The sequence below is a fragment of the Nonomuraea fastidiosa genome (genome assembly GCF_042751225.1).
GTDB lineage: Bacteria > Actinomycetota > Actinomycetes > Streptosporangiales > Streptosporangiaceae > Nonomuraea > Nonomuraea fastidiosa.
In genome coordinates this window covers 7,556,067-7,613,737 of record NZ_CP170570.1, presented here as the reverse complement: position 1 = coordinate 7,613,737, position 57,671 = coordinate 7,556,067, and the positions used below count along the sequence as shown (strand labels likewise).

Genomic DNA, 57,671 nt, shown 5'->3' with positions numbered 1-57,671 from the left:
CCGCCTCCGCCACGCCCGCAGGACCGCACGGGCGGTTCATCGAGATCGACAACGCCGGTCCCGATGGCCCGAAGCGCACCACCGAGGCGGTCCGGGTCGGCTTCCCGCACCGCGCGATCGTGGACAAGCACCTGCTGCTGCCGCCGCTGGCCACGCTGCACGTGCTGCGCTGGACGATCGAGGAGGTCGACGGATCCGTGTCGGTGACCGCGGCCCACACGGTCGTGATCCGGCCGGAAGGCGTCGCGGCCGTCCTCGGCGAGGGGACGACCGTGGCCGGCGCACGGGAGTGGATCCGCACGGCGCTGGGCGGCAACAGCGTCGTGGTCGCCGAGCGCGCCCGCGCCTACGCCGAGCAGCGCGCGTCTGGCTCAGGAGCCGCCCGCCGCACCGCCTGAGCCGGGGCGTCCATACGGGCGTCCGGCCGCTCAGCGGTCCATAGGGGCGTCCGGCCGCTCAGCGGGCCGGACGGCGAAAGCCGCTCCGGCCGCCCGCTGCACCGGACGGCCCGGGTCGCCGGACGGCTGCGGACGACCGGCGACCCGATGCGGCTACGGCCGCGCGTCCGCCAGCCATTCGGGGACGACGAGCGTGGTCTCGCGGAAGGCCGGCAGCGCGAACAGGTCCTGCACGTAGCGGTGCAGCCGCTCCCACGACGGGAGCGGCCGTCCCGTGATGCTGGACAGCGCGTTCCCGCCCTGGTCGAAGCGGACCAGCGTGGTGTAGAAGCGCAGGTCCGCCTCGGTGATGGCGTCGCCGAGCAGGTAGCGGTGCGTCGCCAGCCGCGCGTCGAACTGGTCGAGCGCCGCGATCACCTGCGGGCGCACGTCCTCGTGACGCTTGGCCGTGGCGGACAGGGCCAGCGAGATCTCCTCGTAGATGAGCGTGTTGACGGCGTCGATGCGCCCGGCGAGCTCCTGCGGGTAGAGCTGCACGTCGCTGGTGGCGTACGCGCCGAACTGCGTGCCGATGTCCCGCAGGATGTTGAAGTACTGGTTGCTCAGGATGCGGCCCTCGTGCCGGTCCCACAGCACCGGCACCGAGATGTGGCCGGAGTAGCCGGGCCTGCTCGCCTCGTACGCCTGGCTGAGCAGGGTGAAGCCGTTGACCTCGTCGGGGCCCCGGCGCTCGCGGAAGGCCCAGCCGCGCCCGTCGCGGTCGTCGTCCACGACCGAGACGCCGATCACGTTCTCCAGGCCGAGCAGCAGCCGGGCGATCCTGGCGAGCTGCGCGACCGGGCACGACAGCGCCACATAGAGGTGGTATCTGCCGGGCTCGGCGGGGTGCGCGGCGTCGCCGATGCGGCCGTCGAAGTCGTACGCGGGGGGCACGCTGCGGTCGGTCATGCCGCGGAACGGGTCGTACCTGCCGTACCTGTCGAGATCGACGGGGCCGGCGTAGGCCGGGGCCCCGGTCGTACGGGCTGTCATGCGGGCTCCTCTATGGTCGGTTCAGCGGGGACGGCGTCGAGCAGCGCCCTGGTGTAGGGGTGGCGCGGCTCGCCGAGGACGTCGGCGGCGGGCCCGTGCTCGACGATCCGCCCGGCCCGCATCACCGCCACCCGGTCGGCCACCTGCCGCACCACCGCCAGGTCGTGGGAGATGAACAGGTAGCTGAGGCCGAGCTCGGCCTGCAGCCCGGCGAGCAGGTCGAGCACCTGGGCCTGCACGGTCACGTCCAGCGCGGAGACCGGCTCGTCGCAGACGACCAGCTCGGCGCCGAGCGCGAGCGCGCGGGCGATGGCCACCCGCTGGCGCTGGCCGCCGGACAGCTCGGCGGGCCGCCGCCGCGCGATCGAGGCGGGCAGCGCGACCCGGTCGAGCAGCTCGGCGACGCGGGCCCGGCGCGCGGCGCGGTCGCCCACGCCGAAGGCGCGCAGCGGCTCCGCGACGCTGTCGCCGACGCTGCGCCGGGGGTCGAGCGAGGAGTACGGGTCCTGGAAGACCGGCTGCACCCTGCGGCGGAACCGGCGCAGCGCGGCCCGCCCGCCGGCGGCCACGTCCTGCCCGTCGAACACGACCCGGCCGCGCGTCGGCGGCAGCAGGCACAGCGCCATGAGCGCCAGCGTGGACTTGCCCGAGCCGGACTCGCCGACCAGCGCCAGCGTCTCGCCGCGCCCCACGCTCAGCGTCACGTCGTCCACGGCCGTCACGTCGCCGAACGTCTTGGTGACGCCTTCCATCGACAGCAGCGGCTCGCCGGAGGCGGGAACGGCCGGCCTGGACGGCGCTGCGGCGAGGCTGGGGGCGTTCGCGACCAGGCGGCGTGTGTACGGATGGTCCGGCGCGCGCAGGATCACGGCCGCGGAACCGCTCTCCACCGACCGACCCTCGTGCAGCACGAACACGCGGTCGGCCCGCTCGGCGGCCAGCGCCAGATCGTGGGTGATGAGCAGCACGGCCGTGCCGGAGCGCCGGGTGAGCGCGGTGAGATGGTCGAGGATCTGCCGCTGCACGGTGACGTCGAGCGCGCTGGTCGGCTCGTCGGCGATGAGCAGCCGGGGCCCGGCGGCCAGCGCGATCGCGATGAGCACGCGCTGGCGCATGCCGCCGGACAGCTCGTGCGGGTAGCGGCGGGCGCACGCCTCGGGATCGGGCAGCCCGACCTCGCCGAGCAGCTCGACGGCACGCTCCCGCGCCTCGCGGCGCTCGGCCATGCCGTGGACCAGCAGCGTCTCGGCGACCTGCGCGCCCACCCGCATGACGGGGTTGAGCGAGACCATCGGGTCCTGCGGCACCAGGCCGATCTCCCTGCCGCGGATGCGCCGCATCCGGCGGCGGCCCGCACGGACCAGGTCCTCGCCCGCGAACAGCACACTGCCCCCGGTGATCGCCGCGCCCGCGGGCAGCAGCCCGAGCACGGCGTGCGCCGTGGTGCTCTTGCCCGAGCCCGACTCGCCCACGACCGCGACGATCTCGCCCTCGCCGACCGTGAGATCCACGCCCCGCACCGCCGGGCCGCCACGGTAGGAGACTCGCAGGCCGCTGACCCGCAGCAGCTCCCCGCCGCCGCTCACCTCGGCACCGCCGCGGCGCCCTCGGGACGGGTGTGGCTGAGGCCCGTCGCGGCCAGCACGGTGAGCACCACCATGAGCCCCGGAAACGTGGTCAGCCACCAGCAGGTGCCGACGAAGTCACGGCCGGCGGCGGCCAGCGCTCCCCATTCGGCGTTGGGCGGCGGCGCGCCGAAGCCGAGGAAGCCCAGCCCGGAGGTGGCCAGCAGGGAGCCGCCGATCGCCAGCACCGCGTACGACAGCACCGGCGGCGCGGAGTTGGGCACGACGTGGCGCAGCAGCACCATCGGGGTGCGCACCCCGGCGGCGATCGCCGCCTTGACGTAGAGCCGGGTGCGCACGCGCAGCACCTCGGCCCGCATGAGCCGGGCGAACGTGGGCACCGTGGCCAGCGCCACCGCGATGGCGATGTTGGTGGTGCCGCTGCCCAGCACGGCGATGGTGACGAGGATCATCAGCATCGTGGGGATGGCCATGAGCACGTCCACCGCCCGCATGACCAGCCCGTCGAGCAGCCCGCCCGCGTACCCCGCGATCAGGCCGAGCAGCATGCCGGCGGCCAGCGCCAGCGCCGTGGCGAGCAGGCTCACCTCCAGCGACGGGCGGGCGCCCCAGACGACCTCGCTGAACAGGTCGCGGCCGAGCTGGTCGGTGCCGAAGGGGTGGGCGGCGCTGGGCGGCAGCAGGGCCCGCGCGGGGTCGCCCTCGTGCGGCCCGTACGGCGCCACGGCGGAGGGGAACAGCGCGCAGACCGCGATGGCGGCGGCCGCCGCCGCGGACAGCAGCGTCGCGGGCCGGCGCAGGAACGTCGGCATCAGGTGGTCCTCCCGGCCGGGCGGCCCGCGGTGACGCGCGGGTCGAGCCATGAGTAGAGCAGGTCGATGAGCAGGTTGAGCAGGATGTACGCGGCGCCCACGAAGACGACCATGGCCTGGACGACCGTCATGTCCCGGTGGGCGATGGCCGTCACCAGCAGCCGGCCGAGCCCGGCCCGCCCGAACACGATCTCCGCGACCGTCGCGCCGCCGATCAGGCCGCCGGTCAGCATGCCGACCACGGTGATCGCGGGCAGCGCGGCGTTGCGCAGGGCGTGGCGCAGGTTCACCCGTACCGGGCTCGCGCCCTTGGCCAGGGCGGTGGTCACGTACGGCTCGGCGAGCGTGTGGCGCAGGCTGCCGCGCAGCACCTGCGCGATCATCCCGGCGCTCGGGACGGCCAGCGTGAGCGCGGGCAGTACCAGGCTGCCGAAGCCCTCGTTGCCGGTGGCGGGAAAGAGCGGCAGCCGGAACGAGAAGCCCTCGATGAGCAGGATGCCCAGCCAGTAGCCCGGCATCGAGACGCCCAGCACGGCCAGCCCCGCGAGCGCGCCGCTGAGGAGACGTATGCGGGTCAGCGTGCCGGCCACGGCGACGGCCACGCCGATGAGCAGCGACAGCGGGAGCGCGAGCGCCAGCAGGGCGAGGCTGTCGGGCGCCGCCTCGCCGATGGCCGCCACCGCGGGCTGGCCGGAGGCGATGCTCCTGCCGAAGTCGCCGGTGAGCGCGTTGCCGATGAAGGTCAGGTACTGCTCCGCGATCGGCCGGTCGAGCCCGAGCTCGTGCCGGAGTGCGGCCTCCTGCTCGGGGGTCGCCTGCAGGCCGCCGAGGTTCCCGTTGAGCATCAGCTCCACCGGGTCGCCGGGCAGCAGGTGCACGAGGGCGAAGGACAGCGTCACCGCGACCAGCAGGACCAGGACCAGGGAGAGCAGGCGCCGGAGAAGGTACCGGCTCACGGGCGCGGCGTGCGGGGCGAAACGATCATGATCGTCACGGTAGGCGCCGCCGCTAGAGCCCCGCTCGAGCGCGGGTGGAGCGTACCGGCTCCAACCGTATTCGAGGCCCTGCGGTGACGATCCTCGCGTTCCGCCATCCGGCCGCCGGCTCTGCCACGAGGAGATCACATGCCCGACGGGACGCAGCTCTACCTGGACCTGCTCAAGAAGATCCTGACCAACACCATCTACCAGGACCCCACCTTCCCCGACCCCGCCGCGGAGCACGGCATCTCGGGCTACCGGGACGACATCCGGGAGATCGGGCTCGACTGGCCCACCGTTGCCCACACCATGGTGGGCCGCAAGCGCCTGGACAACGTGCACTGGGCGGTGGAGACGGTGCTCAAGGACGGGGTGCCGGGCGACTTCATCGAGACCGGCGTGTGGCGCGGCGGCGTGTGCATCCTGATCCGCGCGATCCTGCAGGCGTACGGGGTGACCGACCGTACGGTGTGGCTGGCCGACTCGTTCGAGGGCATGTCGGTGACGGGAGACGACGGTCACGAGGCCGACCGGGCGCTGGCGGTGCACCGCTACAACCACGTGCTGGCGGTGTCGCTGGAGACGGTGAAGGAGAACTTCGCGCGGTACGGGCTGCTCGACGACCAGGTGAGATTCCTGAAGGGCTGGTTCAAGGACACGCTGCCCGCCGCGCCGCCCGGGCCGCTCGCGGTCATCCGGCTCGACGGCGACCTGTACGAGTCGACCACCGACGCGCTGGTGAACCTTTATCCGCGGCTGTCGGTGGGCGGCTTCGCCATCATCGACGACTACGCCATCAAGGCGTGCCGGGAGGCGGTGCACGACTACCGGGAGACGTTCGGCATTAAGGATGAGATCGTGCCGATCGACACGTTCGGCGTCTACTGGCGGCGTACGAGCTGAGCCGGGTGGCGGGCCGCCAGGCTCAGGCCGTACGCCGGGCGGCCCGCCACCCGGCGAAGGCCGGCTCTCCAGGGGTGGCGGCGGGCCGCCCGGCGAAGTGCTTGATGCTGCGGACGTGGGGCGGCTCGGCGGAGGCTGGTTTCCAAGACGCGTGAGAGCGGGCGCTCCCGGTGACCGCCCGGCTCAGCAGACGTAGGGGCGGGCCGCCCGCGCCGACCGCAGCGCCTCGCCCCACCAGCCGAGCTGGTCGAGCAGGAGCTTGGCGGCGGCGGAGACGCTCTCGGCGTCGCGCGGCCTGCCGGCCTCGTCGAACTGCGCGTACGCCATGTGGAAGCTGACCGTCTCGCGGATCGTGGTGGCGTGCAGCTCGGCGAAGACGAGCCGGAGCTGCTCGACGGCGCGCAGGCCGCCCGCGTAGCCGCCGTAGGAGACGAAGCCCACGGGCTTGGCCCGCCACTCGGGGCCGACGGAGTCGATGGCGAGCTTGAGCGAGGCGGGATAGCCGTGGTTGTACTCCGGGGTGACGACGACGAAGGCGTCGGCGGCGCCGATGCGGGCGGCGAAGTCGCGTACCTGCCTGTCGGGGTACTCGCCGGTGCTGACCGGGTGTTTCTGCTGGACGATCGGCAGGGGCACCTCGGCCAGGTCGATGATGTCGAGCTCGAAGCCGCCGTGATCGCGGACCCGCTCGACGACCCAGTTGCCGACGATGGAGCCGAAGCGGCCCTCGCGGGTGCTGCCGATGATCACGGCCAGGTTCAGAGGAGCGCCGGACAATGAGAGATCCCTTCTGCGCTGCGGAATGAGGGCATCGTAACACCGAAACGGAGCGGTGCGCTCCGTTCAGAGCGCAGCGCTCCACTTTGCCTGGTTGGTCGGCTTGGTGCAGCGCTCCGCTTGGCGCGGTTGGTCGGCTTTACGTTGGTCGGCTTTACGTAGCGCTCCGCCGAGTCCGGGCCACCGGCCGCGTGCAGCGATCGTTCAGCGCGGTCCGCCGAGCCGGGCGCGGCGATCCGCCCCGCGCGGTCCAGCGGCCGTGTAGCCGGAATCGAGCGAGGCCGCCCAAGGTGGCGGCATGACCGACACCACTGCACGGCCGCGCCGCTGGTTCGTCACCGGCGCCTCGCGCGGCCTCGGCCGGGCGATCGCCGAGGCCGCGCTGGCCGCGGGCGACATCGTGATCGCCACCGCGCGTAAGCCGGACGCGCTGCACGACCTCGTCGCCGCCCACGGCGAGCGCGCCATCGCCCTGCGGCTCGACGTGACCGACCGGCAGGCCGTCTTCGCCGCCATCGACCGGGCGGTGGAACTGGCCGGCGGCATCGACGTCCTGGTCAACAACGCCGGCCACGGGCTGGCCGGGGCCGTGGAAGAGGTCTCCGAGACGCAGGCCCGCGAGGAGCTTGAAGTCAACTTCTTCGGCGCGCTGTGGTGCGTGCAGGCGGTCCTGCCGGTGCTGCGCCGCCAGGGGAGCGGCCACATCGTCCAGATGTCGAGCATCGCGGGCGTGACCACGTACCCGAATCTCGGCCTGTACTGCGCGAGCAAGTGGGCGCTCGAAGGGCTGAGCGAGACGCTGGCCAGGGAGGTGGCCGGGTTCGGGGTGCGAGTGACGATCGTGGAGCCGGGCGAGTTCCGTACGGAGTGGAGCGCGGGCAGCATGGTCAGGGCCACGCCGCTGGCCGCCTACGACGACGTGCTGGCCAAGCGGCGGCACGGGCTTTCTGGCGCGTACGCGCACCTGCAACCCGGAGATCCCGCCCGGCTCGGCCAGGCGCTGCTGGAGGTGCTGGACGCCGATCCGCCGCCGCTGCGCCTGCTGCTCGGGCGCGGCGCGGCCGAGCTGGCCCCGCGCGTGCTGCGCGAGCGGATCGCCGGATGGGAGCCGTGGCGCGAGCTGGCGGAGAGGGCGGACTTCGATGCGTGAGCCGGGGATCTGCGAGGAGGCCTGGGCATGAAGGTCATGATCGTCGTCCTGCCGGCGCTCGGGCACCTCTTCCCGGTGGTGCCGCTGGCCTGGGCGTTGCGCGCGGCCGGTCACGAGGTGCTGGTGGCCACCTCCGACGGCGCGGTGAACGCCGCGATCCGCGCCGGGCTGCCGGTCGTGGACGCCGCTCCCGGCGTGGACATCGCCGCCACCGTCTTCGGGCAGGGCCAGGGCACCAAAGAGGAACGCGCCCGCACCTTGCGCGAGCGCGGCAAGAAGATCGCCGAAGCCGGTGCCACCACCCCAGACCTGGTCTTCGAACGGTTCGCCCGGGTCTGCGCGCTGATGGCGGGCGAGACGCTGAAGGCGGCCCGGGACTGGCGTCCCGACCTGGTCGTGTACTCCAGGCTGCAGGGCGCGGGGCTGCTCGTCGCCGCCGCGCTCGGCATCCCGGCCGTCGAGCACGGCTTCAACTTCGTCGCCGAGCCCGGCTTCGCCGGACGCTACCTGCCGCACCTCGCCGAGACGTTCGACCGCAACGGCGTGCCCAGGCGCGAGCCGTACGTTCAGCCGCTGCATGTCGCGCCGCCGGAGCTGATGATCGGCGGCGGTGAGGGCTGGCCTGTCCGGTACGTCCCGTACAACGCGGGCGGTGAGCTGCCGCCCTGGCTCTTCGAGCCCGCCCGGCGGCCCCGGGTGCTGGTCACGTTGGGCACCGTGGTGCCGAAGATGGCCGGGCTCGACGGGCTGGCCCCGCTGCTGGCCGCCGCCGAGGAGACGGACGCCGAGTTCGTGCTGGCCCTGGGCGGCCAGGCGGAGCCGGGCGCGCTCGGGCCGCTGCCCGCCAACGTACGCGAGGCGGCCTGGCTGCCTCTGCACACGGCGCTCGCCCGCTGCGCCGCCATCGTGCACCACGGCGGGTCCGGCACGACGCTGACCGCGCTGGCCGCCGGAGTACCGCAGCTCGTGCTGCCCCATGGCGCGGACCAGTACATCAACGCGGGCGTCGTCAGCGGCGGCGGGTTCGGGCTGAGCCGCGAGCCCGAAGCAGCCGGCCAGAAGGAGCTCGCCGAGCTGCTCGACGACGGCCCCATCCGCGCCGCCGCACGGGCGGTCGCGCGGCGGCTGCGCGACCTGCCACCGCCCGCCGCCCTGGTGCCCAGGCTGGAGGGCCTGGCCGCGGCAGGCGGCTGAAGCCCCCGCTCAAGAGCCTGATCACGGCGGCCCTATGAGCGGCCGCGTAGGGCTCAGGGCCTGAGCCTGGTGACCGGCGGGCCGTTGGGCCCCCGCTACCGGGGCTTGCGGGCGGGGCCCGGCTCGTCGTTGAAGCCCTTCTCGATGAACGCGATGTTGTGGTACACGTGCACGCCCGTCACGTGGGCGTCGGTGTAGGAGGGCGCTTTGCCGTACTCCTTGTGGTGCAGGCCGTCGAGCAGCGCCCCGATCAGGCCCATCGTCGTGCCGGGGCCCGAGGGGCCACCGCCGTAGGAGGGCCAGTAGGAGGTCTGCAGGTCCTCGATGACGTACCAGCCGCCCGGCCGCACGTGCGGGAAGAGCGCCGCGAACGAGGCGAGCACGTGCGCGTTGACGTGGCTGCCGTCATCGATGACGATGTCCAGCCCGCCGAGCCCGGCGCCCAGACGGTCGAGGAAGGCGCCGTCGCTCTGGTCGCCTTTGATCGTGCGGATCCGGGGCTCGTCCAGCCGTTTCTCGTGCACGTCGAGCCCGTGGATCAGGCCGCGGCGGAAGTACCGCTGCCACATGCGCAGCGAGCCGCCGCCCGCGCGCGGGTCGTCGTAACCGCCGATGCCGATCTCCAGCAGCCGCACCGGGGCGTCGCGCAGCGGCGCGAAGTGGCGCTCGTAGTGCTGGGTGTACCAGTGCACACCGCCCCATTTGTCCGAGCCGAAGGCCACCGCCAGGTCGTCGAGCGGCGGGGGCGCGGTGCGCAGCTCGCGCAGCAGCGCGTGCCCGGCCCGGATGCCGCGCCGCCTGCGGGCGAGCAGCGGCGCAACCTCGGCCGGGTCGGGGTCGTCGGGCCAGCGGGCCGACAGGTCGTGGCGCAGGTGCAGGCCGGCGCCGCGGGTGCCGTACAGCGCCCGCGCGAAGTCCGCGATCGGGTACGCGATCCGCACGTCGGCCCCCTCGTCCGCCTCAGCCCCCGTGCCGAGCAGCGTCGCGCCCTCGGGCCCGAAGCCGATGTCGACGACGATGGAGGTCTCTGCGGGGACGGTCAGCTCCAGCCGGACCACCGCCTGTTCACGGGCCGGGCCGCAGCGGCTGAGCAGCTCGGCCACCAGCGCGTCCGCCACCTTCTCCGGGCCGGTCTCGGCGATCACGCGGTCGTAGCCGCCGTTCAGATCGCCCGCCTCGACCAGCGGCGCCACCACACCCCACGGTTCCACATCCGTCATGCGACGTGCCCTTTCTCCTCCGTTTTACCGGCCGAGCGTGGCTGGTGCGTGCGGAGCCGGCGTCCATGCGTGCTGGAGCGGGGCTGGAGGCGGCGCGGATGGGGGAGCGGTCCGTTCCACCGATCGGACGTGGCTGGTGCGTGCGGAGCCGGCGTCCATGCGCGCTGGAGGCGGCGCGAGCGCCGGAGCGCGGTCCGTCCGCGTTCGAGCGCCGGTAGAGGGGCGCCGGTGACAGTGGGGCGACGGCGCCCCGGCGGGCGCGCGGCGAGACGGAGGTGACCGGAATGGACGTCCAGACACCGGCGGGCGGCGCCGCCGTGGCCGAGGGGGTGGCCGCCGGCGCGCCGGGGGTGCGGGAGCTGGCGCTCGTCGCCGGGCGGCACGCCGTTCGGGCCGACGCCACCGGCAGGCCGGACCCGGAGACGGTGGGCGGCATCGTGACCGCCGGCTTCGCCAGGCACTTCGTCCCCGAGCGCTACGGCGGGGCGGCGGGCGGGTTCGCCGCGCTGCTCGGCGCGGTCGCGGCCGTGGGTGAGCGGTGCGCGTCCGCCGCATGGAACGCCTCGCTGGCGGCCGGGTCGGCACGGCTCGGCGCGTACCTGCCCGAGCGCGGCCAGGCGGAGCTGTGGGCCAGAGGGCCGGACGCGCTGGTGGCGGCCGGGCTCGTGCCCTCCGGCCGGGCGGTGAGTGACGGCGACGGCTGGCGGCTGTCCGGCGAGTGGGCGTATGCCAGCGGCGCGGAGTTCTCCGACTGGGTGCTGCTCGCCGCCCCCTCGGGCCCGCGTGACGCAGCCGGAGGCGACCGGCCAGGGGTGCGCTTCTTCGCGCTGCCGCGCGCCGCCTTCACGGTGCGGCACACGTGGCGGGCGCTCGGCATGCGGGCCACCGCCAGCGACACCGTGGTGGTGAGTGACGCGTACGTCCCCGAGCACCGGTCGGTCCCGTGGGAGCGGATCCACCGGGGCACTCCTGAGCCTCCGGCGGCGCGGTGCCATGCGGTGCCGTTGCGGCTGGTCAGCGGCCTGCTGTTCGGGGCGCCCGCGCTCGGTGCCGCGACGGCCGCCGTACGGGAGTGGAGCGAGCGCCTGCGCGGCGACGCGTCGGCCGGCGAGAGCGCCCGGCTGGCGCTGGCATCGGCCGCGGCGGAGGTGGAGACGGCCGGGCTGCTGCTGGCCAGGGCCGCCGAGACCGCCGATCGCGAAGCGCCGGACGGCGAAGGCGACATCGCGAGGGACGAGGCGCGCAACGCGCGGGACTGCGCCTACGCCGTCGAGCTGCTGCGCCAGGCCACCGACCGGCTGTTCCGCGCCGCGGGCACCCGCGTGCAGGCGGCCGGAGACCCGCTCCAGCGCGCGTGGCGGGACGTCTCCTGCGTGGCGAGCCACGTGGCACTGCGCTTCGAGCCTGCCGCCCTGCGCTATGCCGCCCACCTGCTCACCGGCGGGTTCGAGCGCGAGTCGAGCGGGGCGGCAGCCCGGCTCCAGACCCGGGTGTGACCGTCGGGGTCGGACAGCGCGAGAGCGAGGAGACGGCATGACCGAACAGCACAGCACCGGGGAGGCGGGTGCCGCGGTCGCACGGCGCAAGCTGGCGCTGGTGACCGGCGGCACCAGCGGCATCGGCCTGGCCGTGACCAGGTCGCTGGCCGCCGCCGGGCATCAGGTCTTCATCTGCGCCCGCAGGGCCGACCAGCTCGCCCTGGTGGTGAAGGGGCTGCGCGAGGAGGGGCTGGCGGTGGACGGCGTCCCGGCCGACGTGCGCGAGCCGGGCGACGTGCGGAACTTCGTCGAGACGGCGGTGAGCCGGTACGGTCCCGTGGACATCCTGGTCAACAACGCCGGGCGCAACGGCGGCGGTGTGACCGCCGAGATCACCGACGAGCTCTGGTTCGACGTCATCAACACCAACCTCAACAGCGTCTTCCTGGTCACGCGCGAGGTGCTGACCAGCGGCGGCATGGCGGCGCGCAAGCAAGGCCGGATCATCAACATCGCCTCGACGGGCGGCAAGCAGGGCGTCGTGCTCGGCGCGCCGTACTCGGCCTCCAAACACGGCGTGATCGGCCTGACCAAGGCGCTCGGCCTGGAGCTGGCCAAGTCCGGCATCACCGTGAACGCGGTCTGCCCCGGCTATGTCGAGACCCCGATGGCCGAGCGCGTCAGGAACGGCTACGCCGAGGTCTGGGGCACCACGCCCGACGAGGTGCTCACGAGGTTCAACGCGAAGATCCCGCTGGGGCGCTACTCCACCCCCGAGGAGGTGGCCGGCCTGGTCGGCTACCTCGTCACCGACACGGCGGCGTCGATCACCGCGCAGGCGCTGAACGTGTGCGGCGGCCTGGGCAACTACTGAGAGGAGAGTGAGATGGCCGAGCCGCGCATCCACCGGACCGAGCACCGCATCACGGTGCGGGCCCCGGCGGAGCAGGTCTACGAGCTGATCGCGGACGTGACCGCCTGGCCGCGCGTGTTCCCGCCCACCGTGCACGTCGAGCGGCTGGAATCGGCCGATGAGGACGGCGGCACCGAGCGGATCACGATCTGGGCGACCGCCAACGACACGGTGAGGTCGTGGACGTCCCGCCGCGAGCTGGACCGGGCCGCGCTGCGCATCGCGTTCCGCCAGGAGGTCTCGCAGCCCCCAGTGGCCGAGATGGGCGGACTGTGGGAGATCGAGTCGCTGCCCGGCGGCGAGACGCTCGTCCGGCTGCACCACGACTACCGGGCGGTCGGCGGCGATCCGGACGGCGCGGAGTGGATCGCGCGGGCGGTGGACCGCAACAGCGAGGCGGAGCTGGCCGCGCTCAAGCGGGTCGCCGAGCGGGAGGCCGCGCAGGAGCGGCTGCTGCTGGTCTTCGCCGACAGCGTCGAGGTCGCCGGGTCGGCCGCAGACGTCTTCGACTTCGTCGACCAGGCACAGCACTGGGCCGAGCGGCTGCCGCACGTGGCCCGCGTCTCGCTGCGCGAGGTGCAGCCGAACGTGCAGGTGCTCGGCATGGACACGCGGACGGCCAAGGGCGACGTGCACACCACCGAGTCCGTACGGGTGACCTTCCCCCACCGCTCCATCGTCTACAAGCAGCAGGTGCTGCCCGCGCTGCTGTCGGTGCACAACGGCCGGTGGACCTTCGAAGAGCGCGACGGCCGTACCGTCGCGACGAGCGAGCACACGGTGGTCATCAAGGAGGAGGCCATCCCCGCCGTGCTCGGCGAGGACGCCGACGTGGAGACCGCCCGCGCCTGGGTGCGGCGGGCGCTCAGCGGCAACAGCCTGGCCACGCTGGAGCACGCCAAACGGTACGCCGAGAGCCGCACCGCACCGGCGGCGTCGGGAGCGGCGTCGTGACGACCTCACTGTCCCCGGGCGTCCTGTACGCCGAGATCCAGGCGTTCTACGCCCGCCAGACCCGCCTGCTCGACCGCGGCAGGACCGGCGAGTGGGCGGCCACCTTCACCGAGGACGGCGTCTTCGAGGAGGTCACCAAGGGCCTGCGGCTGGAGGGCAGGGAGGCGATCGCCGCCTCCGCCCGCAAGCGCGCCGAGGCCACCGCCGCCGAGGGAGTCCAGCGCCGGCACTGGTTCGGCATGCTGGAGATCGCCGATGAGCCCGGCGGCAGGCTCGGCGCCACGTACTACGCGCTGGTGATGTCCACCCCGGCGGGCGGCGGGCTGTCGGTCTACCTCAGCGCCGAGGCGCACGACGTACTGGTCCCGCACGCCGGTGGCTGGCTGGTCCGCCACCGCAGCATCCGTCACGACGCGGCCGGGCCGCTGGAGAGCGAGGCGCCGTGGAGTTCGGCATAGTCTTCTTCCCCACCGTCGGCCCCGACGACCGGCCGGCGCCGCAGTACTTCGACGAGTGCCTGCACCTCGCGGCGCTGGCGGAGGAGCTGGGCTTCGCGCACGTCAAAACCGTCGAGCACTACTTCTTCCCCTACGGCGGCTACAGCCCCGACCCGGTGACGTTCCTGGCCGCCGTGGCCGCGCGTACCAGCAGGATCCGGCTCGGCACCAGCGCGGCCATCCCGGCCTTCACGCATCCGGTCAAGCTCGCCGGCAAGCTCGCCATGCTGGACAACATCTCCCACGGGCGGCTGGACGTCGCGTTCGGGCGGGCGTTCCTGCCGGACGAGTTCGCCGCCTTCGGCATCCCCCTGGACGAGAGCAGGGACAGGTTCACCGAAGGGGTGACGGCCTGCGTCCGGCTGTGGAGCGAGGAGAACGTCACGTTCGACGGGCGCTTCCACCGGTTCGGGCCGGTCACCCTGCTGCCGAAGGTGGTGCAAAGGCCGCACCCGCCGGTCTTCGTCACCAGCGCCCGCAGCCCCGAGTCGGTCGAGCGGGCCGGGACTGACGGCTACCACCTGCAGACGGTGCCGAACGTGATGTCGCGCGAGGTGCTCCAGGAACGCCTGGCGATCTACCGCAACGCCTGGGCGGCCGCCGGACACCCCGAGGGCGCGGCCCGCATCCACTTCAGCTACCCCACGGTGGTGGCGGACGACGGCGAGGAGGCCGCCAGGAAGGGACGCTACGACGAGGAACGCAACACCGCGGCCATCGCCGCAGCCGTCCGCGCCTGGAGCGGCACCACCAGCGCCGCCTACCCGGGCTACGAGAAGCTGGCCGACCTCACCACGCGCGCCACGTTCGACGACCGGCTCAAGGACGACAAGGTCCTGGCAGGCGACCCCGACCAGGTCAGGGCGCAGCTCGAACGCATCGCCGGCTGGTACGGCGACGACGTGACGATCAGCCTGGGCATCCACTCGGGGCACCTCGACGTCGGGGACGCGGAGCGCACGCTGCGCCTGCTGGCCGACCGGGTGCTGCCCAAGCTGCATGCCTGAGGAGGCGGCGCGGCAGGCCGGCCCGTCCCGCGTGGACGGCCGGCTGCTGCGCGTCGGCCTGATACTCCAGCTCGGCGCGCTCGCGCCGCTGCTGGACACCACGATCGTCAGCGTCGCGATCCCGGACCTCGGCCGGGCCTTCGGCGCGCCGGTCTCCGCCATCCAGCTGGTCAGCACCGGCTATCTGCTGGCCTTCGCCATGGTGGTGCCGCTGGTCGGCTGGGCGATCGAGCGTTACGGCGGTCGGGCCGTCTGGACGGCCTCGCTACTGGCCTTCCTGGCCGGGTCGCTGCTGTGCGGGGTGGCGTGGTCGCTGCCGGTCCTGGTGGCGGCCCGGGTCGTGCAGGGTGCGGCGGGCGGCATGGTCTTCCCGGTCATGCAGACCGTGCTCGCGCAGGTCGCGGGGGAGCGGCGGCTCGGGCGCGCCATGGCGATCCTCGCGGTGCCCGGCCAGTTCGCGCCCATCGCGGGGCCGACGCTCGGCGGCGTGCTCGTGGCCACGCTCGGCTGGCGGTGGATCTTCCTCGTCAACCTGCCGATCTGCCTGATCGCGCTGGTGGCCGGGCATCGCGGGCTGCCGCGCGGCACGCGCGACGCCGGGCGGCGGCTGGACGTGACGGGCCTGGTGCTGCTCGCGCCCGCGATGGCGCTGCTCGTCTACGGCCTGACCCGGGTCGGCGAGGTGCCCGGCGGCCCCGACGCGCAGGCCGTCGCATGCGCGGGAGCGGGGATCGCGCTGCTGCTCGCCTTCTCCGCCCGCGCGCTGCGCCGGCCCGCGTCGCTGGTGAACGTCCGCCTGTTACGGGCCCGCTCGCTGGCCTCGGCGTCGGCCGTGGTGTTCTGCACCCAGGCCGCGCTGCTCGGCACGATGTTCGTGCTGCCGCTGTTCTACGAGCGGCTGCACGGCGCGGACGCGCTGCGGGCCGGGCTGCTGCTCGCGCCCCAGGGGATCGGCGCGATGCTGGCGATGCCGCTGGTCGGCCTGCTGGTGGACCGGATAGGCCCCCGGCCTCTCGTGCTGGCCGGGATCGTGCTGGCGATCGCGGGCACGCTGCCGTTCGCGCTGGCGGGCCCGGCGACCGGTCAGGCGGCGCTGGCGCTGGCTCTCGGGGTGCGCGGGCTCGGCCTGGGCGCGGCGGTGATCCCCGTCGTCTCGGCGGCCTACTACGGGGTCGCCGAGCGCGACTATCCGGGCGCCACCACCGTGTTCAACATCGTTCAGCGGCTGGGCGGCTCGTTCGGCACGGCCGTGCTCGCGGTCGTGCTGCAGTGGCGGCTGACCGGTCCCGGCGGGGTCGCCGGCGCGTACGCGGTGACGTTCTGGTGGGCCATCGGCTTCACCGTGCTCACGCTGGTGCCCGCGCTGTTCATGGTGGGCCGCCACCGTACTGAGTGATCTGTCCTAGTTCGTCCTGGACTTGAGTGCACCACGAGGCACGCCGGTGATGCTGACCCGGTGTACGGCAACGGAAACGATCGGGGATGGTGACGGCCAATGGCCGCTGAGGCGACAATCATCGGCGCGGGAACCATAGGGCTCGGATGGACCGCCCTGTTCCTCGCCCGCGGGCTCCGGGTGCGCGTCAACAGCCGCCGGGCCGACGCCGGGCGCATCGTACGCGAAGGCATCGAGCTGTTCGCGCCCACGATCCCGGGCGGCGGCGCCGACCCGGACGAGCTGGTCACCCGGCTGCGCATCGAGCCCGACCTGGACCGCGCGCTCGACGGCACGGACGTCGTCCAGGAGAACGCGCCGGAGAACCTGGAGCTGAAGAAGGAACTGTTCGGCAAGATCGCCGCGGCGGCTCCGCCGGACGCGCTGCTGCTCAGCTCCACCTCGACCTTCCTGCCCGAGGACATCGGCGCCGACCTGCCCGACCCGCGCAGGGTCGTGGTGGGCCACCCGTTCAACCCGGCGCACCTCATCCCGCTCGTCGAGGTCGTCACCGCCGAGGGCGCCGACTCCCGGCTCGCCGAGCGGGCCGCGGCCTTCTATCGCGACCTGGGCAAGACGCCCATCGTGCTCGGCCGCGGCATCAACGGGTTCGTCGCCAACCGGCTGCAGTCGGCGCTGCTGCGCGAGAGCATCCACCTCGTACGCTCAGGCGTCGTCACGGTCGAGCAGCTCGACGCGATCGTGGTCGCCTCCATCGGGCTGCGCTGGGCCACCATCGGCCCCTTCCACTCCTTCCACCTCGGCGGCGGGCCCGGCGGGCTGCGCCACTGGCTCAGCCACCTGGGCGCCGGGCTGGAGAAGGGCTGGGCCGGGCTCGGCAACCCCACGATGGACGAGCAGACCGTACGCACCCTCATCGACCAGGCCGACCAGGCGTTCGCCGGCCGCACGTACGAAGAGCTCGCCGCCGAGCGGGACGCCAGGCACACGGCGGTGCTGCGCGCGCTCGCCGAGCTGGACGAGGAGGCTCCCGCCCGATGAGCCGCACCGCAGTGATCACCGGCATCGGCGTCGTCGCGCCCGGTGGCGTCGGGGTGAAGCCCTTCTGGGAGCTGCTGGTCTCCGGCCAGACGGCCACCCGCACGATCACGCACTTCGACGCCTCGCCCTTTCGGTCCACCGTCGCCGCCGAATGCGACTTCGACGGCGCCGCCGAGGGGCTGACCCCGCAGGAGCTGCGCAGGATGGACCGGGCCACCCAGTTCGCGGTGGTCTCGGCCCGCCAGGCGCTCGCCGACAGCGGGCTCGCGCCGCAGGAGCTCGACCCGTACCGGACCGGCGTCGCCATCGGCAGCGCCGTGGGCTGCACCACCAGCCTGGAACGTGAGTACGTGGTCGTCAGCGACGGCGGCCGCGAATGGCACGTCGACCCCGGCTACGCGGTGCCGCACCTGTACGACTACTACGTGCCCAGCTCCATCGCGGCCGAGGTCGCCTGGGCTGTGGAGGCGCAGGGCCCGTGCACCGTCGTCTCCACCGGCTGCACATCGGGCCTCGACGCGGTCGGCCACGCCGTACGGCTGATCGAGGAGGGCTCGGCCGACACCATGATCGCCGGCGCGTCGGACGCCCCGATCTCGCCCATCACCCTGGCCTGCTTCGACGCCATCAGGGCCACCACACCGCGCAACGACGAGCCCGCCACGGCCTCGCGGCCCTTCGACAACACCCGCAACGGGTTCGTGCTCGGCGAGGGCTCGGCGGTGTTCGTGCTGGAGGAGCGCGAGCGGGCGCTGGCCAGAGGCGCCCACGTCTACGCCGCCGTCGAGGGGTTCGCCTCCCGCTGCAACGCCTTCCACATGACCGGGCTGCGTCCCGACGGCAAGGAGATGGCGGCGGCGATCGGCGCCGCGCTCGACGAGGCCCGCCTCACGCCCGACGAGGTCGGCTACGTCAACGCCCACGGCTCCAGCACCCGCCAGAACGACAGGCACGAGACCGCCGCCTTCAAGCGCGCGCTCGGAGACGCCGCCTACCGGACGCCGGTCAGCTCGATCAAGTCGATGATCGGCCACTCGCTCGGCGCGATCGGCTCGCTGGAGATCGCCGCCTGCGCGCTCGCCATCGAGCACGGCGTCATCCCGCCCACCGCCAACCTCCACGAACCCGACCCCGAGTGCGACCTCGACTACGTCCCCCTAGTCGCCAGGGACGCCGCCGGGCTCGACACCGTCCTCACCGTGGGCAGCGGCTTCGGCGGCTTCCAGAGCGCGATGGTGCTCACGGGGCCGCGGCGGGCGGGCCGCCGATGACCGCGACGGGCACGTTCGAGACGGGTGTCAACGCGGCGGAGGTGCACGGGGCGCGGCGGGACGAGGCAGCGGCTTCCGGGACGACCGTGATCACCGGGATCGGCGTCGTCGCGCCGAACGGGCTGGGTGTCGCCGACTACTGGGCCGCGACCCTGGAGGGCAGGTCGGGCATCGGGCGCATCACCCGCTTCGACCCCGCCCGCTACCCCGTGCGCCTGGCCGGTGAGATCTCCGGCTTCGTCCCCGCCGACCACCTGCCCGGCCGGCTCATCCCGCAGACCGACCACATGACCAGGCTCGCGCTCGTGGCCGCCGACGAGGCGCTGCGCGACGCCGGGCTCCGCCAGGACGCCCAGCCCGAGTACGGCGTCGGCGTGGTGACCGCGGCGGGCGCGGGCGGCTTCGAGTTCGGCCACCGGGAGCTGGAGAAGCTGTGGCGCGACGGCCCCGAGCACGTCAGCGCCTACCAGTCGTTCGCCTGGTTCTACGCCGTGAACACCGGCCAGATCTCGATCAGGCACGGCTTCCGCGGACCGAGCGGGGTGCTCGTGTCCGACCAGGCGGGCGGCCTGGACGCCATCGCCCAGGCGCGCAGGCACGTACGCGGCGGGCTGCCCGCGGTCGTGACGGGCGCGGTGGACGGCTCGCTGTGCCCGTGGGGCTGGGTCGCCCAGGTGAGCACGGGGCAGCTCAGCCGCGCCACCGACCCGGCGAGCGCCTATCGGCCGTTCGACGCGGACGCCTCGGGGTTCGTGCCCGGCGAGGGCGGCGCGATCCTCATCGCCGAGGACGCCGCAGCGGCCGCCGCCCGTGGCGCCCGCGTCCACGGGCGCGTCCTCGGCTACGCGGCCACCTTCGACCGGCGGCCCCGCCCCGGCGCGCCCACAAGCCCGTTCGGCCTGCGCAGGGCCATCGAGCTCGCGCTGGCGGACGCCGGCCGCGCGCCCGGCGACATCGACGTGATCTTCGCGGACGGCGCAGGCGTCCCGGACCTCGACAGGGCCGAGGCGCAGGCGCTGGCCGCCGTCTTCGGGCCGCGCTCGGTGCCCGTCTGCGTACCCAAGACCATGACCGGCCGGCTCTGCGCCGGCGCCGGGCCGCTCGACGTGGCGGCCGCGCTGCTGTCGATCAGGGACGGACTCGTCCCGCCCGCCGTACACGTACGGCCGGACCCCGGCCACCGGCTCGACCTGGTCACGGGCGAGCCGCGCCCGCTGCGCGTGCGCAACGCCCTGGTCGTCGCCAGAGGCGCGCGCGGCTTCAACAGCGCGATCGTGGTGGGCGCGCCGGCCTGAGCAGCGCTCAATTCCGGAACTTCAGGAGGGATCTTCATGAAACCGCTCACGCTGGCCGACCTGGCCGCGATCCTGCGCGAGGTCGCGGGCGAGGACGAGACCACGCCACTGGAAGGCGACTTCGCCGACGTCCCGTTCAGCGACCTCGGCTACGACTCCATCGCCGTGCTGGAGATGGCCGCCCGGCTGAGCAGGGACTACGGCGTGCACCTGTCCGACGACGACGTTCTCGGCCCCGCCACGCCCCGGCAGGTGCTGGAGCTGGCGGGCTCCGAGACCGAGCCGGCGCCGTGACCGCGACCACGCTCCGCCCCGTCACGAACGCCTCCTGGTGGCGCTGCGACGGCTGCGGCTACCTCCTTTACGCCAAGCGGCTGGCCCGCTCCCACGGCGTGTGCCCCGAGTGCGGGCATCACCGGCGCATGCCCGCGATCGAGCGGCTTGAGCTGCTGCTCGATCCGGGCACGGCCGAGCCGCTCGACGTCCCGTACCCGGCCGACGACCCGCTCGGCTTCACCGACACCCGGCCGTACCGGGAGCGGCTGGCCGAGGCGCGGGCCCGTAGCGGGCTCGCCGAGGCGGCGATCGCGGCGCGCGGCCTCATCGGCGGCGTGCCCGCGATGGTCGTCGCGATGGAGTTCGGCTTTCTCGGCGGCAGCCTGGGCGCCGCCGTCGGCGAGCTGATCACGGTGGCCGCCGAGACCGCGCTGGCCGAGCGCAGGGCGCTGGTCATCGTGGCCGCGTCCGGCGGCGCTCGCATGCAGGAGGGCGCGATCGCGCTGATGCAGATGGCCAAGACCAGCCAGGCGCTGCTGGCGCTGGACGAGGCCGGGCTGCCGACCGTCTCGGTGATCACCGATCCGACGTACGGCGGGGTGGCGGCCTCCTTCGCCACGCTCTGCGACGTCATCGTGGCCGAGCCCGGGGCGCGGATGGGGTTCGCCGGGCCGCGGGTGATCGAGCGGACGATCGGCGAGAAGCTGCCGCCCGGCTTCCAGACGGCCGAGTTCCTGCTGCGGCACGGGCAGATCGACGCCATCACGTCCAGGAACGAGCTGCGCCCCACGCTGCGCCGCCTGCTCCGCGCGCTCGCCCCCGCGCAACCACCCCGGCCACCGGCTCCCGGACACCCGCGCCCGTCGCCGTCCCGTCCGCCGGCTTCCGGCTGCCCGCGCCCGTCGCCGGTCCGGCCGTATCCCTCCGGCCCCGCCGCCGTCGAGCGACCCGGCGCTGTGGTGACGGAGCCGTCGCGGCTGCCCGCCGCCGACCCGTACGAGATCGTCCGGTCGGCCAGAAGCCTCGACCGGCCCACCGCGCTCGACTACGTGCACCGGCTCGTGGACGACTTCGAGGAGCTGCACGGCGACCGGCTGGGCGGCGACTGCCCCGCCACGGTCGGCGGCGTGGGCACCCTCGACGGTCAGCCCCTCGTGGTGATCGGCCAGCAGAAGGGGCACGACGCCGCCGAGCTGCGGGAGCGCAACTTCGGCATGCCCGTACCGGCCGGGTACCGCAAGGCGGCCAGGCTCATGCGGCTCGCCGCCAAGCTGGGCATCCCCGTCCTGACGCTGGTGGACACGGGCGGGGCGTACCCCGGGGTGTCGGCGGAACGCGAGGGCCAGGCCGTCGCGATCGCCGAGAATCTGCGGCTCATGGCCGGGCTGCCGGTGCCGATCGTGTCCGTGGTGATCTCCGAGGGGGGCAGTGGCGGGGCGCTCGGGCTGGCCGTCGCCGATCGCGTCCTGATGCTGAGCAACGCCGTCTACTCCGTGATCAGCCCTGAGGGGTGCGCCGCGATCCTGTGGCGCGACGGTACGGCGGCGCCGCGCGCGGCCCGCGCCCTGGGGCTGGACGCGCGGGAGCTGCTGGCCCGGGGCGTGGTGGACGCGGTCCTGCCCGAGCCGGACGGCGGCGCCCAGGCCGACATCGACGGGACCGCGCGCCTGCTCGGCGAGGTCGTCGGCGCGACCCTGGCCGAGCTGCGCGCGTTGCCGGCCGAGGAGCTGACGGCCCGCAGGAAAGCCCGCTTCCGGCGGATCGGATCGCAGGCGGTGACGGGGTGAGGCAGGAACGCGGCACGCTCGGCACTCCGCCGGTCACCGACCACCGCAACGGCCTCCCTCAGCCCGCAGCACCTCCGGAGCCGATACAACGGTCAGGTTTGCCGAGCCCGGCAGAGCGGCCGGGACCGGAGACGCCGGAGATGCGCGAGTTGCTGGGCGCGGCGCAGGCGGGCGTACTGGACCTGCTGTATGGGCTGTCCCGGCAGCCGCGCACGCTCCGGCTGGCGGTGGGGCCGGTGACCATCGAGCTCGACTGGTCCGAGGGCCAGGCCCCGGCCGCGCCGCCACCGGCCGCCGCGTTGCCGACGGCGCCCGCGCAGGCCGGCCACGTGTCACAGGTGGAGCCGGCCGGACAGTCCACGCCGCCGGAGGAGGAGACGGTGACACTGGCGGCGCCGTCCGTGGGCGTCTTCTACCGCGCTCCCGAGCCGGGCGCGCCGCCGTTCGTGGCCGAGGGCGACACCGTCGTACCGGGCCAGAAGGTCGGCCTGATCGAGGCCATGAAGCTCATGATCCCCGTCGAGGCCGACAGGAAGGGCCGCATCGCGGCCTGTCTCCAGCCGGACGGCATGGCCGTCGAGTACGGTCAGCCGCTGTTCGCGGTCGTCCCGGACGAGGGCGGGTGAGCGGCGTGTTCGGCACCGTGCTCATCGCCAACCGGGGCGAGATAGCGCTGCGCATCGCGCGCGCCTGCCGGGAGCTGGGCGTCAAGGTGGCGGTGGTGTACTCGACCGAGGACGCCGGCACGGAGGTGGTCCGCTACGCCGACCGGGCGGTCTGCATCGGCCCGGGCGCGGCCAAGCACAGCTACCTGAACATCCCCGCGGTGCTGGAGGCCGCCCGCATGGTGGGCGCGGACGCGGTGCACCCCGGCTATGGCTTCCTGTCGGAGAACGCCGACTTCGCCGAGCTGTGCGCCGCCGAGGGACTGACGTTCATCGGCCCGCCGCCCCACGTCATCGAGGCGCTGGGCGACAAGTCGTCCTGCCGCTCGCTGATGGCGGGGGCCGGGCTGCCGATGCTGCCGGGCACGCTGGAGTCCGTCGAGACCTCGGCCGAGGCGCAGGAGGCCGCCGAGGCGATCGGCTGGCCCCTGGTCGTGAAGGCGGTCGCGGGCGGCGGCGGGCGTGGCATCGGGGTGAGCCGCACCCCGGACGACCTGCCGTCCGTCTACCGCGAGACCAGGCGGCACGCGAGCGCCCTGTTCGGCGACGGCCGCGTCTACCTGGAGCGCTATCTCAGCCCGGCCAGGCACGTCGAGATCCAGGTGCTGGCCGACGCGTACGGCAACGTCGTGCACCTGGGCGAACGGGACTGCTCGGTGCAGCGACGCCACCAGAAGCTCGTGGAGGAGACGCCCGCGCCCGCGCTGAGCCGGGACCTGCTCGACGACATGGCCGCGCACGCCGTACAGGGTGCCAAGGCCGCGGGGTACGTCGGCGCGGGCACGTTCGAGTTCCTCGTGGACGCGGCGGGCGGCTTCGCGTTCATGGAGGTGAACTGCCGGATCCAGGTCGAGCACCCGGTCACCGAGCTGGTCACGGGCATCGACCTGGTGCAGGAGCAGATCAGGATCGCGGCGGGCCATCCGCTGCGGCTGCGTCAGGAGGACGTGGTGCCGCGCGGGGTGGCCATCGAGTGCCGGGTCAACGCCGAGGACGCGGCCCGCGACTTCGCTCCGACGCCGGGCCGTCTGGAGGAGTTCGCGGTGCCGGCGGGTCCGTTCGTCAGGGTGGACACGCACGCGTGCGCGGGCGGCTCGGTCTCGGCGTTCTATGACTCCCTGCTGGCGAAGGTGTCGGTGTGGGCGCCGGACCGGGACGCGGCGCTGGCCAGGATGCGGCGGGCGCTGGGCGAGGTGCGGATCGCGGGCCCCGGCGTGCGTACCACGACCGCCTTCCTGGAGTCGGTCCTGGCCAGCCCCGGCTTCCGCGCCGGACGCTACGACACCGGCCTGGTCGAACGCCTGCGGCAGAAGGAACCACGATGAAGGCCCTCGTGCTGGCGGGCGGGTCGGGCACCCGGTTGCGGCCGATCACGCACACCTCGGCCAAGCAGCTCGTCCCGGTGGCGAACAAGCCGGTGCTGTTCTACGGCCTGGAGGCCATCGCGGAGGCGGGGATCACGGAGCTGGGGCTGGTGGTGGGCGACGCGCACGCGGCGATCGAGGCGGCGGTGGGCGACGGTTCCGCGTTCGGGCTGCAGGTCACCTACCTGCGGCAGGAGGCGCCGCTGGGGCTGGCGCACGCGGTGCTGATCGCCCGCGACTACCTGGGGGACGACGACTTCGTCATGTACCTGGGCGACAACTTCATCGTGGGCGGCATCACCGGCCTGGTGGAGCGGTTCACCGCCGAGCGGCCCGCGGCGCAGATCCTGCTGACCCGGGTGGGCGATCCCCGCCAGTTCGGGGTGGCCGAGCTGGACGCCGACGGCCGGGTGATCGGGCTTGAGGAGAAGCCGGAGCACCCGAAGAGCGATCTGGCGCTGGCCGGGGTGTACCTGTTCAGCCCGGCGGTGCACGCGGCGGTGGCCGAGTGCAAGCCGTCGTGGCGCGGCGAGCTGGAGATCACCGACGCCATCGGGCACCTGATCGAGTCGGGTCAGCGGGTGGAGTCCACGATGATCACCGGCTACTGGAAGGACACCGGCAACGTGACCGACATGCTGGAGGTCAACCGATTGGTGCTGGAGTCCGCCGAGCCCCGGGTCGAAGGGCTCGTGGACGTGGCCAGCGAGCTGATCGGCCGGGTGGTGATCGAGCCGGGCGCGGTGGTCGAGCGTTCGCGGGTGGTGGGCCCGGCGATCATCGGCGGCGGCGCCCGCATCCGGGACAGCTACGTGGGCCCGTACACCTCGATCGGCGCGTCCTGCACGGTCACCGGCAGCGAGATCGAGTACTCGATCGTGCTGCCCCGCGCCTCCATCGCCGGGGTGGGCCGCATCGAGTCGTCGCTGATCGGCCACGACGTCGAGGTCACCCCGGCGCCCCACACGCCCAGGGCCCACCGTCTCGTGCTGGGCGATCACAGCAGGGCGCGGATCAGCTCATGACCAGCTATCTCGGCACCGGCGGCGCAGAGTCTGCTGCGCCGCCGCCCGGTGCCGCTGTACGGCGACGGCCGCGACCGGCGGCCCGCATGAGCTGGCTCATCACCGGAGCGGGCGGGCTGCTGGCCACCGGCCTGCTCGACCGGCTGGCCTCGACCGGCGAGCCCGTGCACGCGCTGGGCCGCGCCGCGCTCGACGTGCGCGACCGCCGCGCGGTCCGCGACGCCCTCGCGGACCACCGCCCCGAGATCGTCGTCAACTGCGCGGGATGGACGGCGGTGGACGACGCCGAGGAGCACGAAGCCGAGGCGCTGGCGGTCAACGGCACGGCGGTGCGCTGGCTCGCGGAGGCGTGCGACCTGGTCGGCGCGCGGCTGCTGCAGATCTCCACCGACTACGTCTTCGACGGCGCCGGCGCCGGCCCGTACCCGGAGGACGCCCGGCCCGCGCCCGTGAACGCCTACGGCCGCACCAAGCTCGCCGGAGAGCGAGCGGCGCTGCGGCACGGCCACTACGTGGTGCGCACCGCCTGGCTGTACGGGGCGGGCGGCCGCGACTTCGTGCACGCGATGATCCGCGCGGCGCGCGAGCGGCCGTACCTCGACGTCGTGGACGACCAGCGCGGGCAGCCCACCTGGAACGCCGACCTGGCCGACTACCTCGTCCGGCTGGCCCGCTCCGGCCTGCCGCCCGGCGTCTACCACGGCACCAGCGCGGGCGCCACGACCTGGTACGGCTTCGCCAGGGAGATCTTCACGCTGCTGGGCGAGGACCCGGACCGGGTGCGCCCGGTGCCCAGCTCCGCCCTGTCGCGCCCGGCAAGGCGGCCGGCCAGCAGCGTGCTCGCGCACACCCGATGGGAGCCGATCCGGCACTGGCGGGCGGCCCTGCGCGCCGCCTGGCCCGCCATCACCCGCCTGCGCCGTCAGGAGGTGCGCTCACGTTGAGGAGGTACGGCATGCGGCAGGGCATCGGCGAGCCCGAGACGTACGAAGTGGCCGACGGCGTGTACGCCTACGTCCAGCCCGACGGCGGCTGGTGCCTGAACAACGCCGGGCTGATCGTCGGCGAGACCGGGACGCTGCTCGTCGACACGGCGGCGACCGAGGCGCGCGCCCGCCGGCTGAAGGACAGCGTGAGCCGCATCGCGGGCGGCCCGCCGCGCGTGGTGGTCAACACCCACCACCACAGCGACCACACGTTCGGCAACTTCGTCTTCGCGCAGGACTCGCTCGTCCTCGCCCACGAACGCTGCCGGGAGGAGATGGCCGCCTCCGGCTTCGGGCTGTGCGGGCTGTTCCCCGGCGTCGAGTGGGGCGACCTCGCCCTCGCCCTGCCCGAGGCCACATACCAGGACCGGCTGACCCTGCACCTGGGCGGGCTGCGGGCGGAGCTCATCCACCCGCCGGTGCCCGCCCACACCACGAACGACACCGTGGTGTGGGTGCCGGAGCGTCGCGTGCTGTTCACCGGCGACGTGGTGATGTCGGGGGTGACGCCGTTCTGCCTGATGGGCTCGATCGACGGATCGCTGCGCGCGCTGGAGTGGCTGCGCACGCTCGACGCCGCCGTCATCGTGGCCGGTCACGGTCAGGTGGCCGGGCCAGAGGTGCTGGACGAGGCGGAGGCGTATCTGCGGTGGGTGCGCGAGGTGGCGGCGGAGGGCGTACGCGCCGGCCTGCCGCCGCTGTCGGCCGCCAAGGAGTCCGGGTACGGGCGCTTCGGCGCGCTGCGCGACCCGGAACGGCTGACGGCCAACCTGCACCGCGCCTACGCCGAACACCTCGGCGCCGCCCCCGGTGCCCCGCTGGACGTGCTGGAGATCTTCGAGGAGATGGTCGCCTTCAACGGCGGCCCTCTCACCTGCCACGCCTGACCTGGGCGGGCCGGTGAAGACGGTCAGTGCGGGCCGCGCTTGCCCGGGGTCCAGAACGGCTTGACCTGATCGACGTGCCCGGCCAGGTGCGCTCACGGACGAGGAAGTCGCGCACGAGCCGGCAGGTCTCCGCGACGAGCGCCCTCGCAGGCGCGCCGGCGGTTGACCTCAAGTGCGGTTGAGATTGCACGATGGCGAGCCGAAGCGGGGGCCGTCGGGCGGCCGTACCCGCTGGGTGAAGCGACCACGAGGACCTTGATGAAGCTTGAGCTGTACGCCGACGTGCTGTGCCCCTGGTGCTATATCGGCAAGAGACGCCTGGCGTCCGCCCTGGCCGGCCACCCTGACCGCGACGGCATCGAGGTCGTCTGGCGTGCCTACGAGCTGTCGCCCGACGAGGGCCGCACGCCAGGACCGACCGCAGCGGAGGCCATGACCGGCTGGTGGGGTGAGCAGGCGCCCGCCCGCATCGCGCGAATCCGGTCGCTGGGCGCGGCGGAGGGGCTGGAGCTGAACCTGCATCTGGCCCGCCCGGTGAACACCTTCGATGCGCACCGCCTGGTCAAGCTGGCCGCCGGGCGCGGCCGAGCCGATCGGATGATGGAGCTGCTGCTGCACGCGTACCACACCGAAGGGCAGAACGTCGCCGACCCGCAGGTCCTGCAGCGCCTGGGCGAAGAGGCCGGGCTGGACGCGGGGGAGGTGCGGGTGGTCCTGGACGGCGACGCCTACGCCGACGACGTACGCGCCGACCGCCGCCGCGCGGCCGTGCACGGCGTCACCAGCGTGCCCAGCCTCGTGATCGACGACCGCCCGCCCGTCCCCGGCGTGCAGCCCGTCGCCGGCCTGCGACGGCTCCTGCATCGTCCCGATCAAGCCTGACTGACGTACGGAAAGGAATCTCACCGCGATGGACATCGGTATCGGGTTGCCCGGCCATGCCCCGTGGACCGAGGGCACGGCCCTGGTGGAGTGGGCGCGCCGCGCCGAGGCGCGCGGCTTCTCCACACTCAGCGTCAGCGACCGCCTGGCCTGGACGACGCCCGAACCCCTGATCACGCTCGCCGCCGCGGCCGGTGCCACCTCGCGCATCCGGCTCCTGACCAGCGTCCTGCTCGCGCCCCTGCGCGCCAACCACGCCCTGTTCGCCAAGGCCGTCACCACGCTGGACCAGCTCGCCGGCCCCGGCCGCCTGCACCTGGGCCTCGCTCCCGGCCTCCGCGAAGACGACTTCCAGATCAGTGAGGTCGACTACGGCACCAGAGGCCGCCGGCTCGACCGGCTTCTGGACCGGCTCGCCTCTGTCATGTCGGGAAACGACCTCGTCGGCCCCCGACCGGCCACGCCCGGCGGTCCCGCCCTGCTCTTCGGCGGCACGTCGAGGGCGACCCTGCGCCGCATCGCCTCCCGTGGCACGGGCTGGATCGCGGGCGACGCGACCGTGCAGGACGTGCGGGACTTCGCGCCCCAGCTCCGTCAGGCGTGGAAGGAGGCCGGGCGGACCGGCTCGCCCCGCATAATCGCATCGGTGATGTACGCGCTCGGCCCGAACGCCGAGGCGGCGGTCGCGGACGCCATCGGCCCGTACTACGCCTTCGCCGGCGACGAGTACGCCCAGTACGGCATCTCCCTCGCCTACACCAGGCCGGAACAGATCACCGACGCGATCGCCGCCTTCGAGGAGGTCGGCTGCGACGAGCTGATCTTCATGGGCAACGACCCCGACCCCGCCCAGGTGGACCTCCTGGCCGGCGCCGTCGGCCTCTGACCGTGCCAGGCCGGACCCGCCGCACGCGGATCCGGTCTGGCGTGCGGGAACCGTACGTGGCCGGCGTCCTGGGCGACGTGATCCTGGTCAACGGCGCCCCGTGGCCGGTGCACGAGGCCGACGCGGCCCGGTACCGGCTGCCCTGCTCAACGCCTCGAACGCGCGCCATTACCGGCTCGAAGCCGTCGCCGATGACGAGTGCCGGCTCGGCCTCGTCCAGATCGGCGCGGACCAGGGCCTGCTCGCACCGGCCTCGGGATGTGGAGGTGTGGCGGCTGGTGGCCGACGTGCACCATTCCGTGCACCTGCACCTGGTCGGCTTCCGGGTGCTCTCGGGCGGCGGCCGGCCGCCGCTGCCGCACGACGCGGGCCTGAAGGAGGGGCAGACCAAGTACGAGAGAAAGGGGCAGTGACGCCTATGACCTGTGACGTTGCCCGTTCGATTTCGGCGTACGCGGTTTGACCGGGAGGCCCCGCTGCTACAGGTACTGGCCCGCCTCGGCGCTGTCTGTCTTCGACACACGCGCCGACACCACGTTGGCGAGGTTGATGACTATGCCGTTCACGTCGGCTTCGCGATCATATCTTGCTCGCATCAACACCAGGCTGCGCCGCTCGTCCACAGCACGAGCGATCGCCGTCACCGCCTCCGGCTCTCCGTCGAAGTCCCCGCTGATCACGGAGACGTCTTCGCCGCTCATCAGGTGGAATCGAATGATCAGTGCGACATTCTCAGGCACGGCCGGCTCCTTTCGACAGCATCCGCAAGGGGCCCCTGCCCAGGGTCGAACGGTGTAGGCAGTTGCCCTCCGCATTCGCCTACCGTGGCGCGGACGCGGTGCCCTCCAGCCGGGCTGGGATACGGAGTGACAATCGCGGCACCCGGTCCGAACCGGTTTGTTGCCCTGGTCAGTGGTCGGTGATGAGGGCGTCCAGGGCGGCTTCCTTGTCGGCTTCGGTGGGCAGGGCGTAGCGGCGGGTGGTGTCCAGCGAGCCGTGACCGAGGAGTTCGGCGACCAGGATGGGGTCTTTGCCGTCGCGGATGAGCTGGGTGGCGAAGGTGTGGCGCAGGACGTGCGGGCTGAAGGGTTCGGTGGGGTCGTCACCCAGGCCGACGGCGTCGCCGAGGCCGGTGATGATGTCACGGGCGGCGCGGTCGCTCAGGCGGCCGCCGCGGTGGTTGAGGAACAGCGCGGCGTGGGTGTCGGCCCCCTTCCAATCGGCGCGGGCCTGCAGCCAGTCGGTCAGGGCCTGGCGCAGGTCGGGGTGGACGGGCAGCAGGCGGATCTTGCCGCCGTCTCGGCCCTTGCCGCGGATGCGTAGCTCGCCCTTGCGGGCTGAGAGGCGTACGTCGGCCAGGTCGAGGCCGACGACTTCGGAGATGCGCAGGCCGGCGTAGTAGGGCAGCAGGGCGATGGCCTTGTCGCGCGCAGATGCGGTGAGCTGGACGTGGCGGACGTAGCGGCGGGTGCGCCGGGTGTTCAGGGCGCGGGGTGCGGTGCGGCGGGTGTCGCGTTCGCGGCGGGCCTGGGGCTTGCCGAGGCCGCGGCGGGCGTAGAAGTCGTCGATGGCCGACAGGTAGGTGTCGATGGTGTTGGGAGCGCGGCGGCCGTTCTTCAGATGCCGGCGAAAGTCGCGCACCGCGCCGGTGGCGGCGGCGGGGTCGGTGAGCGGGTCGCCGTCCAGGGCGCCGGCGTCGGCCTGGTCAGCCAGCCAGGCCAGATAGCCGCGCAGCCGGGAGGCGTACTTGGTCCTGGTGGAATCGGCCAGCGGGGCGTGCGCGAGCGCGGCGGTGTAGCCGGCCAGGACGGCGGCGTGGGGGGCGGAGAGTGGCACGGCCCGCGACCGGCGCGTGTTTCCGGAAGCTGCTCCGGCCGGTTGCGTGATCTCTGAGGGCGTGTTTCCGGAAGTCACCCACCCAGTTTACTTCCGGAATTGCCGAATTCCGGAAGTCATGGCGTACAATGAAGGTACCGAGGTCTTTTCGAGCGTTGGCATTCAGGTCTGCGTCGCCCCCGGCGAACCACCACCGGCCTCTTCGGGGGCCTGGACAGGTCAGGCGACCATGACGCCGACACTTCTTTCTCCACCCGCACCGCTCAGCTCCGCCTCGCCCGCGATCCCCCGGGTCGATTCCGCGCTACGGCTCAGCCTCAACCCGGTGCCGAACCGGCTGGCTGTGGTGGACGGGGCCTGGTGGCCCTGCTCCCGTGACGCGGCCGCCGAGCTGCCCGGCCTCATCGCCGCTGTGGACCGGCTGCTGGATCGGGCCACGCTCCGCATCGGCCTGCACGGCGATGTGTGGCAGAACGTCCCGCGCCGCATCCCCGCGCGTGGGCGTCAGGTCCGCATCGGCTGGTTCCGCCACACCGACCCGCGCGTGATCACTCTCAGCTTCGCCACCGGCGAGCCAGTCGTCCTGCTGATCATCCCGTCGGGCACCGCCGCCGGCGCCGCCGAGGCCACGCTCAAGCTCACCGCCCAGGACATCGCCGGCATGAGCATCGACGCCATCCTCACCCTCGCGCATCTGCCCGCCCGCCCGGTCCCGCGTGCCACGGCCGACGGCTCGGCCCGCTGGGAGGACGAGGGCGGGTCGGTCATCGGGCAGGCAGCGCAGCCATCCATCGGACGGCCGGCAACGCCGGAATGACCCCGTGCCGCCTGCCGGCCGGATCGAGCGGTCCAGGCACCGCCCGAACTGGCGGCGGGCCGATCTCCGGCCGGCAGGCATCTCATCACCTTTCAGCTTCTCCCGTGAGGAGACATTCCATGACCGTCATCGACACCGCCCCGCTCGCCGGGGCCAGCGCCTCGGCGCCGACCCTCGTGCATCTATCAGGGGACATCGACCTCTTCACCACAGCCCGCCTGCGCCGCCGGCTGATCAACGCCCTCGACCACAGCACCGACCTGCTCATCGTGGATCTGTCCCAGGTCACCTTCTGCGGGGCAGGCGGGCTGGGCGTGCTCGTCGGCGTGCAAGGCCGTGCCCGGAGACGAGGCATCACGCTGGCCCTGACCGGCGTTCCCCCGCGCGTGGCCCGGCTGCTGCGCATCACCGGGCTGGACCGCCGCTTCCCGGTCATGGCATGACCGGCATGCCGACCGCCACCCGCACCGCCGCCGAGGCGGGCTATGACGGCCATGCGCCGTTCCCCCGGCCCGCTGCGCCCGCGCGGGCCGGCATCGTCGCGGTGACGCTGACCGCGGCGATCGTCATCGCGCCGTTCCTCGCGCTGGGCGCCGGCATCTGGCTGGCATGGGGAAACGGAATCACCCTCACCGACCTGCTGCTGGCCGCCGTCTTCTACATGGTGACCGGGCTGGGCGTGACGGTCGGCTTCCACCGGCTGCTGACCCACCGCTCCTTCACCGCCCGCCCGTGGCTGCGCGTCATCCTGGCCGTGGCCGGGTCGATGAGCTTTCAGGGCAACCTCATCGACTGGGTGGCCGTCCACCGCCGCCACCACGCCTTCACCGACCAACCGGGCGACCCGCACTCCCCCTACCGCTACGGCACCGGCCTCGGCGGGCAACTGCGCGGCCTGGCCCACGCCCACCTAGGCTGGCTGTTCTCCGCCGAACCCACCTCGGCCACACGGTATGCCCCCGACCTGCTCCGCAACGATCCGGCCATGCTGCGCATCTCGCGCGCCTTCCCCGCCTGGTGCGCCATCTCCCTGCTGCTGCCGTTCGCTGCGGGCTGGGCCATCAGCGGCAGCCTGTACGGCGCCCTGACCGCGTTCATCTGGGCCGGCCTGGTCCGCATCGCCCTGCTGCAGCACGTCACCTGGAGCGTCAACTCCCTGTGCCACATGATCGGCCAGCGGCCGCACACCACCCGCCGCCACGACCGCTCCACCGACCTGTGGCCACTGGCCCTGCTCTCCTTCGGCGAAAGCTGGCACAACGGCCACCACAGCCAGCCCGGCTGCGCCCGGCACGGCCGCGGCCCCCGCCAGATCGACCCCTCCGCCGCGCTCATCCGCCTGTTCGAACGCCTGGGCTGGGCCACCCACGTGCACTGGCAGCCCGCCGACGGCCTCGGCCACCCACGCATGGTGGCCGGCAAGCACACACTGCGCACCAGCACCCGCCCCAGCACGCCCGGGAGACGTTAGCCCTGGTCAGCACGCTTGATAGGAGCTCGTTCCGCATGGAGGAGACGATCTAATGTGAGGGGAGGGGCTCCAGGGGGAAGGCGTCAAGGTGACGGGCGATGGTGAGCGGATGCTGGGCGGCCTGCTGGACGCCACTCAGCTGTCGGCGATGGAGGATCTGCCGGGCCTGGTCGCCGCGTACGGACGGCTGGCCGGCTTCTCTCAGACGATGATCTACGTAGCTGACCTGCAGCAGCAGCTGCTGCTGCCCTTGGCCGGGCAGCGCGACGTGTACGGCGAACGGCTCGAGGCGATCCGGATCGACGCCACCATGGCCGGGCGCGCCTTCCGCGACGTGGAGATCGTCGAGGCCCGGCACGTGCTGGATCCCGCCGCTCCCGAGAGCGTCCCTGCCTCGCCGGCCGGCGAGGGGCCGCAGCGGCTATGGGTGCCGTTGCTGAGCGGCACCGAACGGGTCGGCGTCCTGGGAGTGAGCGTGCAGCGGGGATCTGAGGCCGCGGCGTTGCTGGCCTGGCTGGCCTCGCTCGTCTCGCTGCTGCTGATCAGCAAGCGCCCCTACAGCGATTCCTACGCCCGTCTGGTCCGCGCCCGGCCGATGACGCTGTCGGCCGAGGTGTTGTGGAACCTGCTGCCGCCTGGGGCCTTCGCCGACGACAGGGTGGTGGTCAGCGCCGCGCTGGAGCCGGCCTACGAGGTGGGCGGAGATGCCTACGACTACGCGATCGACGGCGACACCCTGCATGTGTCGATCTTCGACGCGATGGGGCACGACACCGCGGCCGGGCTCACCGCCACCATCGCCATCGGGTCCGCTCGCACCAGCCGCCGCCAGGGCACGAACCTGCCCGCGACGAGCGAGGCCATCGACGCGGCGATCGCCGAGCAGGTCACCGGCCGCTTCGCCACCGGCGTCCTGGCCGATCTCGATCTGCGGACCGGCCGGCTGGCCTGGGTCAATCGAGGTCACCATCCGCCGTTGGTGATCCGAGGCGGCCGGCAGGTCGCCACCTTGACCAGCGTGCCCGACCCCCCGATGGGTCTCGGCCTGGACCTGTCCACCGGCCTGCTGCACTACCAGCTCGAACCCGCAGACCGGCTGCTGTTCTACACCGACGGCATCATCGAGGCCCAGAGCCCGGACGGGGAGCCGTTCGGGCTGGAGCGCTTCATCGACTTCATCATCCGCCGCGAGGCCGACGGCATGTCGGCCCCGGAAACCCTGCGCCGCCTGATCCAGGCCATCCTGGCACACCAGCGCGGCCGGCTGCAGGACGACGCCACCGTACTGACGGCCGAATGGCGCACCCAGCGGCAACAGCCGCTCATCCTGGAACGCTCCAGGCCGACCGCGCCGCACGAGGCAACACAATGAGCAAAAGCCATCGGCACGCCGAAAATCACGCAGCCAGCTCGACGTCGGTGAAGTCGACCTCTTTGAGCAGGGGGTCGAACGGATCCGGCCGATGACGGAGCTCGTCGGTGGCGTACGCGCCGAAGCGGCTGATGTGGGCCCGCAGGTACGGGGCGATCTGGCCGAGCTGGTCGGCGGTGATCTCCCAGCCCTCGGCGACCAGTTGACGCACGATGTCGGAGATGTCCAGGGCGTTGTGGAAGACGACGAGGTTGGCCAGCAGGGTGTTGAACTTGATCAGTTTCTCCTGCTCTTCGGGGTCGTTGTCGGCCAGCACCCCGCCGAAGCCGAGCCACTTGGAGAACCCGTTGTAGGACTCGACCTTGTTCGTCGCCGCGGTGATGCGCGCCCGCAACGCCGGATCGGCCAGATACCGCAGCAGAGCGACGGTACGGACGCTGCGGCCGACCTCGCGGAAGGCCTTGTAGATGCGGTTCTTGCGGGAGTTGGACCGCAGCCGCCGCATCAGCGTGGCCGAGCTCAGCCGGCCCTCACTGATGGAGATCGCCACCTGCATCAGGTCGACCCAGTGCTTATCGATCAGCTTCCAGTCGATGACGTTGCGGCCGCTCTCGCCGAACAGCTGGTCGATATGCGGATAGGCGATCTTCTCCGAGGCGCGGAAGAAGATCAGGTCCTTGAAGTTGCGGATGCGCGGCATCAGGTCGAACCCGAACAACGTGGCCAGGGCGAAGACCGGGAAGTTCTGGCCCTGGGTGTCGGCGTGCACCGTGGAGGGCTGGATGTCGGAGGCATTCGCCAGCAGCCCCTCGATCAGGTGCACCGCCTCCCACACCCCGCACGGAATGAACCGGGAGAACAACGCCACGTAGGTGTCAGAGATGTAGTGGTAGGCGATGCCGCCGAATCCTCCGTACCGGATGCTGGTCTCGGCCAGGAGATTATCGATGTAGGTGTCCACCTGGGTGCCGTCGACGGCCACCGTGCTGCCATCCCCCCAGGCCTTGATCACGTCCAGCTCGGCGAAGGCGTTGACCACATCGGCGATCGCGGCGTTCAGCTTCTTCAGGCTGATGTGCCGGTTGCGCACCATGGACAGCTCGCGGGCGGTGACGCCGGCGATGTGTTTGGCCGCCTCGTACGGGCCGATGTTGATGCCGCCGGTGAACACGGCCAGCGAGTACCGCCCCAGCTTGTCCTTGATCTTGGGGTCGGAGCCGGAGGCCGGCCCGAAGTGGCGATACCAGGTGAGCCAGTGGGCAGTACGCGCGACGATCGACAGCAGCGACCGTTCGGGCATGCGCCGTTCGATCTCGGCCGCCAGCCGTTCGGCCTCGGCATCGCTGCCCTTGCCGCGGCGGCGTTTGAGGGTGGGCACGCCATTGTCGTCGATGACCAGGTCGGCGTTGTCGAGGTAGCCGGCGTCCAGGTGCGCGGCCGCGCTCAGGTGGGCGTCCTTGAGGTGGGCGGCGAAGCCGGCAGGGGTGTCGGGCAGGCCGACCTTCTCGCAGAAGGCGGCCAGTTTCGGCTGGCAGTCTTCCCAAGGCAGCAGGTGGGCGCCCCAGTCGGCGTACTCGTTCGAGCCGAGCACGGCCACGTCCCCGGTGCGCAGTTCCTCGGCCACGTAGCAGAACACCATCGCCTCGAAGTGCCGCCGCGCCACCATGCCGGGCCGTCTGCGGTCGGTGACCGCGCGCCGCCAGTTGCCCGAGGCGAACGCGATGCCCGACTCCGGCTCCTCCTCCATCGGTGGCGGCAGCGGGATGAAGTCGCGCCGCTTGGGTGAGTGCTCGCGGGCGTGCGCCAGCGCGGCCAGCACGGAATCGTCGCTGGAGGTGGCCTTCAGCCGCAGCTTGCTGGTCAGCTCGAACAGCGCCGGCCGGTCCTTTTTGAAGAACCGGTACACCAGCAGCTCGTGCGCGTCGCCGTGGAAGGCGGCGACCTCCTCGATGTCGGCCAGCTGGGCGGCGAACCCGCCGGCCTGCTCCACCGCCGCCCGCACCGCCTGCACGCTGTGGGTCTGGACCACGAGCGCCGACAGCATCTCGCTGAGCGCCTGGACCTGCCCGGCGTTACCAGCGCACGAGGTCACCGCCTCGACGGCCCGCGCCACCGCCTCGTGTCCGGCGGCCGAGGTCTCGCTGTCGGGGTCGAGACGTTCCAGCACCTGACGGTAGGTGCCGATGAGCCGCTCGCTGGTCGCGCGCTGGCGGGCGCGGATCTCCTCCAGCTCCGTCTTGGCCCGTTTGACGTGGGCGGCCATCCGCTTGCACAGCATTTCGGCCAGGTCGTCGCGGGCCCGCATCCGGGCGGTGTGCGTCAGGCAGGCTAGCAGCGCCACCTGCTTGACCGGATCGTAGCGCGACAAGGTGTCGGCGTCCTGGGTGTCGGCCTCACCGGCGAAGTCGGTGATCTTCGACGGCGCGATGCCCTCCAGCCAGGCGTCGGTGTCGCCGAGTGCGTCCACCTGGTCCAGCCATTTCACCTGATCACGGAACCGCGACCAGGTGGCCCGCTGGGCGGGCTTCTTGAGCCGGTTGAACGTCGATTTGCCGTCCGGCCCGACAACCAGCAGACCCTCCATCCGGGCCCGGCCGGCCTCACCCATCCGCCGCAGGATCGTGGCGAAGATGGTGGCGTTCACCTCGGCGCGGATGCTCGTGGCCAGGTCCTCCAGCGTCGTGTACCCGAGCAGTTCCAGCCGGAGCCGGAGCAACTCCTCGATCGCCACGTTGATCAGGTCCGCCGGGTTGTTCTTGGCCTGTGCCGCCTTCCGGATCGCCACCGCGGCGATCGCCCGGGCCCGGCCCGCGTCGTACTTCACGCCTTGACGTTGGCGCACCAGCTTGCGATGCGCCTTCGCGCTGCGGGAGGCGCCATGATCCGGCCAGACGTCCTCGGGCAGCTCCAAGCAGCGCCGGACGTGGTCGATCACCACGTCGGGGATCTCGTCCGGGGACGGAAAGCGCGCCATCTTCTGGAAGCACTTCAACGCCAGCACCAGCGCGAAGCGCGACTCCGGGCTGCCTGTCCGTTCTTCAGCCCAGTCCACCTCTTCCGTCGACGGCGTGAAGAACACATGCAGCACCCGCGCCGACGTCAGCCGCTTGAACTGCGGATAGGCGGTCCGCTCGATCCACGTCATCCCAGGCCGTCCCTCGCCTCGATCCCGGCGTCCAGACCCCGGAAACCGTAGCGATGATGACCCTCACCAGAGATCTCGTTCACCAAACCGCAACCAAGCCCATCCGGAGGGTCACATCATCCGACGCATCTGCCCTCTGGGCCGCGGCTCAGCGCCTCACTGCCCCTTTCTCTCGTACTTGGTCTGGCCCCCTGAAGGACATGGTCTCCCTGCGTCCGGGTGAGGCGGGGGAGATCATCACCCGTTTCGCGGGGTACCGGGGGCGCTATCTCCTCCACCGCCACAACGCCGAGCACGAGGACGTGAATGGCCGATTTCGGGGTCTGTCTGACCATTTGCGGTAAGTGACATTCCGTAATCGAATTTGGGAATGAGCGATTATAACCGGCACTGGATGCACTTAAAAGGGGTGATTTGGGGTTTACATAAAGGATTTCGATTCGTAATATCCATCGCATGGGAGCGCTCCCAAAAGCCGATTCGGCGATGAGACCGCAGCTTAAGGACGACGTACGGTTCGTCGAATGCCCCGACGGCGCCTACGTCCACAGCGACTACGGTGCGTGCACCCTGCGCGGGCGGCAGGCGTACGCATGGCTCACCCGGCTGGCCCCCGCGTTGACCGGCCGCCACACCCTCGCCGAGCTCACCGCCGACCTTCCCGGCGACCGGAAGGCCATGGTCGAGCGGCTGGTGGGGCAGCTCGCCGAGCAGCGGTTCGTGGTGGACGCCCGGCAGGCCCGGCCCCACGGGCTGACCGAGGCGGAGCTGCGGGCGTACGCGGAGGAGATCGCCTTCATCGGCTACGCGCTCGACTCGCCGGAGGAGCGCTTCGAACGGATCCGCAACGCCCGGCTGGTGCTGACCGGCGCGGGGCCGCTGCTGGAGGCGCTGACCGGGGCGTGCGTCGGTTCGGGGTGGCGGCACGTCACGGTGATCAGCCCCGACCCCGAGCGGGTTCGCCGGGTCGCGGACGCCGCACGCCGTGACAGCGCCCAAGAGTTCCGTACGCTCCCCTTCTCCCGCGACTTGCCGACGAACGCCGACGTCGTGCTCCAGGTGAGCGAGGACCCCGGCGAGCTGGTGACGACGGCCCGCGCCTGCGAGGCGGCCGGAATCGTGCTCGGACAGGCGCTCGTCGGCCCGGCGGAGGTCTGGATCAGCCAGGTGGGGCGGCCTTCGGAGACGGCGGCCGAGTCGGGCTGGCTCCGGCTCGCCGGGCTGCCCGCCGCGACCCCGGCACCGCCCGGAGAGGACCTGATGATCGGGCCGGTGCCCACGGTGGTCGCCGCGATCCTCGCCCTCGCCTGCTTCAGCCGCGTGACCGGGCTCGACCAGGGTCCGGAACGCGAGCTTGTACGCGTGGACCTGCGCTCGCTCGACACGCTTACGCACCGGTTCCTGGCCCACCCGCGCGCCGCCACCGCCGCCCCTCGGCCTCAGGTCCTTGGGTCTGTCGAAGAGCTGACGGAGGCGCTTGCACCCCTGAAGGCAGCCGCGCCCGCCCACGCCGCCACACGCGCCCAGGAAAGCCCGCCCGCCCAGCAAGGCTCGCTCGCTCACGACGCGGTGCCCGCCCGGGATGTGGCCTCTGCCGATGCCGGGAGTGCCGTCGCGGAGAAGGCGGTGGCGGCCGTCGAGGCGGACGAGCTGCTCGCCCTCATATCCGAGCTGGTCGACCCCCGGCTGGGTGTGCTCGGCCTGCTCGACGAGCAGGCGCTGGCGCAGTCGCCGCTGGCGGTGTGCCGGGCGGTCGTGTCCGATCCGTTTGGAGTGCAGCCCGGCTGGGCGCCGGCGCGGCAGGCGTTCGGCTGGGGCCCCGATCAGCGGACGGCCCGGCTGCGCTGCCTGCTCGCCGCCCTCGCCACGTACGGCGTACCCGCCCGGAACGAACAGGGCGTGGAGCTGCCGGACGGCCGGCCGCGCACCGTGCGGGCCGCCGACCTCGGTCTTCCGAGCCGGCCGAGCGGAACCGCCGCCGGCCTCGGCGCCCCCACGGACCCGCACCCCGCCCCGAGCACCCAGCACCCACCGGTCGGAACCGGTGCCGGGCTGAGCTGGACGGAGGCGCTGGCCGCCGGCCTGCGGTCCCACTGCGAGCGGCTTCTGCGCGACCACCTCTCGAACGACTCCCTGTCCTCGCCGATCGATCCCCCGCAGGACCCGGAGGCCGCGGCGTTACTGCGGCAGCTCACGCTCGCAGGGGAGACCCCGGACATCCACGACAGCACCGCCGTCCTCGGCGTACCCACCGTGACCCTGACGGTCCCCGGCCAGGAGGCGCTCGTGTCCGCCGCCCCCACGCTCACCGACGCGATCCGCGACGGCCTGGAACGGCTGCTGCTCCGCTGGCAGTCCAGGGCTCCCGGGCAGCACGCGTACGGGCGGCTCCACCCTCTCTGGCCACCGGGCGGCGACCCGGCGCGGGCCGTCCAGACGATGGCCGGAGCGCTGCGCCGCCTGGGCAAGGTGCCGGTGGCGGTGCCGCTCCACGGCGACCCCGAGGTGTCCAGGCGGCTGCCGTTCGTCGCCCGAATCGTCCTGCTCGATGACTGAGGCCGCCATCGCCACGGTCCCGTCCGCCGCGGACCCCGACCTGGTGACCGTCCTGGGCGAGGGACGCCTGCACGCGGCGATCAGGCAGGCCCTCGCGACCGAACCGTCCGGCGGGGCGATCGTGGTGGCGAGCGACGCCGACGACGTGCGGCCGTACCCGGCGGTGGCCAGGCGGGCGGCGGAGCGGGGCGTGCCGTGGCTGCCGGTACGCGTCGAGGCCGGCTGGGCGCTGATAGGCCCGTCCGTACGTCCAGGACGGCCCGGCTGCCCGACCTGCGTGGCGCGCCGGCGCGCGGGCAACCGGCCGGACGCCCTGGCCCGCGACGCCCTGCGCGCGAAGTGGGCCGCCGACCTCGACTCCCGGCCGACGACGCTGCTCACCCCGCTGGTGTCGCGCACGATCGCCGCGCTGGTCGCCGACGAGGTGCGCAGGCTGCGGCACGACCCCGGTGCGGCGCGCACGGCAGGAGCCTTGCTGAAGGTGCGCCTGCCGACCGGCGCGGTGCGCCGCCATGCGTTCCTGCCCGACCCGCTGTGCCCCGACTGCGGCACGCGCACGGACGACGGCCCGCACGCAGGACGGTACGTCCCGCGCCCCGCCCCCAAGCCGGACCCGAACACGTTCCGGGTCGGCGACATCACCGGCAGAGGAGACGAGCTGGAACGGCTCTTCGTGGACGCGGAGACCGGCATCGTGCAGACGGTCGTGGCCCAGGAGCGCGGCGGCGGCCCGATGGCGGTGGCCAGGCTCAGCCCGTCCCGCACCGAACACGAGAGCCACCACGGCTACGGCCGCAGCGACGACTTCGCCTCCGCGCGGGCCACCGCCATCGCCGAGGCGCTTGAGCGCATCGCCGGCATCCATCCGCGCGGCAGGCGCACCACCGTGCGTGCCGCGTACGCCGACATCGCCGGCCACGCGCTCGACCCGCGTACGCTCGGCCTCTACCCGGACGGCTGGTACGACCAGCCCGGCTTCCTGTTCACCCGCTTCGACCCGGAACGCCCGACGACCTGGGTGTGGGCGTACTCGTTCGGCCGGGACGCGCCCGTGCTGGTGCCCGAGAGCTACGCCTTCTTCGGCCCGCGCCCGCGCGACGACCTCGGCTTCGCCTACGAGTGCTCCAACGGCTGCGCCCTCGGCGGCCACCCGGCGGAGGCCGTCCTGTACGGGCTGCTCGAGGTGGCCGAGCGCGACGCGGCCCTGGCCACCTGGTACGCCCGCATGCCCATCCCGCGCGTCGACCTCGGATCGGCGGCCGACCGCCGGATCCCGATGCTCGCCCAGCGGGTACGGGACCGGCTCGGCTACGACGTGCACGCGTTCGCCGCGCTGATGGAGCAGCGGGTGCCGGTGTTCTGGGTGATGGCCGTGGACGCGGTAGGCGGGCCCGATCGCCCCTACGCGCTGTGCGGCTCCGCCTCGCACCTCGACCCGGAACGCGCGCTGCGCCGGGCGCTCGAGGACCTGAGCCCCATGCTGGCCAGCCACCTCGAACGCTACGACCCCGCGACGTCGGCGCGGCTGGTCGCCGACTCCGAGCAGGTGCGGCTGCTGGAGGATCATCCGCTCACCTACGCACACCCGGACGCGTTCGGCAGGCTCGCGTTCCTGCCGCTTGACGGGCCCGCGCTCTCGCTGCGGGAGGTGGCGGAACGCGCCGCCTGGCCCCGGCACGACGACCTCTGCGCGGATGTGGCCGAACTGGCCGGACGCTACCTGGCGACCGGCCTCGACGTGATCGCCGTGGACATCACCTCGCCCGAGGCGCGGGCGGCCGGCATGTACGCGGCGAAGGTCATCGTGCCGGGGACGGTCTCCATGACGTTCGGGCACCGCTACCGGCGCGTCCACGACCTGCCACGGCTGCTGGCCCTGCCCCGGCTGCTCGGCCACCGGGACCGCGACCTGCGTCCGGAAGAGCTGAACCCGTACCCGCACCCGTTCCCATGACCGGCCATGACAGGAAGGGAGGCAGAGCAGGCGTGCACACGACCACGGCAGCCGGGGCGGCCACGAGCCGGTACCTGGACGCCATGCGGAACCGAGGCCCGCTCTCCATCGACTGGGCCTCCGCCCCGACCCGGCACAAGCGCTACCCGGGCGCGGAACGCGTGCGGCTTCCCTGGACCGCCGCGCCCTCACCGTCCGGCCTCGGCATGCTTGGCGAGCTGCTGCGGAACCTGCTCGGCGTGACTCGGATCGTCTGGTCTCATTACCTCGGTGACGGCGGTGAGCTGCTGGGGCGGCCTCCGATGCTGCTCACGGGACGTCCCGCGCCGTCGGGCGGGGGGCTCTACCCGATCGAGGCGTACGTGGCCGCGCGCCAGCCGCACCTGCCCGCCGCCCTGTACCACTACGACCCGGTGCACCACGTGCTGGAACGCGTCCGGGGCGGCGACCACGTCCCGGCGCTGACCGGTCTCCTCGGCGGCACACCGTCCGACGTGGTGATCGTGCTGTCGGCGGTGTTCTGGCGGTCGATGTTCAAGTACGGCGACTTCGCCTACCGGCTGATCTGCCAGGAGACCGGCGTGCTCATCGCGCAGGCCCTGGCCGTGGGGGAGCGGCTGGGGGTGACCGGCGGGGCGCACCTGCGGTTCCCGGACGACGAGGTGAATCGCCTGCTCGGCCTGGACGACACCCGCGAAGCGACCATGGCCGCCCTCACGCTGTCCCTCCCAGAAGCGTCCCTCTCGGAAGCGTCCCTCCCGGACCCCGAGCCGCCGACGCCCGAGCAGCTCATCGCGCAACCGGCGGCGAGCGAGAACAGGCCCCTTCCCCGGGCCATGCCCTCCGGCTGCCTGGCCGCGACGCTGCACCGGGCCTGCACGCTCGTACCCCAGCGGGCCGCCTCCCCGGACCGGCCGCAGCCGCCGACGAGAACAACCCGCACCCTCCCGGCCCCCGAGCCCGCACCCCTGCCCCACCTGACGGCGGGCATCGCACGCCGCGCCTCGCCGATCGCCGGTTACCGCCCGGTCCCGATACCAGGCGGCGCGCTCGGCGCGGTGCTTGCAGCGGCCGGCGCCGGCTACCCATCCGACCTGCCAGGCACGGACGAAGGCCCGGCGGCAACGGCCCTGTACGTCCTGTCCCTGCGGGTGGACGGCCTGCCACGAGCCGCCTACTGGTACGACCCGGCGAACCACACCCTGCACGTACCGACCGCAGAAGCCCCGATCGACGCCGTGACCACCGGCCGTCTGCTGCCCAACACGCGGGTGGCGCTGCGCGGGGCCGCCGCCGTGCTGATCCCCGCGGGCGACCCGCTGGCGGGCGCGCCCCCGTTCGGCGACCGCTGGTACCGCATGCAGCAGATGGAGGCGGGCCTGATCGCCCAGCGGGCCGCGCTGGCCGCCACCGCGCTGGGCCTGGCCGCCCGCATCCACTCCGACGGCGCGAACGAGACCACCGACGCGGTGCTCGGCCTGGCAGGCAGCCCGCTGAGGAGCCTGTCCTTCCTGGTCATGGGCACCCCACCGACCGGCGGGCCCCTGGTGACCCGCCCGATTCCCGGCCCCGTCGACGAGGAGGTGATGCCCGCACCGACGACAGCGTGACCCGTTCAGACGTACCTGAAAGATCACAAACAGGAGATGCACATGTCCGAGAACCTCAAACTCGACCTGCGCGGCCTGGAGGTCGACTCGATCGACGTCGTGTCGGCCGACTCCATCGTGACGGAGGGTCACGGCACCATCGAGACCGGTGCCTCGTCCGCGACGGGTTACTGCTCGTCGTACCTGACGGCGACGAGCTGCTGGGCTCCCGAGCTGTAGCAGCGGGCCCGTCACTCCGGTGAGCCGAGACCCGGCCACCGTGACGACGAGCAAGGCCGAGGGCGCCAGTGCCGTGGGCGCCCCCGGCCCCTGACGAACCGGGCGCCTCACCGACCGGCGGGCCCTGGTGACCCGCCCGATAACCGGCCTCGCCGACGAGGAGGTGATGCCCGCACCGACGACAGCGTGACCACGTACTGAATGCACATCCTTTGCAAGATCACAGATTGGAGATGCACATGTCCGACAACCTCAAACTCGACCTGCGCGGCCTGGAGGTCGACTCGATCGACGTCGTGTCGGCCGACTCCATCGTGGCGGAGGGTCACGGCACCGTCGAGACCGGTGCCTCGTCCTCCCCGGGTTACTGCTCGTCGTACCTGACGGCCATGAGCTGCTGGGCTCCCGAGTTCTGAGATAGCGGCGTCGGCCGACCGGTGCCGCCCGAAGCGGCCGCCGGGACGATGAGCGAGGCCGAGGGCGCCAGTGCCGTGGGCGCCCTCGGCCCCTGACGAACCTGTTCGAGGAGCGCGTTTCATTGACCCAGATAGCGCACGCCGTCCCCGTCGCGGGGGACGTCGATCCTGCAAGGCTCGCTGAGCCCGATTATGCACTGTCGCCGGTCGTCGCCGTCCGTGTCGCCGGGCTGCCGGTGGCGGGGCTCGACCGGATGCGGTGCACCCGTACGTGGCGGCTGGTGGACGAGCTGACGGACGTCACCGCCCGGCTGCGGCGGGAGGGCGCTGAGCTGTCCGATCCGCTGCACGAGGTGATCGGCGGCACGGCTGCGGGCCCGCTGCGTGCCGCGCTGGTGGCGCTGCGCCGCGCGGTGTTCGCGGGGCGGCGCCCGAGCGGGCGGGCCGCGTCCGCCGAGGTGCTGGCCGCGCTGCCCGCGGGCCTGGCCGCCAGGGTCGGCGCGTGGACGGCCCTGCGCCGGCGCGCCGACGAGCTGCGCGCCGCGCTCCCGGACCTCATCACTGAGGAGACGCGCGAGAAGACGGCGGTGCTGCGCGAGGCGGTGTCGGACGCCGGGTTCCGTCACAGCCTCGCCCAGGGCAGCGCCGTACTCGCGGAACGACTCGAAGCCTGGCTCGCCGGGCCCGCCGACCGGCCGCCACAGCGGCAGGAGCTGCTGCGGCTGGCCCGCTACCTGGCGAGGGCGAGCGTCAAGACGAGCCCGTATGCGACCTTCACGCTCAGCGGGCTGGGCCGGTGGGAAACGGACGGGCCGGCCGTGGCCACGGACGGCGAGCCGTCCTGGCTGCTCATGGCCGAGCTCGACCGGGCGGTCCTGCGCCCGCTGTGGGCGGTGCTGACCCGGAATCGGCGGGTACGCCGGCGGGCCAGGCTCCGAGTCAACCCGTCCGCCGCCGACGACGGCGAGCGCATCTGGTTCCTCAGCCCGGGGCACGGCGAGCCGCTGTCGTCGGTGCCCGCGACCCCGCAGGTGCGGCAGGCGCTCCAGTGGGTGCGCGAGCGGTCCGACGCCACCCTCGCCGCCGCCCCCGGCATCGAGCCGCTGGCCGAGGCGGGGCTGCTGGAGTACGTGCCGCCGTACGACGAGCAAGGCTCAGACCCGGTGGGGGAGCTGGCGTCGTGGCTGGCGGCCGACGATCCCGCACCGTACACGCTGGCCGTGACCCGCGTCGCCGAAGCCCTGCGCGCAGCTCGTCCGTCCGACGAGAGGACCGCCGAGACCGTACGGGCCGCGCTCCGCGAGGTGCTGCCACCGGGGCCGTCCCTGCCCGACAAGAACCTGCTCTGGCACAGCGCCGTCATCCCCGGCGTCGCCGGGCGGCTGAACGCCACCGCCTGGCGCGGCGTCTGCGACGATCTCAACGCGCTGCGCGGGCTGCTCGGCCTGTTCGACCCCGACCTGCCGGTCAAGATCGCCGCCGCCGCGTACTTCGCGGACCGGTACGGCACCACGAGCCGCCTGCACGCCATGGCCCTCTACCGCGACATCCACAGCGGCGCGCCGGGCGCGGGCGGCGAGCTGCTGCGCAGCATGCTGCGCGACCCGGTCGCGGGCACGCGCGCCCTGCCGGACGCCGCTCCGCCGCCCGGCCTGACCCGCCTCACCGAGCTGCGGCGCGGCTTCTGGGAGCGCCTCGGCGCGGGCCCCACGACTCAGGAGACGAGCGGCGTCCCGGTGGTGGATCTCACCGCCGCCCGCCTGGCCGACCTGGCGGAGACCTGGCCGGGCTTCGTCCGCCCGCCCGGCTCCATCTGCTGCTATCTGCAGGCGGTGCCCGACTCCGGTGGCGTGCGCGCCGTCGTCAACTCGATCTCCGCCGGGTACGGGCGCGGTCTGTCCCGTCTGCACCGGCTGGTCACGCTGGCCGGCGGCGAGCCGCCACCCGTCGCGGACCTGCGGGCCGCGCAGGGCGACGTCATGGTGGCCGAGTGCCGTGGCCTCGTCGGCGGCGGGCTCAACGTCCGGCCCGCCACGGCCGACCTCGCGCTCGACCACCCGTTCACCGCCCCGGACGCGCACCTCCCGGCGGTCACCCCGGCCGAGCTCACCGTCGCCTATGACCGGGAACACGACCGGCTGGCACTGATCGACGGTGCGGGACGCCCGGTCAGGCCCGTGCACCTGGGCATGACCGCCCAGTACTGGCTGCCGCCGTGGCTACAGTTCCTGATCCGGGTGTTCGGTGAGCCGTCCACGGCGATGGTGCCCGGCTGGGTGTTCCGCACCGGGAGCGAGCCGCCGGACGAGGGCACGGTGGAGCGCTGGCCCCGCATGGACGTCGGGCGCGTGACGGTCGCGCGGGCCGCCTGGCGGATGCGGGCCGGGGCGTTCCCGGTGCCGGCCAAGGGGGAGAGCGAGGCCGCCTACCTGCCCCGGCTGGCCGGATGGCTGGCCGAGCACGGGATGCCGCGCCGCTTCTTCGCCCGGGTCGTCGATCTGGGTCAAGGCCTGCTGGCGGGGCTGCTCAGCAAGGATCGCAAGCCCATGTACGTGGACGTCACCGACCTGCTGCTGCTGACCGGCTTCATCCGCACGCTGCGCGATCCCGGCGCGCTGCTGGTGCTCGAAGAGGCCCTGCCCGACCCGTCCCAGGCGCCCCGCTACGGTGACGAGGCCCGCGTCACCGAGTACGTCGTCCAGCTCTCCGCCAGGCCGGCGTCATGACCACGGTCCATCCGCACCCGAGCGGCCCCGGCAAGCGCGTCGAGAACCGGTGGGTGAGCGCGCACCTGTTCCACTTCGGCGACCTCGACCCGCTGATCACCGGCGTGGTCGATCCGGTGACGCGGGAGCTGGTGGCCGGCGGCACGATCCGCCGCGCGTTCTTCCTGCGGTATTGGGAGGGAGGCCAGCACGTACGGCTGCGCCTGGAAGTGCCCGACCCCGCGCGGCACCAGCGCGTCCGCGACCTGGTACGCGAGCGGGCGGCGGCGTACTTCGCCGGCCATCCGTCGCCCGAGGTGGACCCGGCCGCCTACCGGGCCTTCGCCGCCGCCATGGCCAAGGGCGAGCGCCGTAGCGACTATGACGACCGGCTCCACCCGCCGGGCACGGTGGCGTTCATCGACTACCAGCCCGAGTACGAGGCGTACGGCGACGCCGCCTGCGTGGCCGCCGCGGAACGGCACTTCGCCGTGTCGAGCAGCCTCGCCCTCGACGTGCTGCGCGCCGGCACCGACATGGGCCGCCGTACGGCGATCGGGCTGGCCGCGCTGACCATGGCGATCGCCGCCTGCGAGCCCGACCTGCCGTCCGCCGCCCACCGCCTCGCCACGGCCGCCCGCAGCCAGTCGGCTTCCTCGGATGAGGACCCGATCACCCCGGCCGCTTCCTCTCACGAGCACCCGGCCGCTACGGCCGGTCGCGCCACGCCGTCGGCGGAGGCCATGGAGGAGGACTGGCGGCGGCGCGAAAAGGCGTTGGTGGCCCAGACCCGCAAGCTGTGGCACGACCCGGAGTCCGCAGGCGGCCTGCTGGCGGCATGGGCCTCGTCGGTGCGCGCCCTGCGCGACGAGCTCGACGTGCTGCACGCGGAGGGCCGCTGCACCCCCATCGACTCGGGCTCGCCGCACGCGGCACTCGCCGTGGCCGCGCCGCCGGACCGGCGCACGGTCGCGCTGATCCTGATGCGCTGCGTGCACCTGTTCCACAACCGGCTGGGGCTGCGTGCCGGAGCCGAGCAGCACACGACGTTCCTGGCGGGCCGCGCCGTCGCCGCCCTCGCCGACTCCCGGAGGTGGTCACCCTGACCAGCACGCCCGCTTGGCACTGCGTCCACGTCTACTACCACGCGCCCGACAAGGACGGCCTGCTGCTGGACGCCGTGCGCCCGCTGCTCGACGGCCTGCGCGGTGACATCGAGGCGGCGTACGTGCTGCGTCACTGGCGGCAGGGCCCGCACCTGCGGATCAACGTCAAGGCGACGCCCGCCGTCTGGGAGCGGGTGGTGCGCCCGCGCGTGGACGAGGTCATCGGTGCGTACCTGCGCGAACACCCCTCCACGGCCGCGCTCGACCCGGCCGGGAGCCTGCCCAGGCACCGCCTGCTCGCCATGCGCGAGCAGGAGCGCGGCCCGCTCACGCCCTGGCCGCCGGACAACTCCATCCGCGAGGCGCCGTACGACTCCCGCCGCCACGTCCTCAACACCGACGAGGAGGCGGAGCTGCTGGCCGCGTTCTACGTGGACGCCGACCCGCTGCTGTTCGACATGCTGGAGCACGTACGCGCGGGGCACGACGGCAAGACCGGGCTGGCGCTCAGCCTCATGCTGACGATCGCGCACACCTCGCAGCGCATCGACCGCAGCTACCTGTCGTTCCGGATGCATGCCGAGGGCTACCTCACGTGGGCGGCCGACCCCGGCGCCGCCCGCGCGTCCTTCGACCGCGCGTACCAGGAGCGGCGCGAGGCGCTGACGCGGCGCGTCCGCGACGTCGTCGCCTGCCTCGACGACCCCGGCGCGCCGCCGGTGCCGTTCGTGCGGGAGTGGGCGGCGCTGCTCGATCGCTACCGGCCGGTGATCGCGGAGATGCTGGAGGACGGGCGCCTGGTCCAGCCGGTGCTGGAGCCGGGGCAGGCGTTCACGGCCCGGCCCGGCGAGCCGCCCGCACCTCAGCGTGAGCCTAGCGAGCTGCAGCGCCTCGTCTTCGACAGCCCGGCCTACCACGCGGCGATCTTCGCCAGCCCGGCGTTCCGGCGGTATCGGGTGCTGCTCAACTACACGTACCTGCACCTGACCCGGCTCGGGCTCACCCCGCTCGACCGCTTCAGAACCTGCCACTTGCTGGCCAACGCGGTGGAGGACGTCTACGGCCTGTCGGGCCTGGACGTGATGCGCCGCTTCACCTCGGCCGCGACGTAAGCCGGGCGGAAACACCGCTGTCCGGCCGGGACGATGCCCGGCCGGACAGCGGATGTCGCCGGCGAGGTTCGAGGCGCCCGGGTCGGAGTCCGACCGGGCGGCGGCCGAGCCGGCCGCACGCTTCGGCACCGGCGGCCCCGACATGATCTTCTTGGTGACGGCCGGGACCGGCACCGTCGACGACGACGACGTGGCCGCCGACAGCCGCGCGCTGGCCGAGCGGGTGGCGCGCCACGAGGGCGTGGCCGGGGTGGAGTCCTGCTGGAGCAGGGGACGCCCCGCCACCATGGATCCCGCTCTCGCACACCACGATCTCCACCTTCGCCCTCAACCTGACCCTGGCCATGGGGCTCGGGCCGGGCATCGACTACAGCCTCTTCATGATCGCCCGCTTCCGCGAGGAGACGCGCGCGGGCGCGGCGGTGGCCGGGGCGGTCGAGCACGCCGGGCGCGCCGTCCTGTTCAGCGGGCTGACCGTCGCGGCCTCGCTGGCCGTGCTCTTCGCGCTGCCGTTCGACTTCCTGCGCTCGTTCGCGTACGCGGGCATCGCCGTGGTCGCGGGCGGCGTCGTCACGGCGGTGATCGTGCTGCCCGCCGTGCTCGCCGTCGCGGGCGGCGCGATGACGGTGCTGCTCCTCCTGCTCGCCGCGCCCTTCCTCGACCTGCGGTTCGGCGTCGCCGACGACCGGATCCCGCCGGTCGATGCCGCGCCCCGGCAGACCCAGGAGATCATCAGGCAGTCCTTCACCGCCGAGGAGACCGACGCCGTGCAGATCGTCTCGGCGGGGCCCGTCAACGGGGACGTCGCGCCGTACGCGGCCGCCCTCTCCCGGGTGCCCGGCGTCACCCAGGTCGACTCCGCCGCCGGGATCTTCACCGGCGGGCAGCGGACCGGCGACGGCGACCCGGCTCGGTTCCGCGGTGAGGGCACCTGGGTGTCCGTGGTGCCGTCCGCCGAGGCGCTCGCGGGAGACCCGGTCGAGCTGGTCGATGCGGTACGCGCGGTACCGGCGCCGTTCGGAACTCTCGTCGGCGGCTATCCGGCGGAGCTGGCCGACTACCGCGCCTCCGTGATCGACCGGCTGCCGCTGGTGGTGGCCCTGATGCTCGGCGTCACGCTGATCGTGCTGTTCGCCATGACCCGCAGCGCCCTGCTGCCCGTCAAGGCGACGCTGCTGACCGTGCTGAGCCTCGGCGTCATGTTCGGCACCCTGGTCTGGATCTTCCAGCAGGGCAACCTGTCCGGTCTGCTGGGGTTCACGCCGACCGGATCGCTCGACCCGAGCATCCCCATCCTCATGCTCTGCATCGCGTACGGGCTCTCCATGGACTACGAGGTGTTCCTGCTCTCGCGGATCAAAGAGGAGCACGACAGGACCGGCGACACCGAGCGGGCGGTGGTGTCCGGTCTGCGGGACGGCGCCCCGCTGATCACCGCGGCGGGCGGCATCCTCGCGCTGTCGTTCGCCGCCTACGGGACCGCGTCGGTGTCGTTCGTGCAGATGCTCGGTGTCGGCATGGCGGTGGTGGTGCTGGTGGACGCCACGCTGATCAGGGCGGTGCTGGTACCGAGCCTGGTGCGGCTGGCCGGTCCGCTCAACTGGTGGCCCCGCGGCAGGACCCGCCCGGCGTCGGCACCGCCGCAGTAGACGGCGGCCTTCTCATCGCTCGCAGGCGTGCGACACGAACGCCAGCACATCCGCGAGCAGGGCATGTTCCTGTTCGCGGGTCGCGCCGAAGCCGTGACCGCCGTGCTCCTCCACGCGCAGCAGCACCGGCAGCCCGGAGGACGTGGCCGCCTGGAGGCGGGCGGTCAGTTTCGCCGGCTGCCACGGAGGCACCCGCGGGTCGCGCCGCCCGGTGGTCAGCAGCACCGCAGGATAGGGCACGCCGTCCCGGACCCGGAGGTAGGCGTCGGCGATCAGCAGGCCGCGCAGTCCCTCCTTGGTGGCGACGCTGCCGTACTCCGGCACGTTGATCGGGCCGTTCTCGCTGAACTCGATCCGCGTGGCGTTGACCGCCGGCACCTGCAGCACCATGGCGGCCCACAGCTCCGGTCTGCGCACCAGCGCGCCGCCGGCGGGGATGCCGCCCGCGCTGACCCCCTCGCCCGCCAGCCTGCCCGGCCGGGTGTAGCCGAGCGCGACGAGATGCTCGGCGCAGTCGATGAAGTCGGTGATGGTGGTCTCCTTGCGCGGGCCGCGCCCGGCCTCGTGCCACTCCCGGCCGTACGCGCCGCCGCCGCGCAGGTGCGCCATGGCGAAGACACCGCCGCGCTCGTACCAGGCGAGCATCTCGGGACGGAACCACGGCAGGTCGGGGACGCCGTGCGAGCCGTAGCCGGTGAGCAGGGCCGGGTTGTCGCCGTTCAGCCCCAGGTCCTTGCGGTGGATGACGGTGAGCGGGATCGGCGTGCCGTCTCTGGCGGGCACGTGCAGGACGCGGGCCTGCACGTCGCCGAAGTCGACCGGTGACCGGGGCGCGAGGCCGGTGTCCTCCAGGGCTTCTCCGTCGTAGCGGTAGAGCCGGGGCGCGTCCGTCCAGCCGGCGATCAGCAGCAGGGCCTCGGGCCGTTCCGGGTGGACGGTCCACTCCCAGACGGCGCCCTCCACCGGCAGCGGGAGGTCGGCGGGCTCCCCGCCGGACAGGGGCGCGTGGCGTACCCGATGAACACCGCCGTCGAGATCGCGCACCAGCAGCCGGTCGCCGACGACCCGCACCGCCTCCACCACCCGCTCACCCGCGGGCACCACCACGCGGACGCGATCCGGCGCGGCGAACGGAACGGCCAGCACGCGGGAGCGCGGCGCGTCCCGCTGGGAGACCAGGTAGAGGGTGTCCGGTCCGATGGCGAAGGCGGTCACGCCGTCCGCCACGTCCGCGACCTTCCGCCACGGGCAGGTGGCGGGGTCGCTGAGCCCGGCTCGTGGCGCGACGTACAGCGAGCAGTCGCTCAGCTGCTCGTCGGTCCAGGGGCCGAGCGCGCTGTGGGAGACGACCGCCAGCATCCACTCCCCGTGCGGCGGCACCACCAGGAAGGGCCGGTCCTGCGGGGTCAGCTCGACGTGGGGGTTGAGCCCGCGCGCCAGCACCACCGTGTCCCGCGCCGGATCGGTGCCCAGCCGGTGCAGGAACGAACGGCTGTCCAGGCGGCGCTCCTCCGGCGGGGCGCCCGCTGGTGCGGGCATGAAGCGGTGGTAGACGAACGACCGGCCGTCCTCCAGCCAGCTCAGGAACGCGAAGCGGGTCGTGGGCGGGATCGCCTCCAGGACGGCTCCGGTGCCGGCGTCGATGACCTGGATCGTGCTCTCCTCCGAGCCGGACGGGGAGACGGCGCAGGCGATGAGGCGGCCGTCGGGCGAGGGCACGAACCAGTCGATGGCGTGGTGCGACGCGCCGGGCAGGGTGTCCGGGTCGAACAGCACCCTGGTGGTTCCGCCGGGCTCGCGCACCGTCAGCACCGCCACGCGGGCGTCCGGTTCGCGTACCAGAGACAAGACGCTGTCGCCCACCGGTGTGAAGCTCGAACACTGCGCAAGCGCGCCACCGAGCTCGCGTATCCGGCCCAGCAGCTCCTCCCGGCCCGGAATAGCGTCCAGCCGCTCGCGGGCATGTTCGGCCTGGCCGTCGAGCCAGTGGTGGAACTCCTCGCCGTCTGCCTCCATCCACCGGTAGGGATCGTCGATCGTGACGCCGTGGTGGACGTCGCGCACCACATCGACGCGGGCGATCGGGGGGCTGCTGATGCCGCTCATCGCATGATCTTAGGCCGCGACGCCGTCAGCCGCCGGATCCGCGCGTCACCCGCCGCCGAGCACGCCGGCGCCGAGCAGGGCCTTGAGGTCGCTGTAGAGCGCGGGCCCCGGGGTGACCTGGTAGGGCACGAGGTCCAGCAGGACGCTCCTGGCGCCCCGGCGGTGCAGGCACACGTGGACGGGCGTCCGGCCGGGATGCGTGGTGAGGATCTGCTTCAGCTCCCGTACGACCCGCGGGTTCAGCTGTGCCTCCTGGAGCGAGAGCACGACCGGCGGATGGCCGCCCGCCTGGGAGACGTCCAGGACCGCGATCTCCTCGCCGTACACGGTCATGACGTCGTCGCGGACGTTGATCCGCCCCCGCACGGAGATGACGCGGTCCTCGGCCAGCAGCTCGCCGTACAGCGCGTACGTCTTGGGGAAGATGAGGCACTCGACGGAGGCGTCGTGGTCCTCCAGAGTGACGATCGCCCACGGGCTGCCCTGCTTGGTGACCTTGCGCTGCAGGCCGGAGACGATGCCGCTGATCCGGGTCGTGCCGTCCTGGCGTCCCGAGGCGAGCAGGTCGGCGATGGTGGTGTCGCGGTTGGCGGACAGGACGCTCTCCGCGCCGTCGAGCGGGTGGGCGGAGACGTAGAGGCCGAGCATCTCGCGTTCGTAGGCGAGCAGGGTGGCCTTGTCCCACTCGCCGTCCCGCTCGCCTTGGGGGATCGCGACCGAGAACGCGCTGCTCTGTCCCGGCTCGCCGAACAGCGAGTCCTGGCCGTGCGCCTCGTTCCTCTTGACCTCGATGACCGCGTCCACCGCGGCTTCGTGCACGGCGACCAGGGCCTTCCTGTGGTGGCCGAGGCTGTCGAACGCGCCGGCCTTGGCCAGCGACTCGATGACGCGCTTGTTGCAGACCACCGCGGGGACCTTGGCGAGGAAGTCGTTGAAGTCGGTGTAGGCGCCGCGCGCCTCGCGGGTGGCGACGATCGCCTCGACGACGCCCGCTCCGATGTTCCGCACCGCGCCCAGGCCGAAGCGGATCTCGGACCCGACGGGGGTGAAGTCCAGCCGGCTCGCGTTCACGTCGGGAGGCAGCACCTTGATGCCCAGGCGCCGGCAGTCCGACAGGTAGACGGCCATCTTGTCCTTGTCGTCGCCGACCGAGGTGAGCAGCGCGGCCAGGTATTCGGCCGGGTAGTTGGCCTTGAGGTACGCCGTCCAGTAGGAGACCAGGCCGTAACCGGCGGTGTGCGACTTGTTGAAGCCGTACCCGCTGAACGGGACGAGGACGTCCCAGACCGCCTTGACGGCCTCTTCGGAGAAGCCGCGCTCACGCATGCCCGCCGAGAAACGGTCCCATTCGGCGTCCAGGACCTCTTTCTTCTTCTTGCCCATGGCCCTGCGCAGCATGTCGGCGGCCCCGAGCGAATAGCCGGCGAGCCGCTGCGCGATCGCCATCACCTGCTCCTGGAAGACCACCAGGTGATAGGTGTCGCCGAGTATGGGCTCAAGGGCCTCCTCCAGCTCGGGGTGGATCGGCTCGACCGGCTGCCTGCCGGTCTTGCGCAGCGCGTAGTTGGTGTGGGCGTTCATCTCCATCGGGCCGGGCCTGTAGAGCGCGTTCACAGCGGCGATGTCGGTGAACGTGGTCGGGCGCATCAGCTTCAGCAGCACCCGCATGCCGGCGCTGTCGAGCTGGAACACGCCGAGCGTGTCGCCGCGCGCCAGCATCTCGTACGTCGTCGCGTCGTCGAGCGGGACGTCCAGGATGTCGATGTCGACGCCCCTGTTGGCGCGGACTTTCGCGATGGCGTCGCCGATGACGGTGAGGTTGCGCAGACCCAGAAAGTCCATCTTCAGCAGGCCCATGTCCTCGGCCTGAGTGAAGGGGAACCCGGTGATGACCGGGCCGTCCGCCTTCGGCTTGACCAGGGGGATCACGTCGATGAGCGGCTCGCGGGAGAGGATCACGCCGGCGGCGTGGATACCCGTGCCGCGGGTAAGCCCCTCGATGCCCGTGGCGGTGTCGATCACTTTCTTGACGTCGGGGTCCTGCTCGTACATCTGACGCAGCTCGGCCGCCTCGCCGTAGCGGGGATGGCCGGTGTCGTGGATGGCGGCGAGCGGGATCTCCTTGCCGCCGTCCGCCGCGGGAAAGGCCTTCGTGATGCGGTCGCCCAGCGCGTACGGCAGGCCCAGCACCCGGCAGGAGTCCTTGATGGCGGCCTTGGCCTTGATGGTGCCGAACGTGACGATCTGGCAGACCCGGTCATCGCCGTACTTGCGGGTGACGTACTCGATGACCTCGTCCCTGCGGCGGTCGTCGAAGTCGAGGTCCACGTCCGGCATGGAGATGCGCTCGGGGTTGAGGAAGCGTTCGAAGATCAGCTTGTGCTCGATCGGGTCGAGCTGCGTGATGCCCGTGCAGTACGCGACCATCGACCCCGTGGCCGAGCCGCGGCCGGGGCCCAGGCCGATGCCGTGCTCGCGGGCGTACCTGCAGATGTCGGCCACCACCAGGAAGTAGCCGGGGAAGCCCATCGCGTCGATGACCGACAGCTCGTAGTCGATGCGGTCCAGCACCTCCTGCGACGGCCGGCCACCGTAGCGGCGGCGCGCCCCCTCCAGGGTCTCCTTGCGCAGCCAGCTCGACTCGGTCTCCCCTTCCGGCACGGGGAAGCGCGGCGTCAGGTCCCGATGCGCGAACACCTCCCCGTAGTCGCCGATCCGCTCGGCCACCAGCAGCGTGTTGTCGCAGGCGCCCGGCACCTCCGCGTCCCACAGGGCGCGCATCTCCTCGGCGGGCTTGACGTAGTAGCCGGTCCCGCCGAACCGGAAGCGGTCGGTGTCGGCGAGCCGCTTGCCGGTGCCGACGCACAGCAGCACGTCATGGGCCTGGGCCTGGCTCTCGGTGACGTAGTGGGAGTCGTTGGTGGCCAGCGGCGGCAGATCGAGCTCCTTGCCGAGCCTGAGCAGGTCGTCGCGGACCCGGCGCTCGATGGCCAGGCCGTGGTCCATCAGCTCAAGGAAGTAGTTGTCCCGGCCGAAGATGTCGCGGTAGCGGGCGGCGGCCTCCACTGCCTGGTCGTACTGGCCGAGCCTGAGCCGGGTCTGCACCTCGCCGGACGGGCAGCCGGTCGTGGCGATGATGCCCTGGCCGTGCTCGGCGAGCAGTTCATCATCCATGCGCGGATATTTCTGGACATGGCCTTCGAGCCAGGCCCGGGACTGCAGCCGGAAAAGATTGCGCAGGCCCTGCGCGTCGGCCGCCCACATCGTCATGTGCGTGTACAGGCCGCGCCCTGAGACGTCACCGCCCTCGCCGGTGTCGTCGTCCGAGCGGCGCAGCGAGAGGTCGTCGCTGAAGTACACCGGCTTGCGGTGGTGTCTGGAGGCGGGGGCGACGTACGCCTCGATGCCGATGATCGGCTTGACCCCCGTCTTGCGCGCCGTCTGGAAGAACTCGTACGCCCCGTGCACGTTGCCGTGGTCGCTCATCGCCACGGCGGGCATCCCCAGCCGTGCCACCTCCTCCATCAGCATCCCGACCTTGGCCGCGCCGTCGAGCATGCTGTACTCGGTGTGCACGTGGAGGTGCACGAACGAATCCACGAACGACCACACCCTTTCGTTGTAGGCTCGGCCCGCGAACCCGAGCATTCGACCCGAGGGCAGGCGTGGTTGTCCAACAATCGACACACCGATAACCCACAACCAGAAGTTGTCCAACGAGCGCCGCTGGATCTCGACCTGGGCGCGGTCAGGGCCTTCGTGGCCCTTACCGAGGACCGGTACTTCAGCGAGGCCGCGACCCGGCTGGGCATCAGCCAGCAGGCCATCTCCAAACGCATCGCGAAGCTGGAGTCCGATCTCGGCGTCCGGCTGTTCTTCCGCACCCGCAGCGGGGCCGAGCTCACCGGGGACGGCAGGGCGTTCCTGCAGCACGCGCGCTCCCTCGTCGGCCTCGCCGATCAGGCGGTCGACCTGCTGCGTTCCCGGTCGCGCGCGCTCCGGGTCGACGTTCTGGACACCCGGCTACGTACCGTGGACCTGCTCCAGGCCTTCCGCCGGACGGCCGAGGACATCGACATTGAGATCCTCACCTCGAACGGGCTCAGATCGGCGCAGACCGCACTCACCCGCGGAACCGCCGACGCCTTCTTCTGCCGCGTCACCGGCGAGCTGAACGAGGAGCTCCGCCACATCCCCGCCGACCTGGGCCCGGTGCACCTCCTTGTCGGCCGCGACCACCCCCTCGCCGGCCTTGCGCAGGTCGAGATGGAACGCCTGTCCGGATCGACCGTCTGGATGCCCGGCAACACCCCCGGCAGCGAATGGGCCGACTACTACGACCATCTGGGCAGCACGTTCGACATCCGCATCGACACCTCGGGCCCCGACTTCGGCTGGGACCATTTCGTGGAGCGGATCGCCGCCGGCGAGCACATCGGGTTCGGCGGCGAAGGGCTGCGGCTGCCATGGCATCCCCACATCGTGCAGATCCCGCTCGTCGAACCCTCGCCCGTCTATCCGTGCTCGCTGCTGCACCACCGGCAGAACCACCACCCGGTGCTGGACCGGCTCATCCGCTTCGTCGAGAGCCGATTCCGCCCCTTCGACCCGGCCCGCCAATGGCTCCCGGCCCCCGACCGCCCCGCCTTCGCCGCCTGAGGGCAGCCTTCGGGGGCCGGGGGCAGCCATCGCCACAAGAGGGCCGGCGTGGTCAGGCGGTTTCGGTCGCTGGGGCCGCTGGGCCGGATGCCACGCAGCCGCCTGAACGCCACGCGGAGCGCGAAGGCGTTGGCATAGCCGACCGTCCTCGCGATCGTCTCCTCCGTAGATCGGTTTCGCGCAGCAGGTCGGCGGCCAGGGCGATGCTCCGGCTCGCGAGACAGGCCATCGGCGGTTCGCCAGGTAGACGACCGGAGGCCCGCCGACCAGCGCGGT

The 57,671-nt window shown here is 72.9% G+C and carries 48 protein-coding genes (1 of these 48 only partly in view); 37 read left to right on the top strand and 11 right to left on the bottom strand.

The window, feature by feature from the left end; genetic code table 11:
- Window positions 1-398: the end of an SRPBCC family protein gene (locus tag ACFMQL_RS34960; protein ID WP_378789064.1), read on the top strand. Its footprint begins 484 nt before the window's first position; only the last 398 of its 882 coding nucleotides appear in the window; its start codon lies beyond the left edge, outside the window; its stop codon occupies window positions 396-398.
- Between the two features lie 153 nt (window positions 399-551).
- Here ACFMQL_RS34960 and ACFMQL_RS34955 read toward each other — a convergent pair whose 3' ends face one another.
- The 4 genes from ACFMQL_RS34955 to ACFMQL_RS34940 are packed head-to-tail and all read right to left on the bottom strand — an operon-like array spanning window position 552 to window position 4,784.
- Complete coding sequence (locus ACFMQL_RS34955) at window positions 552-1,430, bottom strand: glutathione S-transferase C-terminal domain-containing protein (RefSeq protein WP_364050915.1); 879 nt, start codon at window positions 1,428-1,430, stop codon at window positions 552-554.
- Entirely contained in the window at window positions 1,427-3,016 is a 1,590-nt protein-coding gene (locus tag ACFMQL_RS34950; RefSeq protein WP_364050918.1) for an ABC transporter ATP-binding protein, read from the bottom strand. Before ACFMQL_RS34950 ends, ACFMQL_RS34955 begins: the two co-directional genes overlap by 4 nt.
- Window positions 3,013-3,828, bottom strand: coding sequence for an ABC transporter permease (locus ACFMQL_RS34945; protein ID WP_378789061.1), 816 nt, complete (start codon window positions 3,826-3,828; stop codon window positions 3,013-3,015). The genes ACFMQL_RS34950 and ACFMQL_RS34945 overlap by 4 nt, the downstream gene beginning before the upstream one ends.
- Entirely contained in the window at window positions 3,828-4,784 is a 957-nt protein-coding gene (locus tag ACFMQL_RS34940) for an ABC transporter permease (RefSeq protein ID WP_378789059.1), read from the bottom strand. The genes ACFMQL_RS34945 and ACFMQL_RS34940 overlap by 1 nt, the downstream gene beginning before the upstream one ends.
- 168 nt (window positions 4,785-4,952) lie before the next feature.
- Here ACFMQL_RS34940 and ACFMQL_RS34935 point away from each other — a divergent pair, with 168 nt between their 5' ends.
- On the top strand, window positions 4,953-5,711 hold the full coding sequence (locus ACFMQL_RS34935; RefSeq protein ID WP_378789057.1) for a TylF/MycF family methyltransferase: 759 nt from the start codon (window positions 4,953-4,955) through the stop codon (window positions 5,709-5,711).
- A gap of 183 nt (window positions 5,712-5,894) precedes the next feature.
- Here ACFMQL_RS34935 and ACFMQL_RS34930 read toward each other — a convergent pair whose 3' ends face one another.
- A complete protein-coding gene (locus ACFMQL_RS34930; RefSeq protein WP_364050929.1) occupies window positions 5,895-6,488 on the bottom strand; it encodes an NAD(P)H-dependent oxidoreductase in 594 nt (197 codons plus the stop codon).
- A 298-nt stretch (window positions 6,489-6,786) separates the two neighbouring features.
- Here ACFMQL_RS34930 and ACFMQL_RS34925 point away from each other — a divergent pair, with 298 nt between their 5' ends.
- Entirely contained in the window at window positions 6,787-7,638 is an 852-nt protein-coding gene (locus ACFMQL_RS34925) for an oxidoreductase (protein ID WP_378789055.1), read from the top strand.
- Window positions 7,639-7,665: 27 nt separating this feature from the next.
- Window positions 7,666-8,832 carry a nucleotide disphospho-sugar-binding domain-containing protein gene (locus ACFMQL_RS34920; RefSeq protein WP_378789053.1) on the top strand — a complete coding sequence of 389 codons (1,167 nt, stop codon included), beginning with the start codon at window positions 7,666-7,668 and terminating at the stop codon, window positions 8,830-8,832.
- A 95-nt stretch (window positions 8,833-8,927) separates the two neighbouring features.
- On the opposite strand, the gene ACFMQL_RS34915 is transcribed toward ACFMQL_RS34920, so the two are convergent.
- A complete protein-coding gene (locus tag ACFMQL_RS34915) occupies window positions 8,928-10,052 on the bottom strand; it encodes a hypothetical protein (RefSeq protein WP_378789052.1) in 1,125 nt (374 codons plus the stop codon).
- 284 nt (window positions 10,053-10,336) lie between these two features.
- Here ACFMQL_RS34915 and ACFMQL_RS34910 point away from each other — a divergent pair, with 284 nt between their 5' ends.
- The 19 genes from ACFMQL_RS34910 (at window position 10,337) to ACFMQL_RS34820 (ending at window position 29,075) form a co-directional block, all read left to right on the top strand.
- Window positions 10,337-11,548, top strand: a complete 1,212-nt coding sequence (locus ACFMQL_RS34910) for an acyl-CoA dehydrogenase family protein (protein WP_364050939.1) — start codon at window positions 10,337-10,339, stop codon at window positions 11,546-11,548.
- A 37-nt stretch (window positions 11,549-11,585) separates the two neighbouring features.
- Complete coding sequence (fabG, locus tag ACFMQL_RS34905) at window positions 11,586-12,404, top strand: 3-oxoacyl-ACP reductase FabG (protein ID WP_378789050.1); 819 nt, start codon at window positions 11,586-11,588, stop codon at window positions 12,402-12,404.
- 12 nt (window positions 12,405-12,416) lie between these two features.
- Window positions 12,417-13,397, top strand: coding sequence for an aromatase/cyclase (locus tag ACFMQL_RS34900; protein ID WP_364050944.1), 981 nt, complete (start codon window positions 12,417-12,419; stop codon window positions 13,395-13,397).
- The gene (locus ACFMQL_RS34895; RefSeq protein WP_364050947.1) at window positions 13,394-13,855 is read left to right on the top strand and encodes a nuclear transport factor 2 family protein; all 462 of its coding nucleotides are present in this window, start codon (window positions 13,394-13,396) and stop codon (window positions 13,853-13,855) included. The genes ACFMQL_RS34900 and ACFMQL_RS34895 overlap by 4 nt, the downstream gene beginning before the upstream one ends.
- Window positions 13,840-14,901, top strand: coding sequence for an LLM class flavin-dependent oxidoreductase (locus tag ACFMQL_RS34890; RefSeq protein ID WP_364050950.1), 1,062 nt, complete (start codon window positions 13,840-13,842; stop codon window positions 14,899-14,901). The genes ACFMQL_RS34895 and ACFMQL_RS34890 overlap by 16 nt, the downstream gene beginning before the upstream one ends.
- Window positions 14,894-16,297, top strand: coding sequence for an MDR family MFS transporter (locus ACFMQL_RS34885; RefSeq protein ID WP_364050953.1), 1,404 nt, complete (start codon window positions 14,894-14,896; stop codon window positions 16,295-16,297). Before ACFMQL_RS34890 ends, ACFMQL_RS34885 begins: the two co-directional genes overlap by 8 nt.
- Window positions 16,298-16,396: 99 nt before the next feature.
- A complete protein-coding gene (locus tag ACFMQL_RS34880) occupies window positions 16,397-17,338 on the top strand; it encodes a 3-hydroxyacyl-CoA dehydrogenase NAD-binding domain-containing protein (protein ID WP_364050956.1) in 942 nt (313 codons plus the stop codon).
- A complete protein-coding gene (locus ACFMQL_RS34875) occupies window positions 17,335-18,609 on the top strand; it encodes a beta-ketoacyl-[acyl-carrier-protein] synthase family protein (RefSeq protein ID WP_378789046.1) in 1,275 nt (424 codons plus the stop codon). The genes ACFMQL_RS34880 and ACFMQL_RS34875 overlap by 4 nt, the downstream gene beginning before the upstream one ends.
- Entirely contained in the window at window positions 18,606-19,904 is a 1,299-nt protein-coding gene (locus tag ACFMQL_RS34870; protein WP_364050962.1) for a ketosynthase chain-length factor, read from the top strand. Before ACFMQL_RS34875 ends, ACFMQL_RS34870 begins: the two co-directional genes overlap by 4 nt.
- Before the next feature lie 36 nt (window positions 19,905-19,940).
- A complete protein-coding gene (locus tag ACFMQL_RS34865) occupies window positions 19,941-20,198 on the top strand; it encodes an acyl carrier protein (protein ID WP_364050965.1) in 258 nt (85 codons plus the stop codon).
- Window positions 20,195-21,967 (top strand): acetyl-CoA carboxylase, carboxyltransferase subunit beta, encoded by a 1,773-nt coding sequence (gene accD / locus ACFMQL_RS34860; RefSeq protein WP_364050968.1) that lies wholly within the window; start codon window positions 20,195-20,197, stop codon window positions 21,965-21,967. Before ACFMQL_RS34865 ends, accD begins: the two co-directional genes overlap by 4 nt.
- 140 nt (window positions 21,968-22,107) lie before the next feature.
- Window positions 22,108-22,593 (top strand): acetyl-CoA carboxylase biotin carboxyl carrier protein, encoded by a 486-nt coding sequence (locus ACFMQL_RS34855; protein WP_378789043.1) that lies wholly within the window; start codon window positions 22,108-22,110, stop codon window positions 22,591-22,593.
- The gene (locus ACFMQL_RS34850; protein ID WP_378789042.1) at window positions 22,590-23,957 is read left to right on the top strand and encodes an acetyl/propionyl/methylcrotonyl-CoA carboxylase subunit alpha; all 1,368 of its coding nucleotides are present in this window, start codon (window positions 22,590-22,592) and stop codon (window positions 23,955-23,957) included. The genes ACFMQL_RS34855 and ACFMQL_RS34850 overlap by 4 nt, the downstream gene beginning before the upstream one ends.
- A complete protein-coding gene (locus tag ACFMQL_RS34845; RefSeq protein WP_364050977.1) occupies window positions 23,954-25,021 on the top strand; it encodes a glucose-1-phosphate thymidylyltransferase in 1,068 nt (355 codons plus the stop codon). The genes ACFMQL_RS34850 and ACFMQL_RS34845 overlap by 4 nt, the downstream gene beginning before the upstream one ends.
- A gap of 86 nt (window positions 25,022-25,107) precedes the next feature.
- Window positions 25,108-25,965: a dTDP-4-dehydrorhamnose reductase gene (rfbD, locus tag ACFMQL_RS34840; RefSeq protein ID WP_364050980.1), complete on the top strand. Its 858-nt coding sequence runs from the start codon at window positions 25,108-25,110 to the stop codon at window positions 25,963-25,965.
- 11 nt (window positions 25,966-25,976) lie between these two features.
- On the top strand, window positions 25,977-26,894 hold the full coding sequence (locus ACFMQL_RS34835; RefSeq protein WP_378789039.1) for an MBL fold metallo-hydrolase: 918 nt from the start codon (window positions 25,977-25,979) through the stop codon (window positions 26,892-26,894).
- 258 nt (window positions 26,895-27,152) lie between these two features.
- Window positions 27,153-27,776: a DsbA family protein gene (locus tag ACFMQL_RS34830; RefSeq protein WP_378789038.1), complete on the top strand. Its 624-nt coding sequence runs from the start codon at window positions 27,153-27,155 to the stop codon at window positions 27,774-27,776.
- Window positions 27,777-27,804: 28 nt separating this feature from the next.
- Window positions 27,805-28,662 carry an LLM class flavin-dependent oxidoreductase gene (locus tag ACFMQL_RS34825; RefSeq protein WP_364050989.1) on the top strand — a complete coding sequence of 286 codons (858 nt, stop codon included), beginning with the start codon at window positions 27,805-27,807 and terminating at the stop codon, window positions 28,660-28,662.
- A 41-nt stretch (window positions 28,663-28,703) separates the two neighbouring features.
- On the top strand, window positions 28,704-29,075 hold the full coding sequence (locus ACFMQL_RS34820; RefSeq protein ID WP_378789036.1) for a hypothetical protein: 372 nt from the start codon (window positions 28,704-28,706) through the stop codon (window positions 29,073-29,075).
- Window positions 29,076-29,141: 66 nt separating this feature from the next.
- On the opposite strand, the gene ACFMQL_RS34815 is transcribed toward ACFMQL_RS34820, so the two are convergent.
- Window positions 29,142-29,402 (bottom strand): hypothetical protein, encoded by a 261-nt coding sequence (locus ACFMQL_RS34815; RefSeq protein WP_378789034.1) that lies wholly within the window; start codon window positions 29,400-29,402, stop codon window positions 29,142-29,144.
- 169 nt (window positions 29,403-29,571) lie between these two features.
- Window positions 29,572-30,498 (bottom strand): tyrosine-type recombinase/integrase, encoded by a 927-nt coding sequence (locus ACFMQL_RS34810; RefSeq protein WP_378789032.1) that lies wholly within the window; start codon window positions 30,496-30,498, stop codon window positions 29,572-29,574.
- A 46-nt stretch (window positions 30,499-30,544) separates the two neighbouring features.
- Here ACFMQL_RS34810 and ACFMQL_RS34805 point away from each other — a divergent pair, with 46 nt between their 5' ends.
- The 4 genes from ACFMQL_RS34805 to ACFMQL_RS34790 all read left to right on the top strand — a co-directional run bounded on the left by ACFMQL_RS34805 (window position 30,545) and on the right by ACFMQL_RS34790 (window position 34,158).
- Complete coding sequence (locus ACFMQL_RS34805) at window positions 30,545-31,315, top strand: DUF5994 family protein (RefSeq protein WP_378789030.1); 771 nt, start codon at window positions 30,545-30,547, stop codon at window positions 31,313-31,315.
- A 119-nt stretch (window positions 31,316-31,434) separates the two neighbouring features.
- Window positions 31,435-31,758: an STAS domain-containing protein gene (locus ACFMQL_RS34800; protein ID WP_378789028.1), complete on the top strand. Its 324-nt coding sequence runs from the start codon at window positions 31,435-31,437 to the stop codon at window positions 31,756-31,758.
- 5 nt (window positions 31,759-31,763) lie between these two features.
- Complete coding sequence (locus ACFMQL_RS34795) at window positions 31,764-32,786, top strand: acyl-CoA desaturase (RefSeq protein WP_378789027.1); 1,023 nt, start codon at window positions 31,764-31,766, stop codon at window positions 32,784-32,786.
- Between the two features lie 88 nt (window positions 32,787-32,874).
- The gene (locus ACFMQL_RS34790) at window positions 32,875-34,158 is read left to right on the top strand and encodes a PP2C family protein-serine/threonine phosphatase (RefSeq protein ID WP_378789026.1); all 1,284 of its coding nucleotides are present in this window, start codon (window positions 32,875-32,877) and stop codon (window positions 34,156-34,158) included.
- A gap of 25 nt (window positions 34,159-34,183) precedes the next feature.
- Here the strand turns inward: ACFMQL_RS34790 and ACFMQL_RS34785 are convergent, their stop codons facing one another.
- Complete coding sequence (locus ACFMQL_RS34785; protein WP_378789024.1) at window positions 34,184-37,303, bottom strand: Tn3 family transposase; 3,120 nt, start codon at window positions 37,301-37,303, stop codon at window positions 34,184-34,186.
- 486 nt (window positions 37,304-37,789) lie between these two features.
- Here ACFMQL_RS34785 and ACFMQL_RS34780 point away from each other — a divergent pair, with 486 nt between their 5' ends.
- From ACFMQL_RS34780 to ACFMQL_RS34740, 9 genes are all read left to right on the top strand, one after another.
- A complete protein-coding gene (locus ACFMQL_RS34780; protein WP_378789022.1) occupies window positions 37,790-39,859 on the top strand; it encodes a hypothetical protein in 2,070 nt (689 codons plus the stop codon).
- Window positions 39,852-41,813, top strand: coding sequence for a TOMM precursor leader peptide-binding protein (locus ACFMQL_RS34775; RefSeq protein WP_378789021.1), 1,962 nt, complete (start codon window positions 39,852-39,854; stop codon window positions 41,811-41,813). Before ACFMQL_RS34780 ends, ACFMQL_RS34775 begins: the two co-directional genes overlap by 8 nt.
- 32 nt (window positions 41,814-41,845) lie before the next feature.
- The gene (locus tag ACFMQL_RS34770) at window positions 41,846-43,423 is read left to right on the top strand and encodes a SagB family peptide dehydrogenase (RefSeq protein WP_364051001.1); all 1,578 of its coding nucleotides are present in this window, start codon (window positions 41,846-41,848) and stop codon (window positions 43,421-43,423) included.
- 42 nt (window positions 43,424-43,465) lie between these two features.
- Window positions 43,466-43,642 carry a thiomuracin/GE37468 family thiazolyl RiPP peptide gene (locus ACFMQL_RS34765; protein WP_364051004.1) on the top strand — a complete coding sequence of 59 codons (177 nt, stop codon included), beginning with the start codon at window positions 43,466-43,468 and terminating at the stop codon, window positions 43,640-43,642.
- 239 nt (window positions 43,643-43,881) lie between these two features.
- Window positions 43,882-44,058: a hypothetical protein gene (locus ACFMQL_RS34760; protein ID WP_364051007.1), complete on the top strand. Its 177-nt coding sequence runs from the start codon at window positions 43,882-43,884 to the stop codon at window positions 44,056-44,058.
- Window positions 44,059-44,180: 122 nt separating this feature from the next.
- Window positions 44,181-46,784, top strand: coding sequence for a lantibiotic dehydratase (locus ACFMQL_RS34755; RefSeq protein ID WP_378789018.1), 2,604 nt, complete (start codon window positions 44,181-44,183; stop codon window positions 46,782-46,784).
- Window positions 46,781-47,869: a lantibiotic dehydratase C-terminal domain-containing protein gene (locus ACFMQL_RS34750; protein ID WP_364051013.1), complete on the top strand. Its 1,089-nt coding sequence runs from the start codon at window positions 46,781-46,783 to the stop codon at window positions 47,867-47,869. Before ACFMQL_RS34755 ends, ACFMQL_RS34750 begins: the two co-directional genes overlap by 4 nt.
- Window positions 47,857-48,981 carry a thiopeptide maturation pyridine synthase gene (locus ACFMQL_RS34745; RefSeq protein WP_364051016.1) on the top strand — a complete coding sequence of 375 codons (1,125 nt, stop codon included), beginning with the start codon at window positions 47,857-47,859 and terminating at the stop codon, window positions 48,979-48,981. The genes ACFMQL_RS34750 and ACFMQL_RS34745 overlap by 13 nt, the downstream gene beginning before the upstream one ends.
- 344 nt (window positions 48,982-49,325) lie before the next feature.
- A complete protein-coding gene (locus ACFMQL_RS34740; RefSeq protein ID WP_378789015.1) occupies window positions 49,326-50,630 on the top strand; it encodes an MMPL family transporter in 1,305 nt (434 codons plus the stop codon).
- A gap of 12 nt (window positions 50,631-50,642) precedes the next feature.
- Here ACFMQL_RS34740 and ACFMQL_RS34735 read toward each other — a convergent pair whose 3' ends face one another.
- On the bottom strand, window positions 50,643-52,736 hold the full coding sequence (locus tag ACFMQL_RS34735) for a prolyl oligopeptidase family serine peptidase (RefSeq protein WP_378789013.1): 2,094 nt from the start codon (window positions 52,734-52,736) through the stop codon (window positions 50,643-50,645).
- A gap of 45 nt (window positions 52,737-52,781) precedes the next feature.
- Window positions 52,782-56,294: a DNA polymerase III subunit alpha gene (gene dnaE, locus ACFMQL_RS34730; protein WP_378790243.1), complete on the bottom strand. Its 3,513-nt coding sequence runs from the start codon at window positions 56,292-56,294 to the stop codon at window positions 52,782-52,784.
- Between the two features lie 18 nt (window positions 56,295-56,312).
- Here dnaE and ACFMQL_RS34725 point away from each other — a divergent pair, with 18 nt between their 5' ends.
- The gene (locus ACFMQL_RS34725; RefSeq protein ID WP_378789011.1) at window positions 56,313-57,395 is read left to right on the top strand and encodes a LysR family transcriptional regulator; all 1,083 of its coding nucleotides are present in this window, start codon (window positions 56,313-56,315) and stop codon (window positions 57,393-57,395) included.
- Window positions 57,396-57,671 lie beyond the last annotated feature (276 nt).

Bases quoted from the DNA above. Each gene is read 5' to 3' on its own strand.
- ACFMQL_RS34785 (WP_378789024.1), bottom strand. From the start codon at position 37,303: ATGACGTGGATCGAGCGGACCGCCTATCCGCAGTTCAAGCGGCTGACG.
- dnaE (WP_378790243.1), bottom strand. From the start codon at position 56,294: ATGCTCGACGGCGCGGCCAAGGTCGGGATGCTGATGGAGGAGGTGGCA.
- ACFMQL_RS34945 (WP_378789061.1), bottom strand. From the start codon at position 3,828: ATGCCGACGTTCCTGCGCCGGCCCGCGACGCTGCTGTCCGCGGCGGCG.
- ACFMQL_RS34925 (WP_378789055.1), top strand. From the start codon at position 6,787: ATGACCGACACCACTGCACGGCCGCGCCGCTGGTTCGTCACCGGCGCC.
- ACFMQL_RS34740 (WP_378789015.1), top strand. From the start codon at position 49,326: ATGGGGCTCGGGCCGGGCATCGACTACAGCCTCTTCATGATCGCCCGC.
- ACFMQL_RS34800 (WP_378789028.1), top strand. From the start codon at position 31,435: ATGACCGTCATCGACACCGCCCCGCTCGCCGGGGCCAGCGCCTCGGCG.
- fabG (WP_378789050.1), top strand. From the start codon at position 11,586: ATGACCGAACAGCACAGCACCGGGGAGGCGGGTGCCGCGGTCGCACGG.
- rfbD (WP_364050980.1), top strand. From the start codon at position 25,108: ATGAGCTGGCTCATCACCGGAGCGGGCGGGCTGCTGGCCACCGGCCTG.
- ACFMQL_RS34765 (WP_364051004.1), top strand. From the start codon at position 43,466: ATGTCCGAGAACCTCAAACTCGACCTGCGCGGCCTGGAGGTCGACTCG.
- ACFMQL_RS34735 (WP_378789013.1), bottom strand. From the start codon at position 52,736: ATGAGCGGCATCAGCAGCCCCCCGATCGCCCGCGTCGATGTGGTGCGC.
- ACFMQL_RS34830 (WP_378789038.1), top strand. From the start codon at position 27,153: ATGAAGCTTGAGCTGTACGCCGACGTGCTGTGCCCCTGGTGCTATATC.
- ACFMQL_RS34900 (WP_364050944.1), top strand. From the start codon at position 12,417: ATGGCCGAGCCGCGCATCCACCGGACCGAGCACCGCATCACGGTGCGG.
- ACFMQL_RS34920 (WP_378789053.1), top strand. From the start codon at position 7,666: ATGAAGGTCATGATCGTCGTCCTGCCGGCGCTCGGGCACCTCTTCCCG.
- ACFMQL_RS34910 (WP_364050939.1), top strand. From the start codon at position 10,337: ATGGACGTCCAGACACCGGCGGGCGGCGCCGCCGTGGCCGAGGGGGTG.
- ACFMQL_RS34825 (WP_364050989.1), top strand. From the start codon at position 27,805: ATGGACATCGGTATCGGGTTGCCCGGCCATGCCCCGTGGACCGAGGGC.
- ACFMQL_RS34875 (WP_378789046.1), top strand. From the start codon at position 17,335: ATGAGCCGCACCGCAGTGATCACCGGCATCGGCGTCGTCGCGCCCGGT.
- ACFMQL_RS34835 (WP_378789039.1), top strand. From the start codon at position 25,977: ATGCGGCAGGGCATCGGCGAGCCCGAGACGTACGAAGTGGCCGACGGC.
- ACFMQL_RS34915 (WP_378789052.1), bottom strand. From the start codon at position 10,052: ATGACGGATGTGGAACCGTGGGGTGTGGTGGCGCCGCTGGTCGAGGCG.
- ACFMQL_RS34760 (WP_364051007.1), top strand. From the start codon at position 43,882: ATGTCCGACAACCTCAAACTCGACCTGCGCGGCCTGGAGGTCGACTCG.
- ACFMQL_RS34855 (WP_378789043.1), top strand. From the start codon at position 22,108: ATGCGCGAGTTGCTGGGCGCGGCGCAGGCGGGCGTACTGGACCTGCTG.
- ACFMQL_RS34750 (WP_364051013.1), top strand. From the start codon at position 46,781: ATGACCACGGTCCATCCGCACCCGAGCGGCCCCGGCAAGCGCGTCGAG.
- ACFMQL_RS34885 (WP_364050953.1), top strand. From the start codon at position 14,894: ATGCCTGAGGAGGCGGCGCGGCAGGCCGGCCCGTCCCGCGTGGACGGC.
- ACFMQL_RS34845 (WP_364050977.1), top strand. From the start codon at position 23,954: ATGAAGGCCCTCGTGCTGGCGGGCGGGTCGGGCACCCGGTTGCGGCCG.
- ACFMQL_RS34870 (WP_364050962.1), top strand. From the start codon at position 18,606: ATGACCGCGACGGGCACGTTCGAGACGGGTGTCAACGCGGCGGAGGTG.
- ACFMQL_RS34935 (WP_378789057.1), top strand. From the start codon at position 4,953: ATGCCCGACGGGACGCAGCTCTACCTGGACCTGCTCAAGAAGATCCTG.
- ACFMQL_RS34955 (WP_364050915.1), bottom strand. From the start codon at position 1,430: ATGACAGCCCGTACGACCGGGGCCCCGGCCTACGCCGGCCCCGTCGAT.
- ACFMQL_RS34880 (WP_364050956.1), top strand. From the start codon at position 16,397: ATGGCCGCTGAGGCGACAATCATCGGCGCGGGAACCATAGGGCTCGGA.
- ACFMQL_RS34780 (WP_378789022.1), top strand. From the start codon at position 37,790: ATGAGACCGCAGCTTAAGGACGACGTACGGTTCGTCGAATGCCCCGAC.
- ACFMQL_RS34865 (WP_364050965.1), top strand. From the start codon at position 19,941: ATGAAACCGCTCACGCTGGCCGACCTGGCCGCGATCCTGCGCGAGGTC.
- ACFMQL_RS34775 (WP_378789021.1), top strand. From the start codon at position 39,852: ATGACTGAGGCCGCCATCGCCACGGTCCCGTCCGCCGCGGACCCCGAC.
- ACFMQL_RS34795 (WP_378789027.1), top strand. From the start codon at position 31,764: ATGCCGACCGCCACCCGCACCGCCGCCGAGGCGGGCTATGACGGCCAT.